This window comes from Thaumasiovibrio clandestinus, assembly GCF_047250365.1.
Lineage (GTDB): Bacteria > Pseudomonadota > Gammaproteobacteria > Enterobacterales > Vibrionaceae > Thaumasiovibrio.
This window is the reverse complement of record NZ_JBLBVL010000005.1, coordinates 1-57671: the sequence shown is the minus strand read 5'-3', so window position 1 is coordinate 57671 and position 57671 is coordinate 1. Positions and strand designations below refer to the sequence as shown.

General features: G+C 44.8%; 48 protein-coding genes, 15 tRNA genes and 1 pseudogene (1 of these 64 running past the window's edge). 29 read left to right on the top strand and 35 right to left on the bottom strand.

All coding sequences use genetic code 11. The features are described from left to right. From wecA to smrB, 17 genes and pseudogenes are all read right to left on the bottom strand, one after another. Positions 1-128, bottom strand: the 5' end (the start) of a protein-coding gene (gene wecA / locus ACKLNH_RS09140; protein WP_413111951.1) for a UDP-N-acetylglucosamine--undecaprenyl-phosphate N-acetylglucosaminephosphotransferase. It extends 964 nt beyond the left edge of the window; 128 of the gene's 1092 nt are visible here — the first part of the coding sequence; its start codon is at positions 126-128; the stop codon falls past the left edge of the window. A gap of 289 nt (positions 129-417) precedes the next feature. Then, positions 418-1338 (bottom strand): UTP--glucose-1-phosphate uridylyltransferase GalU, encoded by a 921-nt coding sequence (gene galU, locus ACKLNH_RS09135; RefSeq protein WP_413111950.1) that lies wholly within the window; start codon positions 1336-1338, stop codon positions 418-420. 121 nt (positions 1339-1459) lie between these two features. Next, on the bottom strand, positions 1460-2626 hold the full coding sequence (locus tag ACKLNH_RS09130; RefSeq protein ID WP_413111949.1) for a nucleotide sugar dehydrogenase: 1167 nt from the start codon (positions 2624-2626) through the stop codon (positions 1460-1462). 120 nt (positions 2627-2746) lie between these two features. Further along, positions 2747-3751 carry an NAD-dependent epimerase gene (locus tag ACKLNH_RS09125; protein WP_413111948.1) on the bottom strand — a complete coding sequence of 335 codons (1005 nt, stop codon included), beginning with the start codon at positions 3749-3751 and terminating at the stop codon, positions 2747-2749. Positions 3752-3769: 18 nt separating this feature from the next. Continuing rightward, a complete protein-coding gene (locus ACKLNH_RS09120) occupies positions 3770-4585 on the bottom strand; it encodes a glycosyltransferase (protein WP_413111947.1) in 816 nt (271 codons plus the stop codon). Positions 4586-4648: 63 nt separating this feature from the next. Continuing rightward, a complete protein-coding gene (locus ACKLNH_RS09115; protein WP_413111946.1) occupies positions 4649-5566 on the bottom strand; it encodes a glycosyltransferase family 2 protein in 918 nt (305 codons plus the stop codon). An 8-nt stretch (positions 5567-5574) separates the two neighbouring features. Continuing rightward, a complete protein-coding gene (locus ACKLNH_RS09110) occupies positions 5575-6006 on the bottom strand; it encodes an acyltransferase (RefSeq protein ID WP_413111945.1) in 432 nt (143 codons plus the stop codon). Positions 6007-6073: 67 nt separating this feature from the next. Then, entirely contained in the window at positions 6074-7048 is a 975-nt protein-coding gene (locus ACKLNH_RS09105) for an acyltransferase family protein (protein ID WP_413111944.1), read from the bottom strand. Beyond that, complete coding sequence (gene wzy / locus ACKLNH_RS09100) at positions 7045-8247, bottom strand: oligosaccharide repeat unit polymerase (protein ID WP_413111943.1); 1203 nt, start codon at positions 8245-8247, stop codon at positions 7045-7047. The genes ACKLNH_RS09105 and wzy overlap by 4 nt, the downstream gene beginning before the upstream one ends. Continuing rightward, complete coding sequence (locus tag ACKLNH_RS09095; RefSeq protein WP_413111942.1) at positions 8244-9134, bottom strand: glycosyltransferase family 2 protein; 891 nt, start codon at positions 9132-9134, stop codon at positions 8244-8246. The genes wzy and ACKLNH_RS09095 overlap by 4 nt, the downstream gene beginning before the upstream one ends. A gap of 2 nt (positions 9135-9136) precedes the next feature. Continuing rightward, positions 9137-10390 (bottom strand): oligosaccharide flippase family protein, encoded by a 1254-nt coding sequence (locus tag ACKLNH_RS09090; protein WP_413111941.1) that lies wholly within the window; start codon positions 10388-10390, stop codon positions 9137-9139. 77 nt (positions 10391-10467) lie between these two features. Further along, positions 10468-10575, bottom strand: a pseudogene (locus ACKLNH_RS20645) (IS30 family transposase); the annotation flags it as partial. A gap of 888 nt (positions 10576-11463) precedes the next feature. Further along, positions 11464-13620, bottom strand: a complete 2157-nt coding sequence (locus ACKLNH_RS09085) for a polysaccharide biosynthesis tyrosine autokinase (RefSeq protein ID WP_413111940.1) — start codon at positions 13618-13620, stop codon at positions 11464-11466. A gap of 154 nt (positions 13621-13774) precedes the next feature. Continuing rightward, positions 13775-14221: an arsenate reductase/protein-tyrosine-phosphatase family protein gene (locus ACKLNH_RS09080; protein ID WP_413111939.1), complete on the bottom strand. Its 447-nt coding sequence runs from the start codon at positions 14219-14221 to the stop codon at positions 13775-13777. Between the two features lie 125 nt (positions 14222-14346). Further along, positions 14347-15468 carry a polysaccharide export protein gene (locus ACKLNH_RS09075; protein ID WP_413111938.1) on the bottom strand — a complete coding sequence of 374 codons (1122 nt, stop codon included), beginning with the start codon at positions 15466-15468 and terminating at the stop codon, positions 14347-14349. An 820-nt stretch (positions 15469-16288) separates the two neighbouring features. Then, the gene (locus tag ACKLNH_RS09070; protein WP_413111937.1) at positions 16289-16657 is read right to left on the bottom strand and encodes a hypothetical protein; all 369 of its coding nucleotides are present in this window, start codon (positions 16655-16657) and stop codon (positions 16289-16291) included. Positions 16658-16703: 46 nt separating this feature from the next. Further along, complete coding sequence (gene smrB, locus ACKLNH_RS09065; RefSeq protein WP_413111936.1) at positions 16704-17255, bottom strand: endonuclease SmrB; 552 nt, start codon at positions 17253-17255, stop codon at positions 16704-16706. A gap of 52 nt (positions 17256-17307) precedes the next feature. Here smrB and prmB point away from each other — a divergent pair, with 52 nt between their 5' ends. Beyond that, positions 17308-18240 carry a 50S ribosomal protein L3 N(5)-glutamine methyltransferase gene (gene prmB / locus ACKLNH_RS09060; RefSeq protein WP_413111935.1) on the top strand — a complete coding sequence of 311 codons (933 nt, stop codon included), beginning with the start codon at positions 17308-17310 and terminating at the stop codon, positions 18238-18240. Positions 18241-18421: 181 nt separating this feature from the next. Here the strand turns inward: prmB and ACKLNH_RS09055 are convergent, their stop codons facing one another. The 5 genes from ACKLNH_RS09055 to sixA all read right to left on the bottom strand — a co-directional run bounded on the left by ACKLNH_RS09055 (position 18422) and on the right by sixA (position 23911). Then, positions 18422-18559, bottom strand: coding sequence for a PA3496 family putative envelope integrity protein (locus ACKLNH_RS09055; protein ID WP_413111934.1), 138 nt, complete (start codon positions 18557-18559; stop codon positions 18422-18424). An 86-nt stretch (positions 18560-18645) separates the two neighbouring features. Then, positions 18646-19731 carry a chorismate synthase gene (gene aroC, locus ACKLNH_RS09050; RefSeq protein WP_413111933.1) on the bottom strand — a complete coding sequence of 362 codons (1086 nt, stop codon included), beginning with the start codon at positions 19729-19731 and terminating at the stop codon, positions 18646-18648. A gap of 167 nt (positions 19732-19898) precedes the next feature. Beyond that, positions 19899-22025 carry a YjbH domain-containing protein gene (locus ACKLNH_RS09045; RefSeq protein ID WP_413111932.1) on the bottom strand — a complete coding sequence of 709 codons (2127 nt, stop codon included), beginning with the start codon at positions 22023-22025 and terminating at the stop codon, positions 19899-19901. Positions 22026-22162: 137 nt separating this feature from the next. Then, positions 22163-23065: a hypothetical protein gene (locus ACKLNH_RS09040; RefSeq protein WP_413111931.1), complete on the bottom strand. Its 903-nt coding sequence runs from the start codon at positions 23063-23065 to the stop codon at positions 22163-22165. Between the two features lie 381 nt (positions 23066-23446). Next, complete coding sequence (sixA, locus tag ACKLNH_RS09035) at positions 23447-23911, bottom strand: phosphohistidine phosphatase SixA (RefSeq protein ID WP_413111930.1); 465 nt, start codon at positions 23909-23911, stop codon at positions 23447-23449. Between the two features lie 141 nt (positions 23912-24052). Between sixA and ACKLNH_RS09030 the strand changes: the two genes are divergently transcribed. Then, entirely contained in the window at positions 24053-26782 is a 2730-nt protein-coding gene (locus ACKLNH_RS09030; RefSeq protein WP_413111929.1) for an insulinase family protein, read from the top strand. Positions 26783-27090: 308 nt separating this feature from the next. Here ACKLNH_RS09030 and ACKLNH_RS09025 read toward each other — a convergent pair. Both ACKLNH_RS09025 and ACKLNH_RS09020 read right to left on the bottom strand, forming a co-directional pair. Continuing rightward, positions 27091-27167 (bottom strand) — tRNA-Pro (locus ACKLNH_RS09025). Between the two features lie 139 nt (positions 27168-27306). Further along, positions 27307-27383 (bottom strand) — tRNA-Pro (locus tag ACKLNH_RS09020). A 244-nt stretch (positions 27384-27627) separates the two neighbouring features. On the opposite strand from ACKLNH_RS09020, the gene smrA reads away from it, so the two are divergent. Further along, positions 27628-28209 (top strand): DNA endonuclease SmrA, encoded by a 582-nt coding sequence (gene smrA, locus ACKLNH_RS09015; protein WP_413111928.1) that lies wholly within the window; start codon positions 27628-27630, stop codon positions 28207-28209. Positions 28210-28211: 2 nt separating this feature from the next. Here smrA and ybaK read toward each other — a convergent pair whose 3' ends face one another. The 3 genes from ybaK to ACKLNH_RS09000 form a co-directional block, all read right to left on the bottom strand. Further along, positions 28212-28685 (bottom strand): Cys-tRNA(Pro) deacylase, encoded by a 474-nt coding sequence (gene ybaK, locus ACKLNH_RS09010; protein WP_413111927.1) that lies wholly within the window; start codon positions 28683-28685, stop codon positions 28212-28214. Between the two features lie 251 nt (positions 28686-28936). Continuing rightward, the gene (gene ushA, locus ACKLNH_RS09005) at positions 28937-30604 is read right to left on the bottom strand and encodes a bifunctional UDP-sugar hydrolase/5'-nucleotidase UshA (protein ID WP_413111926.1); all 1668 of its coding nucleotides are present in this window, start codon (positions 30602-30604) and stop codon (positions 28937-28939) included. Positions 30605-30923: 319 nt separating this feature from the next. Beyond that, positions 30924-32240: a Na+/H+ antiporter NhaC family protein gene (locus ACKLNH_RS09000; RefSeq protein WP_413111925.1), complete on the bottom strand. Its 1317-nt coding sequence runs from the start codon at positions 32238-32240 to the stop codon at positions 30924-30926. Positions 32241-32699: 459 nt separating this feature from the next. Here ACKLNH_RS09000 and ACKLNH_RS08995 point away from each other — a divergent pair, with 459 nt between their 5' ends. After that, positions 32700-34571 (top strand): methyl-accepting chemotaxis protein, encoded by a 1872-nt coding sequence (locus ACKLNH_RS08995; protein ID WP_413111924.1) that lies wholly within the window; start codon positions 32700-32702, stop codon positions 34569-34571. Positions 34572-34688: 117 nt separating this feature from the next. On the opposite strand, the gene kdsA is transcribed toward ACKLNH_RS08995, so the two are convergent. Genes kdsA through hemA form a run of 6 tightly spaced genes read right to left on the bottom strand, consistent with a single transcriptional unit; the run spans position 34689 to position 39989 of the window. Continuing rightward, complete coding sequence (gene kdsA / locus ACKLNH_RS08990; RefSeq protein ID WP_413111923.1) at positions 34689-35543, bottom strand: 3-deoxy-8-phosphooctulonate synthase; 855 nt, start codon at positions 35541-35543, stop codon at positions 34689-34691. A gap of 20 nt (positions 35544-35563) precedes the next feature. After that, positions 35564-36376: a SirB1 family protein gene (locus ACKLNH_RS08985; protein WP_413111922.1), complete on the bottom strand. Its 813-nt coding sequence runs from the start codon at positions 36374-36376 to the stop codon at positions 35564-35566. 12 nt (positions 36377-36388) lie between these two features. Then, positions 36389-36769, bottom strand: a complete 381-nt coding sequence (locus ACKLNH_RS08980; RefSeq protein WP_413111921.1) for a SirB2 family protein — start codon at positions 36767-36769, stop codon at positions 36389-36391. 4 nt (positions 36770-36773) lie between these two features. Beyond that, positions 36774-37622 (bottom strand): peptide chain release factor N(5)-glutamine methyltransferase, encoded by an 849-nt coding sequence (gene prmC, locus ACKLNH_RS08975; protein WP_413111920.1) that lies wholly within the window; start codon positions 37620-37622, stop codon positions 36774-36776. Positions 37623-37631: 9 nt separating this feature from the next. Further along, complete coding sequence (gene prfA / locus ACKLNH_RS08970) at positions 37632-38720, bottom strand: peptide chain release factor 1 (protein ID WP_413111919.1); 1089 nt, start codon at positions 38718-38720, stop codon at positions 37632-37634. 15 nt (positions 38721-38735) lie between these two features. Beyond that, entirely contained in the window at positions 38736-39989 is a 1254-nt protein-coding gene (hemA, locus tag ACKLNH_RS08965; protein WP_413111918.1) for a glutamyl-tRNA reductase, read from the bottom strand. A gap of 116 nt (positions 39990-40105) precedes the next feature. On the opposite strand from hemA, the gene lolB reads away from it, so the two are divergent. From lolB to ACKLNH_RS08875, 18 genes are all read left to right on the top strand, one after another. Further along, a complete protein-coding gene (gene lolB, locus ACKLNH_RS08960; RefSeq protein ID WP_413111917.1) occupies positions 40106-40720 on the top strand; it encodes a lipoprotein insertase outer membrane protein LolB in 615 nt (204 codons plus the stop codon). Beyond that, complete coding sequence (gene ispE / locus ACKLNH_RS08955; RefSeq protein ID WP_413111916.1) at positions 40720-41565, top strand: 4-(cytidine 5'-diphospho)-2-C-methyl-D-erythritol kinase; 846 nt, start codon at positions 40720-40722, stop codon at positions 41563-41565. The genes lolB and ispE overlap by 1 nt, the downstream gene beginning before the upstream one ends. Before the next feature lie 41 nt (positions 41566-41606). Next, on the top strand, positions 41607-42554 hold the full coding sequence (locus ACKLNH_RS08950; RefSeq protein ID WP_413112137.1) for a ribose-phosphate pyrophosphokinase: 948 nt from the start codon (positions 41607-41609) through the stop codon (positions 42552-42554). 117 nt (positions 42555-42671) lie between these two features. Further along, positions 42672-43268 carry an aminoacyl-tRNA hydrolase gene (pth, locus tag ACKLNH_RS08945; RefSeq protein ID WP_413111915.1) on the top strand — a complete coding sequence of 199 codons (597 nt, stop codon included), beginning with the start codon at positions 42672-42674 and terminating at the stop codon, positions 43266-43268. Positions 43269-43295: 27 nt separating this feature from the next. Next, entirely contained in the window at positions 43296-44387 is a 1092-nt protein-coding gene (ychF, locus tag ACKLNH_RS08940; protein WP_413111914.1) for a redox-regulated ATPase YchF, read from the top strand. A gap of 357 nt (positions 44388-44744) precedes the next feature. After that, a tRNA-Met gene (locus tag ACKLNH_RS08935) sits at positions 44745-44821 on the top strand. A gap of 112 nt (positions 44822-44933) precedes the next feature. Continuing rightward, positions 44934-45008, top strand: a tRNA-Gln gene (locus ACKLNH_RS08930). A 55-nt stretch (positions 45009-45063) separates the two neighbouring features. Continuing rightward, a tRNA-Met gene (locus tag ACKLNH_RS08925) sits at positions 45064-45140 on the top strand. A 58-nt stretch (positions 45141-45198) separates the two neighbouring features. Then, positions 45199-45283 (top strand) — tRNA-Leu (locus ACKLNH_RS08920). 40 nt (positions 45284-45323) lie between these two features. After that, positions 45324-45398, top strand: a tRNA-Gln gene (locus ACKLNH_RS08915). A gap of 57 nt (positions 45399-45455) precedes the next feature. Continuing rightward, positions 45456-45532 (top strand) — tRNA-Met (locus ACKLNH_RS08910). Between the two features lie 43 nt (positions 45533-45575). Continuing rightward, positions 45576-45660, top strand: a tRNA-Leu gene (locus ACKLNH_RS08905). A 50-nt stretch (positions 45661-45710) separates the two neighbouring features. Then, positions 45711-45785, top strand: a tRNA-Gln gene (locus tag ACKLNH_RS08900). 53 nt (positions 45786-45838) lie between these two features. Next, a tRNA-Leu gene (locus tag ACKLNH_RS08895) sits at positions 45839-45923 on the top strand. 45 nt (positions 45924-45968) lie between these two features. After that, positions 45969-46053 (top strand) — tRNA-Leu (locus tag ACKLNH_RS08890). A 34-nt stretch (positions 46054-46087) separates the two neighbouring features. Continuing rightward, positions 46088-46162 (top strand) — tRNA-Gln (locus ACKLNH_RS08885). A 53-nt stretch (positions 46163-46215) separates the two neighbouring features. After that, positions 46216-46300 (top strand) — tRNA-Leu (locus ACKLNH_RS08880). Positions 46301-46346: 46 nt separating this feature from the next. Then, positions 46347-46431 (top strand) — tRNA-Leu (locus ACKLNH_RS08875). Between the two features lie 74 nt (positions 46432-46505). Here ACKLNH_RS08875 and ACKLNH_RS08870 read toward each other — a convergent pair. After that, positions 46506-47666 (bottom strand): 2-octaprenyl-3-methyl-6-methoxy-1,4-benzoquinol hydroxylase, encoded by a 1161-nt coding sequence (locus tag ACKLNH_RS08870; RefSeq protein WP_413111913.1) that lies wholly within the window; start codon positions 47664-47666, stop codon positions 46506-46508. Between the two features lie 281 nt (positions 47667-47947). On the opposite strand from ACKLNH_RS08870, the gene miaB reads away from it, so the two are divergent. The 6 genes from miaB (at position 47948) to ACKLNH_RS08840 (ending at position 54276) form a co-directional block, all read left to right on the top strand. After that, positions 47948-49372, top strand: a complete 1425-nt coding sequence (gene miaB / locus ACKLNH_RS08865) for a tRNA (N6-isopentenyl adenosine(37)-C2)-methylthiotransferase MiaB (protein WP_413111912.1) — start codon at positions 47948-47950, stop codon at positions 49370-49372. Positions 49373-49445: 73 nt separating this feature from the next. Continuing rightward, the gene (locus ACKLNH_RS08860) at positions 49446-50540 is read left to right on the top strand and encodes a PhoH family protein (protein ID WP_413111911.1); all 1095 of its coding nucleotides are present in this window, start codon (positions 49446-49448) and stop codon (positions 50538-50540) included. After that, entirely contained in the window at positions 50537-50998 is a 462-nt protein-coding gene (gene ybeY, locus ACKLNH_RS08855) for an rRNA maturation RNase YbeY (protein ID WP_413111910.1), read from the top strand. The genes ACKLNH_RS08860 and ybeY overlap by 4 nt, the downstream gene beginning before the upstream one ends. A gap of 130 nt (positions 50999-51128) precedes the next feature. After that, positions 51129-51998 carry a CNNM family magnesium/cobalt transport protein CorC gene (corC, locus tag ACKLNH_RS08850; protein ID WP_413111909.1) on the top strand — a complete coding sequence of 290 codons (870 nt, stop codon included), beginning with the start codon at positions 51129-51131 and terminating at the stop codon, positions 51996-51998. Between the two features lie 14 nt (positions 51999-52012). After that, on the top strand, positions 52013-53551 hold the full coding sequence (lnt, locus tag ACKLNH_RS08845; protein WP_413112136.1) for an apolipoprotein N-acyltransferase: 1539 nt from the start codon (positions 52013-52015) through the stop codon (positions 53549-53551). Positions 53552-53697: 146 nt separating this feature from the next. After that, a complete protein-coding gene (locus tag ACKLNH_RS08840) occupies positions 53698-54276 on the top strand; it encodes a lipid-binding SYLF domain-containing protein (protein ID WP_413111908.1) in 579 nt (192 codons plus the stop codon). A gap of 59 nt (positions 54277-54335) precedes the next feature. On the opposite strand, the gene ACKLNH_RS08835 is transcribed toward ACKLNH_RS08840, so the two are convergent. After that, complete coding sequence (locus ACKLNH_RS08835; protein WP_413111907.1) at positions 54336-54818, bottom strand: zinc ribbon-containing protein; 483 nt, start codon at positions 54816-54818, stop codon at positions 54336-54338. Positions 54819-55062: 244 nt separating this feature from the next. On the opposite strand from ACKLNH_RS08835, the gene leuS reads away from it, so the two are divergent. Then, positions 55063-57639 carry a leucine--tRNA ligase gene (leuS, locus tag ACKLNH_RS08830; protein WP_413111906.1) on the top strand — a complete coding sequence of 859 codons (2577 nt, stop codon included), beginning with the start codon at positions 55063-55065 and terminating at the stop codon, positions 57637-57639. The last annotated feature ends 32 nt before the right edge of the window (positions 57640-57671 follow it).

The following is a 57671-nucleotide window of genomic DNA, read 5'->3' as shown; positions in this document are numbered from 1 at the left end:
TCATGATGTTTTCGTTCATTGGGTTTATCCACTAAACCTACTAATCTGGCACCTTTACGACCCACATATAGCGTGACCCACGCTACAATGAACAGCATCGTAAATTCCAAGAAAAGTGTCTTATCCATAACTTTACCTAGCCCTATTTAGGAAATATTTTTATTATGTAATTCATCAGTTGCCAACCAATTATTATCAACAGCCAATATCGAATATAATCTGTGAACCTGATCACATGCCAACTGAAAACAATATCGCCTAGCGCCTATGTAATAATTAACCAATAACACAGTAGCTTGGGTAGCAACGATTATAACAGCTTTGTATTGAAAAAAAGGCAGTTTATTTATAACTACCTTATCTTTGTTACATTTTTATGTAAATAAGTAATACGAGCGCCTTATCCAATTAACGGTATTAGCCAACCAGTTTCAAGTTATTCTCCGCGCCCATCAAGCTATTTAAATAATCAGAAAAGTCACCACCCAATGCGTCGTGACGCAGACCATACTCAACAAAGGCTTTTAGGTAACCCAACTTGTCACCACAATCGTGCGACTTACCGGTCATATGAAAGGCTTCAACAGTTTCTTCTGCCATTAGCATGTCAATGGCATCAGTCAGCTGAATTTCATCACCCGCGCCTGGCGGTGTGATTGCGAGTTTGTCCCAAATATTCGATGACAATACATAACGGCCAACAACAGCGAGGTTAGATGGTGCCTCTTCAACAGCAGGCTTTTCAACCATTGCGGTCATAGCATGAGATTCGCCACCTGATAGTGCAGCGCCACCACAATCAACAACACCGTACTTCGACACATCGACCATTGGCACCGGCTCAACCATAATTTGACTAGCGTTAGTCTTATCAAAACGTTTCAACATCGCCGCTAAGTTTTCTTGCGCTTGATCCGCAGTGTACTCATCCAAAATGACATCTGGCAACACCACGGCAAATGGCGACTCGCCGACAAGAGGTTTGGCGCACAGTACAGCGTGACCCAAACCTTTCGCGTGACCTTGACGCACATGCATAATGGTGACGTCGCGTGGACAAATGGATTGCACTTCATCGAGCAACTGACGTTTAACACGCTTTTCAAGGGTCGCCTCTAGTTCGTAAGAGGTGTCAAAATGGTTTTCAATTGCATTTTTTGAAGAGTGCGTTACCAGCACAATCTCTTTAATGCCTGCAGCCACACATTCATTAACAATATATTGAATAAGCGGCTTATCAACAATCGGTAGCATTTCCTTGGGAATGGCTTTGGTTGCTGGAAGCATACGTGTGCCTAGCCCCGCCACTGGAATGACGGCTTTTGTTATTTTTTTCATTAGTTCAAAACCTGAGAGATGAATAACGGTGGCTAGCCTAATTTAGAAATAGCCAACCACAATTTCTATGTTCACTGACTAAAAGGAATACTTCTACAAACGTAATAAGTGAAACCGTTGATCAATCACTGCCAAAAAGATCGCGAGTGTAGACTTTATCTTCAACATCATTAAGTTCTTCAGCCATGCGGTTTGAGACAATCACATCACAACTTGATTTGAACTCGTTCAAATCGGTCATTACTTTAGAGTGGAAGAACTCTTCTTCTTCTAAGACTGGCTCGAAAATAACGACTTCAATACCTTTCGCTTTAAGGCGTTTCATAATACCTTGAATGCTTGAGGCGCGGAAATTATCCGACCCGGCCTTCATGATCAAGCGATAGATGCCCACGCGCTGAGGATTACGTTTCAAAATACTATCAGCGATAAAGTCTTTGCGCGTCGTATTAGCATCAACAATGGCACCAATAATACTGTTAGGTACATCAGCATAGTTCGCACGTAACTGCTTAGTATCTTTCGGCAAGCAATAACCGCCATACCCAAACGATGGGTTGTTGTAGTGACTGCCAATGCGTGGGTCTAACCCAACCCCTTCAATAACTTGTCGAGCATTCAGACCATGAGATTCGGCATACGAATCTAGCTCATTAAAGTAAGCAACACGCATAGCAAGGTAAGTGTTTGAGAACAGCTTAACCGCTTCTGCTTCTGTTGAATCAGTAAAAAGAACTTGAATGTGTTCTTTTATCGCGCCTTCTACAAGCAAGTTCGCGAAAACCTCTGCACGTTCACTACGTTCGCCAACAATAATACGTGACGGATGCAAGTTGTCGTACAATGCACGGCCTTCACGCAAGAATTCCGGTGAAAAGATCAAGTTATCGCAGCCCAACTCTTCTTTAATACGCGCGGTGTAACCAACTGGAACAGTCGATTTAATTACCATTACTGCATTAGGATTAATTGCCATAACGTCTTTAATGACAGCTTCAACAGAAGAAGTATTAAAGTAGTTGTTTTCAACATCATAATCAGTTGGAGTGGCAATGATGACAAACTCAGCATCTTGATAAGCCAGCTGCTTATCTAAAGTGGCTCGTAAGTTAAGGGGTTTATTCGCAAGAAAATCTTCTATTTCCGCATCGACAATCGGTGACATACGATCATTAAGCAAGTCAACTTTCTGTTGAATAATATCAACAGCAATAACTTCATGATGCTGCGATAAAAGTACCGCATTAGATAGGCCAACGTAGCCTGTACCTGCAATTGCAATTTTCATTTAACGTCCAACTGTTTAAATTATAATGACAGCAAATAGCTATATAACGAGATAATTATCTCGGCATTAAAATATGTTAATAATAGCCTGCTTTTGTTTCAATAAGATAAATGGAAAAGATTATTTATCGTAAAACTCTTTATACCAATCAACAAACTTCTTAACCCCTTCTTTAACGCCAACTTGTGGCTTATAGCCGGTTGCATCAAACAAGTCTTGGGTCTCAGCGTAAGTTTTGTAAACATCACCAGGCTGCATTTCACGAAAGTTCTTTTTAGCTTCAATACCTAAAGCTTTCTCAATTTCTGAGATAAACTCCATCAAGTTGATTGGACTACCGTGACCAATGTTATAAACCGCATAAGGAGCAGAGCTCGTTGCAGGAGTACCCGCTTCAACTGTCCAGTCATCATTACGCTTAGGGATAACATCGGCAATACGAACTACACCTTCAACAATATCATCGATATAGGTGAAATCTCGCCACATGTCACCGTTATTATTAATGTCAATAGTTTCGCCATCCAAAATCTTTTTAGTAAAGATAAACGGCGCCATGTCCGGTCGACCCCACGGACCATATACGGTAAAGAAACGAAGTCCAGTGGTTGGAATGTCATAAAGATGCGAGTAAGAGTGACTCATCAACTCATTAGATTTCTTCGTCGCGGCATAAAGAGAAACAGGGTGGTCAACTGAGTCTGAAGTTTCAAAGGGTGTTTTCTCGTTCAAACCATACACAGAGCTTGATGATGCATACACCAAATGCTCAATTTTATGGTGGCGACAAGCTTCGAGAATGTTTAAATGGCCAATAAGGTTGGAATCAGCATAAGCCATTGGATTTTCGATTGAATAACGAACACCAGCCTGAGCACCTAGATGAATAACACGATCAAACTTATATTCTTCAAATAACGACTGGACTGCGGATTTATCAGAGAAGTCCATATTAATAAAAGTAAATAATTTATTATTAATACGCTCTAATCGAGAAAACTTTAGATTAACATCATAGTAGTCATTATTATTATCAACACCAACTACTGTCTGACCAAGACTATTAAGCTTTTCTGAAACTCTACTACCTATAAATCCAGATGCCCCAGTAACTAAATACCTCATAAAACCTCCAAACAAAAATTAACGTAAAAACTTATAAGCCAATTTTTTTACAAATGGCGGTGATAACCTCAACATGAATAGTACTATAGTGTGTATTATATTTGCAATACTATAACAATTCAATTTATCAAATGCATAAAGCCTTGATTTTAAATCATTCAAAGCCTTATTTACACCCCGTCTAGAATGAAAACCGTTTGAAACTCGAAAATCCAACAATGGTTCATTAATATTCGCAAACTTCTTTTCATTGGCTAATAAGTCAACCCAAAGATAATAGTCTTGAGTATTCTTGAGGTTTGAATTATAGCGAAACCCTTCAGTAAACACATCTATTTTAAACATAACAGATGGATGATTGAATGGGCATTTTGTTATTATTCTTTTTTCGAGAGCCTCATGTTTAGCATCCATTTTCTTATAAAACAAAAATTCCCCATCATCTGAAATTTCATTAACATCAGAACCAACAACACTTATATCTTGATTACTCTCAAGAAATGAAACCTGCTTTTGTAGTCTACATTCACCTGAAATGTCATCAGCATCCATTCTAGCTAAATAGGTGTATTTACCACATAACAAAACTCGGTCAATAATTGAATTTAACCTATATGCTAAACCTTTATTGATTTCATTAAAGTTAATATAAACATTATCAAGTGTGTCATAGCCTTCTAAAGTTATCTTAATCTCATCTGAAACAGGGCCATCAACCTCAACAAACAAGTCAAAATTGGAACATGATTGATTAAGAATGCTATCAATAGCTTTCTTGACAAATAAAGCCTTGTCAGATTTATAAACCGACATAGCCACAGCTACTTTACACATAAAAACCACCATAAAAAGAAATAAATTTAAAACACATAATAATTCATACTATAAAAAACTTAGTTAAATATCTTTGGTTTTTATTTCCATATCGAGTTTAAAATCCAACTTATATCTAAGGGTATAGTCTAAAGCACCAACAGGTAAAAATATAAAAGTAAGAAGTTTAAAATCACACTCTTTGAATGGGTTTGTCTTCGATAGAAAACAGCCAGTAATATATGTACAGACAGCTTTGCACTTTTCTTTGAATGTTGGGGCAAGCTTAACTAGTTGTTTTTTATACTTTGTATAACCAAGGGGGTTTTTTGCTACTACTTTTCTTTTATTCTTAGTTAAACCATCATTTCGATACTCACAAATCATAAATGGTGAATGAATGACTTTATAGCAATAAGTAGTATCAATCTGATCATACACATAACTTAGAGGAAAATAATTTTCATTTGGGATACTAGGATACACGAAGCTTTTCGCAACTTCTGTTTTAAAAACATGAGCATATTCTGGTGAAATATTTAATTTATATCTTATATATCCCTGAGTACAAAATTTTATATTTTCCGGTATTCTTTTGCCTTGCATTGGTGTTTTATCATCTAGGCCTCTTAAAGAAAAAAGGCCGCAAATATCATCTGAGTTTCGGATATCATAGAATTCAGATTCAATAACATCAACAGCGTCAGGCACTAAATAATCATCAGAATCTAGGCAAAGCCATAATTCTGTATTAGTTAGCTCTAAACTTTTATTTATTGCCCTACACTTCCCACCATTTGTCACTTTAATATATTCTATGTTAAAGGGTGATGTGTTTATCCATTTGGAGACTAATTCCTCAGTTTCATCTGTAGAACCATCATCTATAATTTGCCAACAAAAATTATTGCTAGTCTGAGATAATAAACTATTGTGACAGTCTTGCAGCTTATCTACACGATTATACGTAGGTGTAAAAATTGTAATTAGCACATCATTCATATTGAGGCCTATAATTGTTTTATCATTCGAGCTGGCACTCCAGCGTAAAGTGCATTTGAACAAATCAAATCTTTAGTTACTATTGATCCAGCACCAACGACAACCCCTTTAGAGATATTTACCCCACTGACAATTGTTACATTGGCACCTATCCATACATTATCTGCTATCGTTACTTTGCCATGAACATGCATTTTATTCTTTTGATTATTAGCCCAATCATCCAAACAATAACCTGTCGATAAAATAGTTGCCCCATGGGATATAGTTACATTTCTTCCTATTTCGACATGTCCTTGTCCATGGATGAAAACATTCGAATTAATTCGACTACCCTCTCCTAACTGGACATTCTTACTATATATTACTTTAGGCACATCAAAAAGAATAACACCCTTAAATAAGTTATAATGAAAGAATTTATATACTATTACTTTCATCTTCAATAATATACGACAGATTAAATACAAATCATTATCCTAGTATTAAATAAAATCAAGATATTCCTTAGCCTCGCAGTGCTGATAGGAACCAGTTTTTAGTATTAGTTTTTTTCTCAACAATGGTCACTATGATATTTTTAAGGTAAACCATCACAACAGACAAAATACACACAATAATAAACCGCTCCATCCAACAGTCAAAAACAAATACAAAGTGGCGAATTAATGGAATGTGTAGCAGATAAATCCACATACTATTCTTTGAAACAAATGTAATTAATTTATTTTTACCATCATAAAAAAAAACAAATTGAGTCACAAGTAGGTACAATATAGCACTAACTAAAACTCCATAAATGATATATATACCTCTTGGCGGGTATTTAAAAAACTGGAAATTTAAGTCGCCATAAAACCAGTAGAAAGATACAATTACCATAAATAAAGTAGCAGTAATAAAAACTAGCATTTTAGATTTAATATTATTAATATATAAACCTAAGGCAAACAAAGGTATAAATCCTAGCCAATCAAACACAATCACATCTAAAAGACGATTGTAACCATAAATATTAAAAAATAATGTATTAAATAGCCAACCTAGCAAAGAAAGGATAAAAACTAGGAATAGCCCATGTTTTTTCTCAATGTAGATTATCATGGGAGAAATTATTGCAAAAGTAATAAGCACACGCATAAACCAAACATAGCCAATACCTGAAATCATTAAATATGATGTTACAACTTCTTGTATGATTAACTCATTAAAAAAACATCTGACAATGAAATAAAAGGTTAAAAATATCCACACAGGTAGTATCAACCTCTGTGCTCTATAATAGATATAATTAAAGCTTAAAGTAAAACCTTTATTCTTCTGCACGAGTGCACATGACAAACCAGAAACAAATACCATTAATGATACATCAAAGTTTCTAATCTCAAATATCAGGCTGGGAGGCTCAACATGAGCAAGAAAAATCAAAATCAAACCGACAAAACGTAGAAAATCAATATAAAAAACTCTACTTTTATTCATAGCATTCTAGCAACCCGTAAAATTACTAACATAATCGCAAAAACCATTAAAGCTTGAATATATAGAGAATAACTATAAAACCAGCCATGGTGGAGCATTACTAAAGTAGCTAACCAAGAAAGGTTTACTACTCTTGTAGAGATTAGTTTACTTAGTAAGATACAAATAAACATTAAAAACAAAACATACGATATTAATAATAATATGTTATTTGCATCCACATATAACCAAACAGGCAATGTTGTATTGACTCTCCACCTGACATATGGATAAATCATTTCAGCCAACAAAAACTGCATGTCCACATTATTCAAAGATGAAAAAGATGAATATAACCTATTCTGGATCCAACCTTCAGCGAAAAAGGGCGTAACATTATAGTCATTAAAAAGATACCTTACTTTATCATCCACCATAACGTAATATAATATGCCAACATGTTCGAAACGTTCGACGACAGAAAATAAGTAAGTGTTTAGAAAATCTGAAATTGAGTTTATTTCCCTATAATTGATGACCGCACCAACTGCTTCAATATATGAAATATTAGATTCACTACCATTAACTGCAGAAGAAACTGCTTTCATGAACCTAAAAAAAGGAGATAAGATCACACCTAAAGAGGCTATTATTAAAAACTTCACCTTTTCTCTAATAAAGAAATCTCTATATATCATGACGGCAATAAATGTTAAGTACATAACCGAGGATAGCCACCCTTTAAGAAGAGATACTAATAAAATGACTCCAGCATTAACAATCAGTAGTTTTCTTTTTTTATCTCCAGTAAATGCTAAATAAATATAAAGTAAGAATGTAGGTTGAATAACTATTGATAAATATAGGGGGATCTTAGGGACATCACTACTTATTGAAATACCAGCTAAACCTACATCATAGGCTATAGAGAATACGCCATGAGAAACGTTTACGATTAGAATTATTATATCAAGAACAAAATAACGATTGATATGTATTATTGGTTTAATATTTACCTTTGACATGATAGGATATAAAACAGCACATATAAAATACAACATGGTAACTGTAACTACCAGGCTTACTATAAGCAGCATTGGAGAAGTTATCACATAACCTCTCAAATCACCACCAATAGTGCCAAAGTATAAATACCCTAAAACAACGACTATATTACAATATAAATACAACTTATAAAATATTCGTCTTTCTAGATTCATCTTAACAAATCTCTAATTCTTTTAAATACATCACTAAGTGAGCTATACTCTCTAATCTTTTCTAAATTAACTAAACGGTTTGGTTTTCTTATTGATTTGTATAATGTTGTACATAGACACTTAAAACCAAATGATTTTGACCAAATAACATAATTTAAAAGTGGCATACGATATTTATGCTTGTTATTTATACATAAGAAATCATTAAATCTTTGTGCTGTTTCAAACCTAGCATCAAAGGCCTCTTTGGATCTGTTTTTAGTTAAAGAGTCACCACCTTGAGTCACAACATAAAGTGTTTTATCTATATTGTTTATTTTATTTGCTGCTATTCCAGATTTAACTGAAAACATTACATCATTCGAATACATGATATCGTCAAATTTTATTTGACTGTTTTTAATTAGATCTGTTCTAAACAATTTACTCCAAGGGACTAAGAAATGCAGCTTCAGTTTGTTAATAGATTCACTGCTTTTATCAAGCGAGTTATAAAATAGTGATTTATATTTCAAATGTCTAGTCCCTACTTGTCCAGTATCAGTATTAATACTAGTTGGTGGGAAGAAGATTATGTCACTTCCATCATCTTCTAAAGTGATTAACTCTTTAAAAGTTTCGGTGACAAAAAGATCATCAGCATCGGCAAACAAAAGCCATTTTCCCGTCGAATGCTTTATTCCAACATTTCTTGCAGATCCTGCTCCCTTTGAATTATTATTTAAGAACCTAACATTTCTATTTGTATGGTTTTCTTTATGTGGTTTATTCAAACTGGCATCATCAACGACAATAATTTCAATTAATTCATGTTCTGGAATAGAAGACAATAATGAATCTAAGCTATTTGGTGAGTTATAATGCGGTATTATTACTGATATTAACATAACTACCTATTTTTAATTTTATTAGTTGATACGATATGAAAGATGATACCAATAAGTAATATATAGATAAAAGATGATATAATTGAGAAAGTAGCAACTACTCCTAGATATGACTCAAAGATGGAATAAGCTATAAATATACTTGATACTCTAACTATGAAACTAAACAATTCATATTTTAAAAATTGTTTTTGAAAATTAATTACTGGTATTAAACTTATTGTTGGTCTAGCCAGTAATGAAAAATAACTCATTATAGATAACCATTCAGCTATAACCCCAGCCTCTTTCCAAGAGTCACCTAGAAGAATGCTAAATAACTCACCGCCCCAAAAAAAGACTATAGAAAAGGGAAGGAAAGAAAATACTGCTAACGCAACGGTCGAGCGAAGTAATAGTCTAAATAATTCAACAGAAGAATCTGCATTCTCCGCAAACTTTGGATACAAGAGGCTATTCAAAGAATTACCCAATAAGTTAATTGGTGCCGTCATAAATAATCTGGCCATCCCATAATATCCAACAACAGTAACATTGAACATACTTGCAAGTAAAATGACAGGCATATCTTGAGATAGTGCATTGATCAACATCTGAGGACATCTAAAAAGAGGAAAGTCATAAAACTCTTTCATAACATCACGAGTTTTTTTGATACCTATTTTTTTATATTTTACACCAGATAACTTTATTGAATAAATTGCACTAGATATAACCCCAATATGTACTGAAACAAATAATGAGAATGCTGTTGGTGATATAAAACCTGATATAACTTTAGAAGAATTAACTACGATAGCATTAATCAAATTCACTTTTGATAAAGTAACATATTTATTATTTTTTATAAGAACTTTTTTACTTATATCTATTAACGTTAAAAATAAGAGGTAAAATGGTAGTAAGTATAACCATGAACCTAGGTTTGTAATAAATGCAAAATCAAGATTCAGCATTTTTAGTAAAAAGATAAGGACCAATACAGCAGCAGATATAACTATAGATATATTAATACTTGCATTAGTCACTATAGAAACTCTATCTTTTCCTTTTACTAATACAATAGCTAAAGGTAGCGTTAGCGCACCAAGTGGAGTTAAGATTGCAGCTAACGATAGAAATAAATTCTGTACACCTATTGATTCTGGAGAAAACATCCGTGAGATCAAAGGAATAAACATAAAACCAAGAGCTTGTGCACTAGCTGCACTACTCATCACGAGAGTTAAATTTTTTAAAAATATATTTGATTTCATTATAAGTCTATTTAGTTTTTACCTAGTTATTATTACTTATACCCGAATTCAACTTCGAAGTGCGACACTCTCTAATATCAAGCAGCTATTGCCATTTTTTTGAAAATAATAGCGGGCTGCTTGAACCCTAAACACTTCCTTGGACGGTTGTTAATCCTTGACTGAGCAAACTGAATGTCACCATCCACGGCAATCGCATGAACTTCTGCGTTATGCAAGGGCTCTGAGTACCTTGCTCAAATAAATTTCACCCATCGCACACTTTATTATCTTGCGCTAAATGCCTCCTTTAAAGGTTGTTTCTTGCTTCAGCATATTTAAACAGACCTACCTGATCCTTGAAAAAGCCTCTGTACGATCGTCGCCCCTAATACGGCATGCATCTTCGCGAAACGCCACATAGAGCTGCCAATGCATCAGCTCTCCCCCTCAATGCACACGCGTTGCATCATAAAGCTCTTTGATTCTCAAACTCTTTAAGTTGATGTAAAACCTTTCGGTCTTATCTGACTCAGTGGCGTACTTATTTTCTTGACGCACATTGACGATAATTCCAACCGTTTTCATCCCCAGCTACTCAAACTCCAAGGCGCAGCAATTTTCTAAACGATCATGGCCTTTATCTTGACTTACAAAGATACCAATGTAATCGGTTTTTAGGCATGAATGGCTGAAAAATGCGTAAATGGCTTCGTAAGCTTTCTCATAATTAGCTGCCCTTAGGGAGGAAAACATTGAATATGATAAGCACGGTGATTCGTAACTTACGATAACTTCATTTGGATAACACCATGGAAAGCACATATAAATTGCGAAATAGACTAAACACTAAATCCTTGTATTGCTAAGATGTTCATGCTATTTCGCAGAGTACTATTCGGGTTGTCTGCAATTTTTGCGGCTCATCATCTCAGTTAAATTTGCGTTAGTGAGACAGATTTACGCTTTTTTGAGACAGGTAAGTTAAGCTAACTTCAAGTTTTTTATAGAGATTACTTAAAGTTAGAAGAGCGCCCCAATAGGTTCCGAAAAAGAACGTTTTGGAGCACTCTTTTATCTCTTATTTTGCCGCTTTATTTCGACTCATAGCTATAGTTGTAATAACCATAATCGCCACCGTAGTGGTTGCTCGCTTTGCGTACTACAGCATTTAAAATAAAGCCTTTCACTTCAATGCCATTTTGTTCAAAACGTTGTTTGGTTACCTCAACCTCTTTGACTGGGTTTTGACCAAAGCGTCCTACCAACAGTGTGGTACCAACATGTGCGCCGACAATAGCAGGGTCGGTAACGGCCAAAATTGGCGGCGTATCCACCAATACCATGTCGTAGTTTGCTGATGCCCACGCCATTAGCTCGGCAAAACGGGGGTGCATTAACAGTTCTGCCGGGTTGGGTGGCACATCACCACGGGCAATGTAATGTAGGTTATCGACACCAACATCTTTAACACAAGCGCTCGCCTCCACCTTGCCAACCAGAATGTCAGACAAGCCCGGGGTGCTGTTTACCGACATCTGTTTTTCCATCTGCCCTTTACGCATATCAGCATCTATCACCAGCACCTTCTGCCCACCGTTGGCGATAACCGCACCTAAATTGGCCGTGACAAAGGATTTACCCACGCTTGGGCTTGGGCCCGAGATCATAATGATGTTGTTTTTCGCTTCCATCATGGCAAAGTGCAAGCTTGTACGCAGGCTACGCAGCGCCTCAACAGAGAGATCGGCCGGGTTAGATACCGCCAACAAGGTTTCAGATATGTCTGTGTGCTTTTTGCGGCGGGTCTTTTTCTCCATCTCCACCTGCCAATCAGACATCGGCACACTGGCATACACTGGCAAGCCAATCGCCTCAACTTGATCCGGTGTTTCCACGCCTTTATGAAAGGCAGCTTTTAGCAGCGCCCACGCCACACCCAGCATGCCACCCAACATGGTCGCCAATACCACAATCAGTGGCTTTTTCGGTTTCACCGCGTGGGGGTACGCTTCTGCGGCATCCAAAATACGCACATTGCCTACCGTGCTGGCTTTAACTATGTTTAGCTCTTGCACTTTATTAAGCAGTTGCACATAAATTTGCTGGTTCACTTCCATGTCACGCGTTAAGCGCAGCACTTCACGTTGGGTTTGCGGTAAGTTTTGAATTTGTTTTTCAAAACGGCGTTTTTCTGAAAGAAGCGTACTACGTTTGTCGAGTAACGATTTATACGCTGGGTGTTCTTGAGTAAAGCGCTGTGAGATTTCGCTCTCTTTAAAGGTCAGCTCGTTTAGCTGCGCTTCCAGCTTCACCATAACATCCAGCACCGCTTTCGCTTCTAGGCCCAAATCGACCGATTCATTCTCAACCCGATAAACATTCAACGCTTCTTCCGAACCGTCGAGTTGAGTTTTAATCTCTGGCAGATGGTCACTAAGGAACACCAAACTCTTTTCTGCTTCTGCCGAACTACGCGCCACATTTTGTAAGAAGTAGTTGCGGCTAATGTCGTTCAAAATACGACTAATTTGTGCTCTGCTTTCGCCTTCCATGGTTAGCAATAGAATACCGGTCTGACGACCTCGCTCCGAAACTGACAGCGATTGTTGTAAGCCCGTCACTGCCTGAAAACGACTGCGACGTTGCAGACTAAACGTATTGGTGGCATCGCTATGCAAATCGGTCACTAATAAGGCAAATTCACCGTTAATGGCTAACTCACCCACCTTACCATTCAGCACGGTGCGTTTTTCGCCATCTTGTAAGGTAAATGCCTCACCGTCTGCGAGCAGGGTAAAGCCTTCGCCAATACGGTGCATGGGCACCTCGAAGCGGCCAACATTGATTTGGCTCTGATCCCCTTGCAAACGGGCTAACCCTTTGCCAACCACTGGCATATATTTTGGGGTTGCCGACACGGTCAGATTAAGGTTATCCACCGTCTCGCCCAATACCATGCGCGATTTTAAAATTTCAATTTCCGTGGTCGAAGAGGATTCCGCCGAGAAGATTTCGCCCATTTCGCCCAGCGCAGCTAACCCGCCTGAGCTTTTTTGCTCAACCTGAATAATCGCATCGGCTTTATAAATGGGCGTCGCCATCAATGCATAAGCAATACCGGCTACGGCAAATAAAAAGGTAGAGATAACAATGTGCCACTTGCTATCTAGCAAAAGGCCAAACAGCTTACCCAGATCGATCTCATCTGCGTCCACGGTATTGGATTGGGTGTGTTGGGATATGGTCATAAATCTACTAATAGGTTAAAAAGAGGGGTGAACCCGTCATCGCATATGTTTGCGAAGACGCGGTCTTATCTGTTGTAAATCACATTGTAGCGACAGTTACAGCAATGCATTTCCGCAATTCATCATCGCAATGCACCGCTATATTGGACAGCCTTTAACGGCCGAGCTTTTTGGCCCACTCAGCCGCGGCGTTGTCTATCAAACGCCATGCATGATCGAATGCCTCTCGGCTGCGGCGATAAGGGTCGGGAATGTCTACCTGACCAATCCACTGCCCAAATAGCATGGTTTTGCCGCGCACTTCGGGGGCAATTTGGCATACGGCCTCGATATGCCCCTTCTCCATCACCAGTATCAAATCATAGTGGCGTACCAGCTCTGCAGTAAGCTGCTGTGCGGCATGGCCCTCTAGGGTTACACCATGCGCCAAGGCGACCTCTGCCGCCGTGCTATCTGCCGCTTTGCCGGTTAAACGGCTTTTTTCTGTCGCAATGCCCGCAGAGGCAACAGTTTTGTTTGGTAAATGTGCCTGCAATAGGCGTTCGCCGGTAGGCGAACGGCAAATATTGCCAACACAAACAACAAGAATAGAGTTAAACATAATGCTCAGTGGAAGCGCGCGCTTCCACCTCCTGTTAACTAAACGAATTTTTAATACCAGCTTAAGCCAAGCTGCTTACCGCAGCGATTGGCTTAATCGAATACACGTAGCGGCTATAATCGCGATTACCAGTTTCTTACCCGCAACGCCCCTTCGGTCAGGTTATTAAAGCCGGAAATGGTCGGCAATAGCTGACGTACAACACGGTTCCAGCGCTCAATAGGCGCGGCGGTAACATAAACAATATCGTAGGGTTCAATCGAAAATTCTGTGCCTAACACCATGGCGGTCGGATCGGAAATATCAAGCTGATAGATATCCGCGATGCGATTGTCTTGATCAACATGGCTGCGAATCACAAACACGCCCGTGGCATCTGCGGCTAATTGGTTTAATCCGCCCACATTACTTAATGCTTCCGTTAAGTTCATGCCAGAACGGTCAATCTTTAATGTTTGCGGGTCTTTCACTTCGCCCATCACGAACACTTTTTGAGCATCGTTACGTGGAACGTGAATAATGTCGCCATTACGGAGCAAACGGTTTTGGGTGAGATCGCCGCGCTGCATTAAGGCATACAGCGACAGAGATTCTTCTACCCCATCTCGGGTTAAGCTGATATTGCGCCAATCGGCATCAGCATCGAGGCCGCCCGCTTGGTTTATGGCATCCAGTAGGGTAAGCGGAACATTGGTGATCGGCTGTTTACCTGGGTTATTCACTTCGCCGGTAATATAGGCTTTTTGTGAACGGAAAGAGGCAACATTAACATCGACCTGTGGGCTTTCGATAAACTCGGCTAAACGCCGAGCGACATCCGCGCGTATCTCACCCACGGTTTTGTCGGCTACGCGCACAAAACCAATATAAGGGTAGAAAATGGTGCCGTTTGCGTGCACCCAATTACCCGAGTCGCTGGCACTACGGTACGATCCCGCAGGAATGGTCAGCTCTGGATGATCCCAAACGGTAATATTTAGAATATCGGCAGGGCCCACGCGATATTCATACTGAGACACTTCCGCATCCAACGCAGGGTGAATTCGTGCGAAGGGTTCATGGCGACGAAGGGTCGATAGCAAATCTGGTGTTAACGGATATACCGCTACGTGTTGATTAAGGTCTATATCGTGGCGTTCACCAACTATTGGCTTGTCGTCCAAAGACAAGTGTTGCCCAGGCATAGTACAGCCTGCCAGCAACGCAGCCGACAAAGTAAGTGCAAGAAAAGGTTTTTGAAATGTCATTAGCTTCAACTAAGTTAATAAAGAGGCGAAAGAAATTAACTCAGCACAGACAGCTTTTTACATAAGGTAGATATGTATATGGGAAGGGAAATGATGCAGCTACCGCAAGTCTATTGTTCATGGCGCAAAAAACGCCACCACAACGATATGCACTTACGATAAGAAAAGCCTAACCTTCTAACGCCATTTAGGTACGCTACCGCCCTTAGGTTGCAGCTCCCAATTTGCTATCCGTGCTATGTTCAGTTGTATTCTACGAATGACTCTTTTTTATCTGTGGCATTTTGTCTATACGACTGAATGCCTTGTCATTTCGCAGAGTTATGGTGTCAAAATAACGGCACAATATTACAGCAATAAGATGCATACGCAACAATGTGCGTCTTATTTTGACACTATTTTTAGTCTCAGCTGCTCTATTTAATGTGCAATTGGTTACTAATAACCATTCACACTATCTATCTTTCTATCACGCGTAACGTTACAGCAAAGAAAAACAGGCAAAAGTCAATCGCGATCAGTTCTCGATCAACAGCTAAGAATTGCTATTATTGTACCGTCACATTACACAAAAGTGTGACACTCATTCAACTATCACTTGTGCAAAAGTGGGGTTATCGCACACTTTGCTGTGCCATTTGTTGAGTAAATCATCAATAGACAGATCGGGGCATACTGCCTAGTTATTAATGCAAGGTTATTTATTCTACTGAGCGATATAAGAATGGACTATATGAAGGGCGATAAAGACAAAATCACTGACATACAACGAAATCTGCCACTGTTTGGCAGATTCCTTTTTTTGCATATCGAGGTCATATTAATGGAGCCGTAAACGTCCGACGCGTTCAACCTTGCCTTCGTTCATCATTGTCACTTCGGTATTAGCACAAATGGTCAACCGACGGCGCAGCTCGCCTTCAGTATAGTAATGTTCGCACTCACCATTGCGCGCACTATCGATACGGGTATAGATGGTGACCCCACTTGGGGATAACACGCTGGCCCGTGCTGCCGGAAAGGTGAGTGTACTGCCAGACGGCGAGATGATCATTTCATCGCTGTTGCCGTCAGACCAATGAATCGCGCCGTTAGCATCTAAATGCGTGAAATGCTGGCTGCTTGGCTGACTCAGCTGAGTGCAACCAGCCACAAGGGTTAAGATGAATAGAGGAAACGTTTTTTTCATGGTCTCACTTAATCTTAAAATGCCTGACGTTAGGGCGTAAATATACCTATCTCTCTTGCACTTCCACCAGCACTAACAGCGCACCATCACCACCAAACTCAAGTGGCGCTTGGTGAAATGCCATTACATTAGGATGTTGAGCTAGCCACAACGGGGCTTTCTGTTTCAATATGTGCTTACCAATACCATGCATAACACAACAACAAGCAACGCCCTCTTTTACACACACCGCTAACATGGCGGCCAACTCGCGTTTGGCTTCTTGTTGTGTCATTCCATGCATATCAAGGAAGATATCTGGCACATAAATACCGCGTCGTAATTTTTTCACCTCATACTTAGAGACATCGTGCCTGGCATAATGCATTGGCCCATGCTCGTTCAGTAGCGGTTCAAACTCATCCGAGAAATAGAATTCATGATTCTCTCTTTCTCTTATCGACAGCTTACCCCGTTTACTTGAGGCGTTTTCTTTCTTTGAAGAAGCCGACTTTCGTGTATCGTGAGTTATGGTATCATGCGCTATCTTTTTAACGCCTTTAACTGCGTCGCGGAATAGCGCGAATTCGTCGTCCGCTTCTGGCTTATGTCGATTCATGTCTAATTTTCCTGTACACCTGGCGTTATTGTAACCCTTTTCGGAGGCTATTTTGGATAAGATTTTTGTTGATGAAGCTGTAAATGAGCTTCATACCCTGCAGGACGTACTGCGCTGGACAGTTAGCCGCTTTAATGCAGCAGGCCTATTTTACGGCCACGGCACCGATAACGCGTGGGATGAAGCCGTCGCGCTGGTGTTACCTAGCCTCTATCTACCCATCGATATTCCCGCCCATGTGCGCGAATCTCGCCTAACAAGCAGTGAAAAACTACGCATAGTAGAGCGTGTGGTGCGTCGCATTAATGAACGCGTGCCTACCGCTTATCTCACCAATAAAGCATGGTTCTGTGGCTTGGAGTTCTATGTTGATGAACGCGTGTTGGTGCCACGTTCACCAATTGCTGAATTAATCGAAGCGCAATTTCAACCATGGTTAACACCAGAGCCTAGCCGAATTTTAGATCTCTGCACGGGCAGTGGCTGCATCGGTATTGCTTGCGCTCACGCCTTTCCAAACGCTGAAGTGGATATTGTTGATATATCGACCGATGCGCTAGCGGTAGCCGAGCAAAACATTCAAGATCATGGCCTAGAGCAACAGGTGATTCCAATGCGCTCTGATCTGCTGCGGGATATTCCAAAAGACAAATATGATCTGATTGTTACCAATCCACCTTATGTTGATGAAGAAGACATGAACAGCCTGCCAGATGAGTTCGAACACGAACCTGAGCTGGGTCTTGCCGCTGGCACTGATGGCTTAAAACTGGTTCGTCGCATTTTGGCTAACGCACCAGACTACCTAAAAGAGACGGGCATTTTGATCTGTGAAGTGGGTAATTCGATGGTTCATATGATGGAGCAGTACCCTGAGATCCCATTCACGTGGATTGAGTTCGAACACGGCGGGCACGGTGTGTTTATGCTGACTCGTCAGCAGCTGCTAGATTGCGCTGACACGTTTAAGCTGTATCGTGACTAAGCTTTACCGAAACTAAGCTATACCGAGACTAAGCTTTATAATTAAGGCGATAGCATAATTAAGCCAGCCTAGTCTTAACGCGAACGACAAGGTCTTAAACGCGAAAAGCAAGAGAAGAGCGCTATCCCCTCTTCTCTTGCTTCTTTTTTCTTTTACCGTGCTGAATTAAAAACAGACCAGACTAAAAAGCCCCTAGCTCTTTCTCTAGCTCTTTCTGCTCAAAGTATTCTTCTATTTTCCGGCGCGCTTCAGCCTGACGCTGTTTGCTGGTTTTACTCTCTTTAACTTGCTCTGTTTCTGCGCTCACTTTTCGTTTCATTTACGATCCTTGTAATATCAATGCTGTGTATTAAACAACCACGGTGAGGTAACAGCGTGCCCCCACCGCGAATGCCTATTAAATTTTTATATTGTCGGTGTCTCTGTTACCACACCAGCATTCTGTGCGCGGTGGCGCAGTAAGTGATCCATTAAGGTGATTGCCATCATTGCTTCGGCAATGGGTACGGCGCGTATTCCAACACATGGGTCGTGGCGCCCTTTGGTGATCACCTCTGCCGACTCCCCGTTCGTCGTGATGGTTTTACCCGGTACCGTAATACTCGATGTCGGTTTTAACGCGATATGGGCGATAATATCTTGCCCTGATGAGATACCGCCTAAAATGCCACCAGCATGATTCGATAAAAAGCCGTCTGGGGTGAGTGCATCACGGTGTTCACTGCCTTTTTGCGCGATAACACCAAATCCGTCACCAATCTCCACCCCTTTCACCGCATTGATCGACATCAGGCTATGCGCCAAATCGGCATCTAAGCGATCAAATACCGGCTCGCCTAAACCAACCGGAACATGGGAAGCCAAAACAGACACCTTGGCACCAATAGAGTCACCCTCTTTTTTTAATGCACGGATCAGTTCATCAAAAGCTTCAAGCTTGGTGGGGTCGGGGCAGAAAAAAGGGTTTTGCTCAATCTGATCGAGCTCTACCTGATCAATGGCAATATCACCCATTTGTGACAAGTAACCGTGTATCTCGATACCGTGGGCCTGTTTAAGGTACTTTTTAGCAATGGCCCCAGCAGCAACGCGCATGGCGGTTTCGCGTGCCGATGAACGCCCACCCCCGCGGTAGTCACGCACACCATATTTTTGATGATAGGTGTAATCGGCATGCCCAGGCCTAAATAGCTGCGAGATCTCCGAGTAATCTTTTGAGCGTTGGTCAGTGTTTTCAATCAGTAATCCAATCGAGGTACCGGTGGTTACGCCATTAAACACCCCAGACAGTATTTTAACCTGATCCGGTTCACGACGTTGCGTGGTATATTTTGATGTGCCTGGACGACGACGATCTAAATCGCCTTGAAGATCGGATTCAGTCAGTGAAATCCCCGGAGGGCATCCATCAACAATACAGCCTAAAGCCACCCCGTGGCTCTCTCCGAAAGTAGTAACTCGGAATAAATCGCCGATAGAATTTCCCGCCATGACGTCCCCTGTTGCGTTGCAGTAATCTGATTGTGATCACATCGTGTGAATAATTATGAACATTTGATAATGCTGGAAAAACAGACGAATGGCAAGGAGAAATTAGCACATATACCCATAGGGCCTGTGTGGTCTTCACCACTCTGGCCCTATTTATCGGTGGTTATTTAGCCTCTTACATCTAAGTAACGTAAATAGGCATTACGCAAACGTTGCTCATTTTGCTCAAAATACGCTGGCGACATACGGTTACGGTTTAAGTAACGGCGCTCTATGCGGTTTTGCATCCGCACACGGTTGCCAAGCCCACTATTTAGGTTATTGTGTGTTTTCGCATTAATACGCGTTTGAATCGCATATTCAAATTCATCGCTACCGCGCACCTGTACATAGCCCGGCTTCATATCGCGGTTCAGTGTTAACGGAATGGTTACCCCGATACTAAGAAACTCTTCGGCTAGATCGCTGCCTTTGGCTTTGCTGTTTAGGTAGCGCGCGGTTATTTTGGTATCGCCCACCCAGTGGTGGCTATACAGGCTATAACCTTCATCCTGGCCAAAATACTTGCCCGCTTCAACCTGTCCTTGCCAATTAAACGCTGGCAAGTTTAGGGTATAGGTCGCAAGTTGAGTTTCGCGAACCGGCCGGAAGCGGCCATAATCATCGGTTCTATCTTCTGGTTTCCACTCCGAGTATTGCCAACCTAGCGTATGCATGCCTTGAGGTGAATTCCACACCGTTTCATTTAGCCAACCATTGTAGCTGCCAAAGGCATGACCCACGCTAAACTGGGTATAGATGTTATGCGGCAAACCAAAGGTTTGATTTAACAGTATACGATCTACTTGGCTTTCGTGTCGGTTCTTACCCCAAATACGCCCGTCATCATAATCGTCGCTGTTGGCCAATGGCAACAGGTGGCGCACATCCAACGAGGCGCCGCGCCATAACGGCACATACACATTGCTGGCTAGCGCCAGTGAGTAATCGAAAAAGCCATATTCTGTGGCTAGAGTATGGTACAACGAGGGGGCTAAAACGACTTGCACACGTCCAAAGCCCGAGGCTTGACGTGCCAACTCCCACTCGGTCTCGCCATTGGCATAACTGGCATTAACAAACTGAGTAACAGAACAAGGTACACCAGAAGACAAAAACTCACGGTAGCAGCTGGCGTTGGTTTCTGCCTCAATCATGGCAATGCCATTTTCCAATAACGACACGGCAATATCAGCTTGGCCATTGCCATTGCCTTCGAGGTGCGACGCGACAATGCCCAGCGCAACGCCTAATGCATCGGCTTTGTTGTGATTATAGCGGCGATCTTCTAGTTCGATCACTGTAACCGGATTATCGTTGTCGGCATCACGCTGCCCTAAACGAACATTTAAAAAACCTTCATCTAACAGGGCTTGTAGCATCGATTGGCGATTAGATACCGAGGCTTTATCTAGCTCAATCGCTAAGCGCTCTTCTTGGGTTAGCTCTAAACTGTTTTGTGCAATGCGCTTATTTTTGTCTCTTCCTATCAATGGAATCGAGGCATTAATGTTCCAGATGTCGAGATCTTTTTCGTGGCTGCTATACACTTGGTATTGCGCCCCTAACTGGGCATCAAACGGCAAGTAGCCTTGCGGCGTAAACAGACGCACAGCGGCGTTGGCTTCAACGGCATCGTATTCACCCACGAACTGGGCAAAGGGCAAAGGTTGCAGCTCAATGCCACCAAATGCGCCATGCATTACCCCTGAGCCAAAGTTTGACTGACCGTAGCCCGCTGAGACGCGCAGCGGTAAAAATTCAAAGGTTTTATCTGCGACAATGTACTTAACATCGAAATTATTCGCCGCACCACCAATGTCCTGCATCCCCGCAGCCACATGAATGCCGGTAAAATCATAAATAAACGGCAGTTGGACTTTCATTGAAGCAGAGAGGTCACGCCCTGGGCAGTTAGGTTCAACATACTGATTACAGGTATAGTTACCTTTTACTACAACGCGCCCGACTCCTTCTGCGCCCGGAAAAAAGCCTAACGCCCCCACCCAATTATCCCACTCCCTTATGCCTGAGCCATTTTGGCTGCGATAAAAAGGCACCCCTTGACCAAAGGAGTAGTTAAAATTGCCATACTCGGTCACTTGCGCATTGGGGGTAAAGACTAAGCCAGTAAAACTCTGATTACTGATAAACGTATCGATCTGTGCCCATGCACTGCTGGAGATAACACAGCCCGATGCGATAGCAACGCCGAAAGCCAAGCCGCGAGCAGAAAAAGAAGGGAGCCTTGCCACTGCTGATATCCTTATCACTTGTTCTTATAATAGAGAAAAAAGGCACCCGCAGGTGCCTTGAGCAAATTAATTGCGGTTGAATATAACCATGATTGTTAATGACGGCCGTTAGGTCATCACTACTGAATCATCGTTATTTAGCCATTGCCGTCACCAACACCACCGTCGCCACCCGTACCACCGGTGCCACCGGTTGGATCTTCTGGGTCTACAGGCTCACCAACAGTTGGCTTATCCGTTTTATCGGTAATGTCTGAAGGTAGGTCTTTTGGATCGTCTACTTTCACGACTTCTTCAAATATAGCGTCATCACCTAATACGTCACCAACATCGACATAAACAACGTCTTCGCCATTATTGCCTTTTGGATAATCTGGGTTTTTCGCTACCACATCTTCAGCGATCACTTTCGTTACTTTGGCAATATCAGCTACAGGCTTATTCGGCTGGGCAACCAACGCATCTGACAAAACGGTGTTAGTCGCTGAAACCACGGTTAGATCTTTCGCTGGTAACTTAGCAATGGTCGCTTCTGGCGCCGTTAATAGATCGGCTACTGAAATGTTGTTGTTATTAAAGATGGCATCTAAGCCTAGGTCTTTCATCACTTCTAGTGCGGTTGACTCGTCATATTCTTCCACACCCTGCGCTTCAAGCGTTTTCGCAATCAACGTAGAGAGTGGGGTTGCTGCGGCTGGAGCATCTGCGCTAAATAGGCCTTTTGGCGCTGAATAAACAGCTTTCGACAAATCTTTGCCATTCGACATATCTTTTGCACCAGCTGTTGGCCCAAACTCAATCGAACATGTTTCTGGTGCCGAGACAAACGTAGGCGCATCGATATAAACCAATCCTTTTACATCACTCTTCGCGGTTGTGCCTTTGCTGCCATCTTCACACTCAAATGTTGAAGTAATGCCGAAAATTGCCGGATCATAAGCTTGCACCTCTTTTGATACTGATGCTGGATCATCACTATCAAAAAAGCACCCTGATAAAATTACACTGCCCACCAACGTGGCCAAAATTGTCTTCTTCACTACCGTCTCCTTAGCTGTAAATCAAAACGCTGCGATTTGCTGGGTCACGTTTACGTGAGCGCTCCTGCCTAGCCAACAGTAAGAGTCATTCAAGGGGTTTAGTTATTGTTCAGTCGAGTTTCCGCTCGTCGCCAACCACTGAGCAGCCACCCCCCCTTTTATGTTGTTCCCTAGCTGTCCTTTATGCCAGAAATGCAAATCGTCAGAAATTGGACATGGATGTCTCTTTATTCATCCACTCAGGAGCTGATATTACCACCATATAAAATTAATCACACATGAATTTTATATTTTGCGAAACTGGTCGTTACGACCACTCACTCGCGTGACACAAATCACCGCTATCAATAACAATCAACACAAGGGAGCAAGGTCAAGGTATTAGCCGCGTTCCATCCACAATAGTTCAGACTGTTCTGTGTCAGGGTCGTATTCGATGCAGGCAACGGTTGAGGTGGGGAACATTGGCGCAGGCAAGTTGGGAACCAGCTCGGCAGTCAGGTAGCCAACTAGGGGTAAATGCGATACCAACATCAAACTATCTGGACGTTCAACACTAACAAAGGCTTTAATGTAGCTCGCCACTTGCTCAGGATCGCCATAGGGGGTAATCCCTTCTTCGGTCTGCACCTGTTTTGCCTCGATATGCGTTTGCACAGCACGCCATGTCTGCTCGGCGCGTAGGTATGGGCTCACCCAGACCACGTCAATATGGCCTAACCCTTTTTCGCTCAACATTGCCGCTATGTTTACCGAATCCTGCTCACCACGCGTTGTTAACGGGCGCAGCGGATCGGTGTGGGCAAAGGTTTGAGCTTCACCATGACGCATAATTAAAATACGCATAATAGAATCCATCACTCATGTCATTTTTTACTGTTACAGTCTATGCTATCAGTGCTTATTAACAAAGGTAAAGCATTGGTTTGCCAGCTTGCGTTATCATCGTCATAATAAATCTGTCAATACGAACTAAAAGGTTACCCAGTGCATATTAGTCCCAACGATCATAAACGCTATCACTCGCTGGTATTAAGTAATCAACTACGTGTTCTTCTGGTGCACGACTCGCAGGCAAGCCGCAGCGCTGCTGCATTGTCTGTTGAAGTTGGGCATTTTCATGACCCAGACGACCGTCAGGGGATGGCGCACTTTTTAGAGCATATGTTGTTTCTCGGCACAGAAAAGTACCCTAAGGTTGGCGACTTCCAATCCTTTATTAATCTGGCTGGCGGCCATAACAATGCTTGGACTGGCACTGAAAACACCACATTTTTCTTTGATGTTCGTCCCAATTCTTTTGCTGAGGGGTTAGATCGCTTTGGCCAATTCTTCACCGCCCCGCTGTTTAACGCTGAAGCGGTAGATAAAGAACGTAATGCCGTTGACTCCGAGTACAAGCTTAAAATTAACGATGATACTCGCCGTGTCTACCAAGTGCACAAAGAGACCATTAACCCCGCTCACCCATTTAGCAAATTTTCTGTGGGTAGCATCGATACGCTGGAAGATCGTGATGGCAAAAGCATTCGTGATGACTTGATCGATTTCTATCAAACGCACTACTCTGCGCACCGAATGGGACTGGTGCTATTAGGGCCACAATCCCTGCAGCAGTTAGAAACATTCGCTCGCACTTACTTTAATGATATTCCTCTGCACAACACGGTTGATCTCTCGGTTAATGTCCCCTTGGTCACCGAAAAAGAGCAAGCGCAGCTAATTCGTATTGAGCCAATTAAAGAGGTGCGCAAGTTAACCCTTTCCTTTACCTTGCCCAATATCGATCGCCATTATCGCATAAAGCCGCTCTCTTATATTGCCCATCTTATCGGCTACGAAGGGCCAGGAAGCCTAATGTCTAGCCTAAAAGCGCAAGAGTTAATTAATGCACTCGCGGCAGGTGGTGGGGTATCTGGTAGCAATTTCCGCGAGTTTACCATCAGCGTGAATTTAACGCCGAAAGGGTTGACCGCCATCGACACCATTGTTGAAGAAATTTTTGCCTATATTAAACAAATCAAGCAACATGGGCTGGCGGAGTGGCGCTATTTAGAAAAGAAAGCGGTATTAGAGTCTGCGTTTCGTTTTCAAGAGAAATCCCGTCCGCTCGATACCGTCAGTTATCTGGTATTAAATCTCCTGCATTACGCCAACGAAGACATCGCTTATGGCGACTATATTATGTCGGGCTATGACGAGCCGCTAATTTTGCAGCTATTGAACATGCTAACCCCCAATAATATGCGCTTGACCAAGGTGGCTAAAGGGGTGCATACCGACCAAAACGCAGATTGGTACAACACCCCTTACTCAGTGACACCGTTTAGCGCTGAACAACTGCAACGCTGGCAGAACGTAGCGCTTAACCCTGTTCATCAGCTACCAGAAAAGAACCCGTTTATCAGTTACAGTTTAGATCCTAAACCCCTGCAAAACCCTTCGCCCGTACCTGAGCTGATTCAAGATTTACCAGGGTTTCGCTTATGGTATAAACAGGAAGAGGAGTTTCATCTGCCTAAGGGGATGATTTATATTGCGATAGACAGCCCTGAAGCGGTAGCCAGTCCGCGCAATATTGTCATGACTCGGCTTTGTGTTGAAATGCTACTGGAAGCGTGCAACGAGGCGGCCTATCAAGCCGAGATTGCCGGCCTTGGCTACAACATCTATGCACATCAAGGTGGTGTTACCTTGCAGCTGTCTGGTTTTACCGAGAAACAGCCACTTCTGCTCGAACTCCTGCTCGACAAGTTTGTTCATCGTGACTTTAATCCAGAGCGTTTTCATTTCATCAAAGCTCAGCTAAAACGAAACTGGCAAAATACCACCAAAGAAAAACCGGTATCACAGCTGTTTAATATGCTGTCTGGGCTGCTTCAACCCAACAACCCGCCACATAAAGAGTTACTTAAAGCGCTGGAGACGATCTCGCTTGAAGAGCTACCGGATTTTGTTCACGCTATCTTTTCTACTGTGCATATTGATGCCTTTGTGTATGGCGACTGGCAAAAACAACACGTGCTGGAGATTGCTGAAGTAGTAAAAGATACCTTCCGTGTCGAAAACCAGCGTTATGGCGAGGTTGAGCGTCCACTAAATATGTTGTCTGGATTAGGTACTGGGTTGTTGGAGCTCGAAGTCGAACATGATGACTCCGCCATTTTGATCTATTACCAATCAGAAAGCACACACCCGGAATCGGTCGCGACCTACACGCTTGCCAACCATTTAATGTCGGCGACCTTTTTTCATGAGTTAAGAACCCGTCAACAACTGGGCTACATGGTCGGCACAGCCAATATGCCGATGAATCGACACCCAGGTTTGATTTTTTATATTCAAAGCCCACTAAAAGGCACGGAAGATCTCCATTACGCGATTGATGACTTTATTAATGCCTTTGCACTTGAACTAATTGAACTCAATGAAGATCAGTGGGAAAGCAGCAAAGCGGGCTTGATTGCTCAAATTTCTGAGCCTGACACCAATTTACGCGCCAGAGCACAACGCTACTGGAATGCGATTGGCAATAAAGATGATCATTTTGACTATCGCCAACGCGTCGCCAGCGCAATCAAACGCTTAGAGCGTGCTGATATGATCCGTTTTGTTGTCGAGGTGCTTAAGCCGCGCAAAGCTAATCGTATTATTGTTTTCTCGCAAGGCAATAAGCACCAAGATATGCCGTCGTTGAGTGAAAATTTGAGTGATTAGCGCTACCAAGCTGCGCTATTCACGACACCACACTTTGCACCGAGCGACCTTATCATTTTCATGATCGCCAGATACAAAAACGCCCCGTCGTAAGACGAGGCGTGCTAGTTATTAATGCAAACGTGTGGTCGGTGAAAAGCCTGTTTTCAAGGAGCTGGGAACCCCCGACCCTCTGGTCCTGCTACTCCTTAACCAGATGCGCTACCAAGCTGCGCTATTCACGACACAACACTTTACACCGAGCATCCTTATCATTTTCATGATCGCCAGATACAAAAACGCCCCGTCGTAAGACGAGGCGTTTAATGTGGTCGGTGAAGAGGGATTCGAACCCCCGACCCTCTGGTCCCAAACCAGATGCGCTACCAAGCTGCGCTATTCACCGAAACTCTTTTGCTTTATTTTTGCGTTGACTGAGGGTCGCCCTCTGGTCCCGCTATTCCTAAAGCCGGAGATGCGCTACCAAGCTGCGCTATTCACCGATATCCTGTTGTCGTACCGCGTAATGCCATACCACTAATAAGTGGTCGGTGAAGAGGGATTCGAACCCCCGACCCTCTGGTCCCAAACCAGATGCGCTACCAAGCTGCGCTATTCACCGACAATCATCAAAAGGCTTATCGCCTTAAGAGGTCGCCTATAATACCCAGCAAAAAAAAATTCACAAGAGGTACGCTTGTTTTTTTTCTTAAATCGCGAACAAATGGTTACTTTAAATACAAGCTGGCGAACTTTGATACCATTTGTGACGAATTTCAGCATCCTGCATTTCTCTGCTCTGGCTTTCTCGGGCAATTTTCCCTATTCTCACTACATGATTTATGTAGTTTAGTAGAAAACGAATCATGACAATAAACGACGAAATGGCGCTGTTTAAAGAGATGATGGCAGACGTCGCGCCAATCAGCCAAGACAAAGTACAACAAGAAAAGAAGCATCGCGTTACCGACGCTCAGCGTGCGCGACAAGCCGCCGCGCAAACCTTATCTGAAAGTACACCCGAATACCTTTCTATTAACTATGCCAATATGGTTAAGCCTGACGACCATCTGGCGTTTAAGCGTGATGGCGTGCAAGAGGGGGTATTCAAAAAGATGCGACTGGGCAAGTATGAAATACAAGGGCGTTTAGATCTGCATCGCCGCACCCTAAAACAAGCAAGAGATGAAGTACTTACATTTCTGCGCCAATGCCAACGTATGGATGTTCGCCAAGTAATTATTGTGCATGGCAAAGGTGAAAAGTCGAACCCTCCAGCAATGATGAAAAGTTACGTCGCTGCATGGTTACAACAAATCAGTGATGTGATGTGTTATCACTCCGCGATGCGTCAGCACGGTGGAACGGGCGCGGTGTACGTTCTGCTGAAAAAAAGTGCAGAGAAAAAGCTAGAGAATCGCGAACGTCACCAAAAGCGCATGAGTTAAGTTCACTTGCCGAGCGGTACGAACTGCCCACGGGTTAAAGTGGAGAGATCTTGCGGAGCAAGTTCGATCTCTAGTCCTCTACGCCCCGCACTCACACACACCGTATCAAATTGCTGCGCACTGTTATCGATAAAGGTGGGCAACGCTTTTTTTTGCCCCAGCGGGCTGATGCCACCGACGATGTAGCCAGTGATTTTTTCTGCCATTACCGGATCGGCCATTTCTGCTTTTTTATATCCTGCCGCTTTGGCTGCTGCTTTTAAATCGAGTTTGCCAGCCACTGGCACAACAGCAACACAAAGGGCTTTAGCATCATCGTGTTTACAAAATAGCAGTGTTTTGAATACTTGTGCAGGATCTTGACCTAGCGCCGTAACAGCCTCGTTACCAAAGTCTGTGTTGGCGGGATCGTGTTGATACTGGTGCACAGCATGAAAAATACGCTTCTTTTTGAGTAAATTGATCGCTGGGGTCATTGCTGTCCTTTTGCCTCTCGATTTATGCCGCTCGTTTATGCTGCTCACTTATGCTGCTCATTTATGCTGAACAGGGTTTTCGAATAAATAATGCACCGCTATCGCCGCCAACTCAACCCTTTGTTTTAACATTAAGATGATGCTGCAATACCTCATTGTCGTTGCTGTTACCGTTGTCGGTATTGGTTTGAAATAGGCAGGCATAAAAAAAGCGTACCCATTGGTACGCTTTTCACTCTTATTGGCTGAGTTTATTTATACACAATCTCACCGCGTGGATCATAATCGGCTGGATTAATAGGGCTGTTGGCCTGTAGGTAAGCCTTTAATACTTCGGCATCAACGAAGCCAGTATTAACGTGCCCTGGATGATCTTTGATAACAGGATAGCCATCTCCCCCTGCTGCATTAAATTCAGGTAGGGTGAAGCGATACACTTTTTCCAAATCGATAGGTTCACCACCGATACGGACATCCTGCACAGTTTGGCCGTCAGCTATCATTTCGATTCCATAAAATTGCGCGTAAGCACCAGAATCAACCGGCTTATTGGCCACCACGTTTAAGTAATCGAGCACTTCAGAACCCGTAAAATCGTTATAGGTCACCATATTACCAAACGGTTGAACAATCAGAACGTCACGGTAAGTAAACTCGCCTTCACCAATTGAGTCACGCACACCACCTGAGTTCATTATCCCGAAATCGGCATTAGCGCGTTCCATGTGCGCTTTTGCAATCAAACGGCCTAGGCTTGTCTGTTCGAAGCGCACCTTATTACGGTCACCTTCCAGTTTGCCTGTCGCTTCTGCGACGATTTCGCCGAGTAGGTCTTGTCCACGCTCTTGGTAAGGACGTAAGAACTCAAGCACCTTTTCGTTTTCTTCAATTTCATCTTGAATAAAGACGCGTTGTGATGAGCCGTCATCTAACTTGATTTTTTTCTTCAGGTTAACGGGAATCAAGTCATAGCTCACCATGTTGAGCTCACCATTAATAAATTCAAAATCCGCTTTACCGACGTACTTACCCCACTCATGCGCCTGAACAATCCACGTATCATTTTGATTGTCTGGCTTGCACTCGTCACCCGGTGCAAAACTGGTGTTGTACATGTTCGGGCCTTCCATACAGACAGGCTCTTGTGAGTGACCACCAACGACAATGTGCAGATCTTCGGCATTTACATAGCGTGCTAACGCAACATCACCCGGTGCATTAACACCGTGATTGCCGCCAGCATAATGCCCCATGTGCGTGGTCGCAATGATCACATCGGGATTTTCTGAGGCTTTTAATTCATCAATCAGGCGTTGAGCTTCAACCTTAGGATCACGGAACTCTAATGTTTTTACATTATCAGGGTTGACTACTTTTGCCGTATCTTCTGTGGTTAAACCGATAACAGCAACTTTTATACCTTGTAAGTCAAAAATTTCATACGCTTGAAATGCGCGCTCTCCGCTTTCTCGGTAAAAAATATTGGCTGACAGCATTGGGAAGTTAGCCCACTCTTGTTGTTGCATCAACACGTCAAGCGGGTTGTCGAACTCGTGATTACCTAATGCCATTGCGTCGTAACCCAACAAATTCATGCCTTTAAAGTCAGGCTCTGCATTTTGTAGATCAGATTCTGGTACACCCGTATTAATATCGCCACCAGACAACAGTAGTGATATTCCACCTTCCGCCGCAACGTCAGCGCGTAACTGATTGAGAAGCGTTTTGCGTGCTGCCATGCCATACTCGCCGTGACGGTTCTGCCAGAATCGTCCATGGTGATCATTGGTATGAAGTATGGTCAACTTATAAACGGTATCTTTTTCCCAACTCGATGGTTGGGATACCGCTGAACAGCCCATTAAGGTGGCCAGTAGCGCTGCACTTATCGCTGTACGCAAAAAACGAGAATTTGTCATTTGTTTCACCCATATTTATATCCATGCACGAATTAGCATAGACAATGTATGTTTCAATTTTAAAGGCGTGTCGTTTTTGATCTAAAAGACCATCAAAGTCTAATAAATAATTGACCACTTGCATGAGTACAACATTGTAAATGTTAGATTAATCACATTAATATATTCAATATGTTATGAGGGAATGATGCGCCATTCGCGAAAGGAATGTAAAACGATGAAGCGTGATGAGTGATGAGTGATGAGTGATGAGTGATCATTTACTCAATGCGGGCTTTGTCAACCATGTTGAACAAAGCCCGAACAGCACCATTTGTGACTATTTGTTGCGTAACACCATTGTCACTGCTGCTGCAATCGCGAGGAAGAAACAGTAATAAGAGTGTGCCACGACTGTCAGGGGTGATAAACCAAACACCGAACCTAACAGGAGTGCCTGTGCACCATAAGGCAACACACCCTGAATAACGCAAGAGTAGATATCCAATAAACTCGCGCTGCGACGCGGTGCGACGTTGTTTTCATCTGCTATTTCACGTGCTACACCACCCGCCACAATAATGGCAACTGTGTTGTTAGCCGTACACAAGTTAGTCAGGCTGACAACTGAAGCAATACCCATTTCGCTGCCACGGCGGCTATTCTTATGGCCTTTTATCAGCTTGCTCACTTGACGGGTAATAAAGGCTAACCCGCCTTGCTGGCGCATCAGCTCACCAATGCCACCAATCAGCATCGACAGCAAGAAAATTTCCTGCATTTTACCAAAGCCAGCATAAATATCGTTACCAAAAACGCCAAGGCTATATTCAGGCATGGTAATAAAACCAATGCTACCAGCCAGCACAATACCTAAGCTCAAGACAACGAACACATTTAAGCCTGCGACGGCAAGCACAAGAATGGTTAGGTACGGAACAACCTTTAGCCACTCAATCGTTTCAACTTGGGGCACCTGAGTCACTTTGCTGCTCAGCGCGAACAGAACCAATGCAACGATCGCTGCAGGTAAAGCGATGCGGATGTTTTCTTTAAATTTGTCTCGCATGTGACACCCTTGCGAGCGGGTGGCTGCAATCGTGGTGTCAGAAATGATGGATAAGTTATCACCAAACATGGCTCCACTTAATACCACGCCAGCGGTTAGCGCGACATCCATCTCTGCAGCTGTTGCGATGCCTAACGCAACAGGGGCAACGGCGGCAATGGTACCCATCGAGGTGCCCATCGAGGTCGCAATGAACGCCGATATCATAAAGATACCAGGTAGGATTAAGGCCGCTGGAATCATCGCCAGACCGAGATTTACGGTCGCTTGAACACCGCCCGTTGCACTCGCTACAGCTGCAAATGCGCCAGCAAGCAAATAGATCATACACATTGCGATGATATCAGTATGGCCAACACCACGAAGAAACTGTTCTATCGCTTTATTGAGCGTCTCTTTACTGAGCAAAATACCCAAAATGACGGCTGGCAATGCCGCTACCGGTGCAGGTAGCTGATAAAACGCCATTTCGACACCTTGTAGGGTCATATATAGTCCTGTTCCAATAAACAATAACAGGAATAGAAATAGCGGCGTTAATGCCTTAAAAGAGGGAGAAGGTGTTGTGGTTGCACTACTGTTTGACATGTCTACAGCTCATTATTTTATAAATTGGCGCTAGATTAATGGATACATCTATCCATGTCAACGTCTGGACGTCCAAACGCCCAAAGAGCCATAACTCAATACGTCAGACCAACATTGCCATCGCAATTTAACAACATCCGCCATATATACTCGAACTTTAAACGCTATATTTAACAACCTTTTTTAGTGATTTCTATTTATTGACTATATTCGATCTGGCTCATATTTTAATACGGTGACTAAATAAAGCTTAGACTATTGTGCACAATTAAACTTACAGTTCATTCCTTAGCGGAAATGAATAATCAAATTAAATACAACTGCAGTAACAGCGCCATACCTGCCAAGCATGAGTCAAATGAAATAAGTCTGTCATGTCACGTTTCTGTTTGACATTTCTATTAATGAGTAGAAAATAGGCAAACATCACGCATCAGCAACTTATTTTCGGATTACCACATGACACTAAAACAAAAACTAATAGGTGCCACGCTTTTGGCTGTAATAAGTATGGCCGTCGTCATGAGCGCCGTTATTGGGGTTAATTACTATGATTTTGGCAGAAGCAATATTTATTCTAAAACAGAATCATCAGCGTCACTAATTGGCGATAATATCACCACTTGGCTTAACGATAGACAGCGAATTCTCAGCGCATTAAAGGACAGCCACTCTGGTGTACCGTCACTCAACGCGTTGATTCAAGCCAGAGAATCTGGTGGATTTTATGATGTCTATTTCGGCACCGCACGCGGTGATATGTTTATTAGCCTCGATGATGAACTGCCTGAAGGTTACGACCCACGACAGCGCGATTGGTATATCGATGCGGTAAATAAAAGAGGGGAGATTATTAGTGAGTCGTACCAAGATGCGACGACTTTAGAAACTACAATTACCTTAGCTCAGCCAGTATATGAAAGTGGTCAATTATTGGGCGTATTAGCCGCTGACATTGTTATTGATAGCTTAATAAAAGATATCGCCAGCCATCAATTAGGCAATAACACCCACACGATTCTATTTGAAGATACACGCATCCTCGCTCACCGTAATTCACAACTATTACAGCAGCCGATGCAACGTATTCACCCTGATATGTCCCCTTCATTTATTAATAAGGCAATACAAGAAGATCGCATACAAGTTCTGGAATTGAACAATAATAAACCAATGTTCTCCTTTTATCGGGTTCCTGGTACTGATTGGACACTCGCCATCGAGATGGATTTCGATACGGAAATTTCGACAGGTTACAGCTCTTTTAAAAGCGTCGTATTCGCCGGTATCGTCGTTATTGTTTTAGTTGTTGGTTTGGTAAGCCTACTGATTAACTACCTGTTCCGTGACCTTAACAATGTATCCGCCGCATTGCAGACGATTGCATCGGGTGAGGGCGATCTGACTCAACGACTCGAACCAAGAAATGATGATGAGGTGGGTCAACTCGCCCATAACTTTAACCTTTTTGTCAGCCATATGCATGGCATGGTGCTGCGAATGCGAGAAATCGCCGAGCAACTCAGCGCACAATCTGATCAAACCGCAGCCCAAGCTCAGCAGCGCAGTGTTGGCATCTGCCAGCAGCAGCAAGAGATTGCCAGTGTAGCAACCGCGATTGACCAGATGGCAACAGCGACACATGAAGTGGCCAGCCATGCAGAAGAGACCGCGCGTACATCTCAGCACAGTGTGTCGCTCTCTTCAAATGGTGCCCAGCAAGTAAAACAGAGCCAAGCCTCAACGACAGAACTGGCCAGCGAAGTCGAGATGGCAACAGAGGTGATTAATGCACTGGACGAACATACCAAGAGTATTAATACCATTCTTGCGACGATTCAAGGTGTTGCCGAACAAACCAACCTACTCGCGTTAAATGCGGCGATTGAAGCGGCTCGCGCTGGTACACAGGGCCGAGGCTTCGCCGTGGTCGCCGATGAAGTGCGCGTACTGAGTCAACGTACCCATGACTCGACCGCTGAAATCCAAACCACCATAGAAACACTACAACGTGTGACACAAGAAGCAGTGGCACTGATGACCGACAGTCGCAAACTGGCGGATACCAGTGTTAGTGATGCCAACCAGGCTGCGGCTAGCCTTGGGAAAATTACGGATGCCATTAATGAGATCAGTGATATGGCGACGCAAATCGCCTCTGCGGCGGAAGAGCAATCACTGGTAACACGTGAGATCACCCGAAATACGCAGAGTATTCGTCAAGTCGCTGACGACATGGCTGACGAAGCGGGGGAAGCGGCAGCTCAAGCGAATTCATTGTCGTCGCTGGCTCATCAACTACAGGGTGAAGTAGAGAAGTTTAAAGTGTAAATTGCCAATTTTCGGATGAGTCAATGGACTAAAACTTATCTCGATACCGGACACTGAAAACAAAAAAACCTCACATTAACAATGTGAGGTTTTTTATATCAGCAAAAACAAGAGCGTTTAGGCTATGTCGATGTGCTCAAAACTCTTCACCAAATCATCAAGCTGTTTGGCTTGAGCAAGGAAGGGCTCTAACTTATCCAATGGGAACGCCGATGGGCCATCACAACGCGCATTGTCTGGGTCTGGGTGTGCTTCCATAAACAAACCAGCAATGCGGGTCGCCATACCAGACAAGGCCAGATCAACCGTCTGCTCTCGACGTCCACCCGATGCTGCGCCCTGCGGATCACGGCATTGTAGTGAATGGGTAACATCAAAGATGATTGGGCTACCGTTAGAGACCTTTTTCATCACATCAAAGCCTAACATGTCGACCACGAGGTTATCGTAACCATGCAATGCGCCACGTTCACATAAAATGATGTTCTCGTTATCGCATTCGGCAAACTTTTCAACAATATTACCCACCTGTCCCGGGCTCATGAACTGTGGTTTCTTCACATTGATCACTGCACCGGTTCTTGCCATCGCTTGCACTAAATCGGTCTGACGGGCTAGAAATGCCGGTAGTTGAATCACATCAACCACATCTGCCACTGGCTGACACTGTTCAATTTCATGCACATCGGTAATAATTTTCACGCCAAATTGTGCTTTTAACGCTTCAAAAATTTTCATCCCTTCGTCTAAACCAGGACCACGGTATGAGTGAACGGACGAGCGGTTAGCCTTATCAAAAGAGGCTTTAAATACGTAAGGGATACCTAATTTGTCGGTCACCTCAACGTATTTTTCACAGATACGCATCGCTAAATCATGCGACTCAAGGACATTCATGCCACCAAAAAGCACAAATGGCTTATCATTGCTGACGTCTATTTCACCAATACGAACCGTTTTCTGTTCCATCATTTTTCTCTTTACTTGATATTTTAGTGCAGTGTGGCTGGCGACTCGTTGAGTGCTACCACCTGAAGTTTTAATATGTGTGCGGCAGGGTCGTCGGGACATTGATCGATAAAGAACTGATAGTCCTGTGCTGCTAAATGGTCGACTTCCAACTGTTGATAAATATAGCCGCGATCTCGATGTTCATGCGGGTCTTCAGGACTAAAGTGCAAGGCCATGTCGCTACAACTCAATGCAAAGGCATAGTTTTCTTCTCGAATCATTGCCCCTTTTGTCACGCCAAGCCAGCGTCCAATCACTGTTGAGTGCTCAGCAGCCCTTAGGTGTTTATCTTCTAGCTCAGAGAAAGGGCCCTCTTGGCCAATTAACCAGGCTCGCAATAAATGCCTGGTGACAAACACACCGTTAAACGGGTCAAAATAGCTTGGCTCACGGTTGTCACACCAATCGATACGCAACAAAAATTGAGTAGGAAAGTTCACGGCTTTAACGGGCAGTTCCATATCCTCTGCCAAGTAGAGAAAAATCGCGCCTAATGTGACGGGCGAGCCGCTTCGCGCTTCTAGCACTTTTGCCAAAAACAGGTTGTCTGAGTGGTAGAAGCTTTCACTATCACCGTGAAAACCCCACTCGTTGTAAAACAAACGCACTAAACAGTCGAAGCGATCACGCTCATCGGGAACGATCATGCAATGCTGTTCCGCCTCTTCAGCCAGCTCGTCCAGTTGATTCATCACCCACTCAAAAGACTGTGATGAGTCAATTATCGCATTGAGACGCGCACCACCTTCGGCCAGTGGCATCGCATCCAGTTGTTCATCTGTAAATTGGTACATCGATTCCCCAAATCATCCAAACAGCGTCGTTGCTTTGGTGGTCGCTATATTGTAAGCCAGCACTAACCAACCCATTGCACCGAGGAAAGCAAAGGTTTGAAACAGGCGGCTATGACCTCGAAATGCAAACACGCCTAACGCAATATACGCTAAAACACAGGTAAATTTGTTAGTCAGCCATGCGCCTTCTGCCGTAAACGGCATATAACCCGTTGCAAAAATCAATGCAACCCCACTTAATAGTAAGCAGGTATCGATAGCGTGTGGCGCTATTTTAAACAGCTTGGTTTTTAGTAGATGTGAACCACCCATAAGCAAACCAAATCGGAAAATAAACAGTATGGCACTGACAAATATCAATCCCATATGTAAGTGTTTTAATGCTAAGTACATAGATTTATCCTTTCCAACGTCCCATTGTTACCCGATCTTGCCCCGCATAATCTTGCTCTGTCCGCACCTCAGCGTAGCCTAATTCTTGCAAACAGTGGCGCGATAATACGCCTTGGTCGTAACCATGTTCAAACATTAACCACCCTCCCGCGGTAAGATAATTGCGAGCTTGAGAGGCAATTAGGCGAATATCAGCCATGCCTTTCTCTTGCGCGATTAATGCAGACGCCGGTTCAAAACGCACGTCACCTTGAGTTAAATGCGGGTCGTGCGGATCGATGTATGGGGGATTACTAACAATAACGCCAAACTGCGGCTCCGCCTTTAACGATGAGAACCAACTGCCTTGCTGGAAGTGGCAGTTCGAGATCCCGAGTTGCTGACCATTCTCTGTCGCCAGTGCGACGGCTTCATGACGTAAATCAACCCCGATCACGCGGCAATCTGGCCGCTCAGAGGCGAGCGCCAGTGCAATAGCACCCGTCCCAGTGCCAAGATCCAACACGGCGACTGGCGATGACGATATTTTTGCCAACGCGAGTTCAACTAATCGCTCAGTATCTGGGCGAGGGATCAGTGTGGTCGGTGACACCTTGAGCGGCAGCGACCAAAACTCACGCACTCCCGTAATGTAGGCAACAGGCTCACCCGTTTCGCGACGGGCTAACATGTCGTTCAGCATATCAACTTGTGCACTATCGAGCTGATGCTCAGGCCAAGTAAATAAAAAGCTTCTTGGCTTGTCCAGGACGTGAAGCAACAACACTTCTGCATCGATCTGCGGACTCGATGAGCCCGCTTCTGTCAGCTGTGCCTTGGCTTGCTTTAGCCAGCTTTCAACTGTGATTGTCATGATGTCGACTTAGTTATTTTCAGCCAGTGCTGCAAGCTGATCGGCTTGGTGCTCTTGTAAAACAGGCTCAATCAAACTGTTTAGGTCCCCTTCCATCACTTCGTTCAAGCGATATAAGGTTAAGTTAATACGGTGGTCTGACACACGACTTTGCGGGTAATTGTAAGTACGAATTCGGTCACTACGGTCACCACTACCCAGCAGGTTACGACGCGTTGATGCTTCTTCAGCATTACGCTTCTCTTCTTCTGCTTTAATGATACGCGCTGCTAGCACTGACATCGCTTTTGCTTTGTTTTTGTGCTGTGAACGCTCGTCCTGACATTCAACCACAATACCGGTTGGTAAGTGAGTAATACGAATAGCAGAATCGGTGGTATTGACGTGCTGACCACCGGCACCAGAGGCGCGGAAGGTGTCAATTTTCAAATCACCGGCATTAATTTCCGGCACTTCAGCTTCTGGAATCTCAGGTAAAACCGCGACGGTGCAAGCCGAGGTATGGACACGCCCCTGTGATTCTGTCGCAGGAACACGCTGAACTCGGTGTCCACCTGACTCGAATTTCAGTATGCCGTATGCGCCTTCGCCATTCACTTTGGCGACCATCTCTTTATAACCGCCCTGCTCACTGCTATTGGCATTGATTACTTCAACACGCCAGCCTTGCGCTTCTGCATACTTACTGTACATGCGGAACAGATCGCCGGCGAAAATACCTGCTTCATCTCCCCCTGCACCAGCACGGATCTCAACAAAACAGTTTCTATCATCGTTAGGATCTTTAGGTAGCAACAACACTTGAAGATCATCGCTCAGCTGCTCTATTTGCGCTTTAGCGTCTTTGATCTCTTCTTGCGCCATTTCGCGCATTTCGGGATCGTCTTCATTGGCCATCTCTTCTGCCGCTAATAAATCTTCTTGTGCTTGCTGGAAGCGTTGGAAGCACTGAGTCACTTCCTCTAACTGTGAGTACTCGCGAGATAACGCACGAAAACGATTCTGATCGCCAATGATTTCGGGATCGCCAAGTAAATGTTGTACCTCTTCATAACGCTCTACTAGCGTTTGAAGCTTTTGCAGAATGGAAGGTTTCATAGGTGTTCGTTCTGGTTAATCATCCAAGCCAAGCGCTGTGCGAATTTGAGCAAGTGTTTCCTGCTCACCGTTATGAGCAGCTTGCTGTAACGCACGAGTCGGTGCATGAATGAGTTTATTAGTTAATTTGTTGCTTAGTTCTGCCAACAGTTTTTCCGGATCGCCACCCTTTTCTAGTGACTGAAGGGTTCGATGCAATACGTCTTGCCGTATCTTCTCTGACTGCTGTCGATACTGCTTAATACTGTCTACAGCTTCGAGTGAACGCAACCAGTGCATAAAATCTGCACTTTCTTGGTTAATAATAACGTCTGCATCTAGTGCTGCCGCTTTACGCTGTTCGATATTTTTATCAATAATCGACTGCAGATCGTCGACAGTATAAAGGTAGATGTCGCGTAAGTCGCCTACTTCTGACTCGATATCTCTTGGTACCGCAATATCTACCATTAACATGGGTTGGTATCGGCGCTTTTTCAAGGCATTTTCTACCATCCCTTTACCCAAGATCGGTAACGGGCTGGCAGTGGAACTAATTACGATATCAGCACGGTGCATATGCAATGGAATATCGGGTAGCCCAATCAGTTCAGCACCAAACTCACGCGAAAGATGTTGTGCATTGCTCGGGGTACGATTGGCGACAATTAACGTACGGCAACCATGTTCGTAGAGATGCCGGGCGACCAGTTCTATGGTTTCGCCCGCCCCCACCAATAATACGCTTGTTGCACTGAGTGATTCAAAAATTTGCTTTGCCAATGCACAAGCGGCAAAGGCAACCGATACGGCGTTACCACCAATATCTGTTTCGGTGCGCACCCGCTTCGCGACGGTGAAGGTTTTTTGCAATAGCTTTTCGAGTAATCCTTGCACTGCATGATGCTCACGCGCTGTGCTATAGGCATGCTTAATCTGACCAAGAATTTGTGGTTCACCAAGCACCAACGAGTCGAGCCCGCAGGCCACCCGCATAAGGTGCCCTACCGCAAATTCGTTCTCATGCAGATACAAACTTGGCATTAAGTCTTCTAAACTAATGCCATGAAATTGGCCAAGCCAGTCAATCAACCCATGATTTCCAGGCGTTTTTAACTGACAATAAATCTCAGTGCGATTGCATGTCGAGACGATCACGCTGGCGTCAACCTGCTTATTGGCGGCTAATTCCGTTAGCGCGTTTGACATTTTTTCCGGCGAAAAAGCGACTTTTTCTCGCAATTCGACCGGCGCTGTCTTGTGGTTAATTCCGATTACAAGCAGGGTCATGGGGTGTTGGTTAATACTCTCAACGATTATTCTGCAATGTTAACAGGGATTTTACTTGATGCACCCTACGAATAAAAGCAAACTATTTTTAACCTTGTAACCAATGGATGTAACTTGTGACCTCAATATCATCTAAAATCTCGTTTTTAAAACCGATATTTGTCGGGCTATGTGCGCTTTATCTTGCTGGCTGTAGCACGCTGCCTGAACCAAGTAACACCGTGTGGCAGGCCCATCAGGAGCAACTCAACGCCCTTTCTCACTATACTGCCAAAGGGCGCTTTGCTTATCGCGATCCTGAGCAACGCTTTAGTGCTAGCCTGTTTTGGGCGCAAGAAGCAACTGAGCGCCGTTTTCGCTTAACCAGTTTTGTTGGCAAAACCCTACTCGCGGCAGAGCAATCATCAACACAAGTGACGTTAACGGATGTCGATGGTGAGCAACACATTGGCGATGATATTAATACGATGACTCAACAGCTAACCGGTTTAATCATCCCTGTCAATGAACTATCCGACTGGCTTATCGGTTTGCCTACTGGGGCCGATCACTACTCGTTAAATGCGCAACAGCGCCTGGCTGAGCTCAGCATGACACGTCAAGGCCGTACTTGGCAATTGACCATTGAGCAGTATGACTACCGTCATACGCCAGCGCTACCATCAACGCTGACCTTGCACAGCGGCGATTTAAAAATGACTTTACAATTGAATCAATGGGAACTGAAATAATGCCACACCCCACCGTTTGGCCATCGCCAGCAAAACTTAATCTCTTTTTGTACATTAATGGACAACGTCCTGATGGCTATCACGAACTGCAAACGCTATTTCAATTCTTAGACCACGGTGATGAGCTCACCATTATCCCCAATGATACCGGGGCGATAACTATCACACCGGCACTGCAAGGTGTTCCTCTGGAAAGCAATCTGATCTACAAAGCAGCAATGGCGTTAAAAGCGGCAGCGCACTGCCCATTCGGGGCCGAGATTGCCATGGATAAGCGCCTGCCAATGGGAGGTGGCCTGGGTGGTGGTTCGTCAAATGCTGCCACCACATTGGTCGCGCTTAATCACCTCTGGAATACTCAACTCACCACCGATGAGTTGGCTGCTATTGGCGTTAAGTTAGGTGCCGATGTTCCGGTATTTGTTCGCGGTCACGCTGCGTTTGCTGAAGGGGTAGGCGAAATTTTACAACCCGCAGACCCACAAGAGCACTATTACTTGGTCGTCAAGCCCTCGGTAGATGTCTCAACCGCCGCAATATTTAACCATCCGGCGCTAACACGAAACACCCCAAAACGAGATTTAGCGACGCTATTGAGCTCAAAATACGGAAACGATTGCGAAAAGATCGTCACAGAACTGCATCCGGAGGTTGCTAAGGCGCTTTCGTGGCTGCTAGAATACGCGCCGTCAAGATTGACCGGTAGCGGCGCTTGTGTTTTCGCTGAGTTTGAGTCTCGCCAACACGCCGATGCTGTTTTTAACATTTTACCCGACTGGCTTGACGGCTTTGTTGCTAGGGGTGTTAACACCTCACCTTTGCTAACAAGGCTACTAAATTTATGAGCCAGCACCCATTTTTTGGACGCAACCCTGAGGTTTCCACCGTGCCTGATATGAAGCTGTTTGCTGGTAACGCGACACCAGAACTAGCCCAACGCATCGCTGATCGTCTATACATCTCTTTGGGAGATGCATCTGTAGGTCGTTTTTCTGATGGTGAGATTGCAGTACAAATTAATGAGAACGTTCGTGGTAGCGACGTTTTTGTTATCCAGTCTACCTGCGCACCAACTAACGACAACCTAATGGAACTGATCGTAATGATCGATGCCCTGCGCCGCGCTTCTGCAGGTCGTATTACCGCTGTTATTCCTTACTTCGGATATGCACGCCAAGACCGCCGTGTGCGCTCATCTCGTGTGCCAATTACTGCAAAAGTGATTGCTGATTTTCTGTCAAACGTTGGCGTTGACCGCGTTCTAACGATCGATCTTCACGCTGAGCAGATCCAAGGTTTCTTCGATGTTCCTGTCGACAATATCTTCGGTTCTCCTGTTTTGCTTGAAGACATGCAAGAGAAAAATCTAGAGAACCCAGTAGTGGTTTCTCCTGATATCGGTGGTGTTGTACGTGCACGTGCAACGGCGAAACTGCTTGATGATACCGACATCGCGATTATCGATAAGCGTCGTCCACGCGCTAACGTTTCTCAGGTAATGCACCTGATTGGTGACGTAGAAGGCCGTGATTGCATTATCGTTGATGACATGATCGATACTGGCGGCACATTATGTAAAGCGGCTGAAGCATTAAAAGAGCGTGGTGCGAAGCGCGTATTTGCTTATGCTACGCACGCGGTATTCTCTGGTAATGCCCCACAGAACATTAAAGACTCTGTGATTGATGAAGTGATTGTTACTGACTCAATTCCATTGAGCGAAGAGATGCTTGCCACGGGTAAAGTGAAGCAACTGACACTCTCTCGCATGCTGGCTGAGGCTATTCGCCGCATCAGCAACGAAGAGTCAATCTCTGCAATGTTCAATGCGTAAGTAACTTTCGCTTTGACCATGCCTCGCACCCCGCTTCGGCGGGGTGTTGTCGTTTAGGCCGAAGATTGTGTTACCATATGCCTCTTTTTTGAACCTATCACTGTTGAGATATCATTTGTGAGCAGCTCCATTCGCCTTCTGGTCGGGTTAGCGAACCCGGGTCGAGAATACGAACGTACTCGCCATAACGCGGGTGCTTGGGTCGTTGAAGAACTGGCCCGAATACACAATGTTACGCTAAAAGAAGACCCAAAGTTCTTTGGCTTAACTGGCAGAATCACCATGGGTGGCAGCGATCTTCGCCTGCTTATCCCGACAACGTTTATGAACTTGTCTGGAAAGTCTGTTTCCGCCCTAGCGAAGTTTTACCAGATCCCCGTTGAAGAGATCATGGTCGCGCATGATGAGCTAGACTTGCCTCCAGGTGTGGCTAAGTTTAAGAAAGGCGGTGGACACGGTGGCCACAACGGGCTGCGTGATATCATCAGCAAAATGGGTAACAATAAAGATTTTTACCGTCTTCGCCTTGGCATTGGCCATCCCGGAGACAAAAACCGAGTCGCTGGTTTTGTACTAGGAAAAGCACCCGCCAAAGAGCAGGAGTGCATAGATGCCGCCGTTGATGAAGCAACGCGCTGCATGGATATCTTATTAAAAGATGGCCTCACCAAAGCACAAAATCGTTTACACACGTTTAAAGCTGAACAGCTTTAACTGAATCATTACCAAAGGGTTCCATCAATGGGTTTTAAATGCGGTATCGTCGGTCTACCAAACGTAGGTAAATCAACACTGTTCAATGCGTTAACAAAAGCAGGAATTGAAGCGGCTAACTTCCCTTTCTGTACTATTGAACCAAATACAGGCGTTGTTCCTGTTCCAGATCTTCGTCTAGATGCGCTTGCAGAGATTGTTAACCCTGAGCGTATTTTGCCAACAACCATGGAGTTTGTTGACATCGCGGGTCTGGTGGCTGGCGCATCAAAAGGTGAAGGACTTGGTAACAAATTCTTGGCCAATATTCGCGAAACCGATGCTATCGGTCATGTTGTGCGCTGTTTCGAAAACGAAAACATTGTTCACGTTGCGGGTAAGATTAACCCATTAGAAGATATTGAAGTGATCAACCTTGAGTTGGCACTGTCTGATCTTGATACATGTGAGCGTGCGATTTTCCGCCAAGCTAAGCGCGCGAAAGGTGGTGATCAAGAAGCGAAATTTGAGACCGCAGTTCTACAAAAGATGCTACCAACGTTAACAGAAGGTGGTATGGCTCGTTCAATCGAACTGAGCAAAGAAGAGTTGGCAGCGATTGAGTACCTAAACTTCCTAACGCTAAAACCAACCATGTATATCGCGAACGTAAGCGAAGATGGCTTTGAAAATAATCCATATTTAGAGCAAGTTCGTGAGCATGCAGCAAAAGAGAACGCCGTTGTTGTTCCTGTTTGTGCCGCTATCGAGTCAGAAATTGCTGAACTTGATGACGCAGATCGGGAAGAGTTCTTAGCCGACATGGGAATTGAAGAGCCGGGACTTAACCGTGTTATTCGCTCTGGCTACGAGCTATTAGACCTGCAAACGTATTTCACTGCTGGTGTAAAAGAAGTGCGCGCATGGACAATTCCTGTCGGTGCAACTGCTCCTCAAGCTGCAGGTAAGATCCATACCGACTTCGAGAAAGGCTTTATCCGCGCAGAAGTGGTTGGTTACGATGCCTTTATCGAATTCCGTGGTGAAAACGGTGCAAAAGATGCCGGTAAATGGCGTCTAGAAGGCAAAGACTATATCGTTAAAGATGGTGACGTGGTTCATTTCCGCTTCAACGTTTAAAATTTAGCCACGAAATTGCGTATCAGAAGCCATCTCTTTTTGAGGTGGCTTTTTTATTTTATCGAAAAACGATTAGCGGTTGGCTGCCATTTAATCATTCCAACACTTGAGTTTATCGCTCCAATAAATTGAAAGTGATGACATGGCCAGTAGCACGTAAAAACAGGGCTTTTATTTTAACCATTTATTGCTGATAGATACGACGTTTTGTCGAAATAAACAGCGAACAGATTAGAATTGCCGTTTTCTGCAAAAAAACAGTTGACGGTTTTTTCTGAGATGAGCATAATGCGCCCCGTTCCCGACACGACGGCATCGAAAGAAAACATCGGTCTGGAACAATGAAATTTGAGAAATGGCTACGTAGCTCAGTTGGTTAGAGCACATCACTCATAATGATGGGGTCACAGGTTCGAATCCCGTCGTAGCCACCATTCTCCTTCTCTTAAAGTATTTAGAGAAGTCACAATTTAAATGTTGCACTAAACTCTCACCCTCATTGAGTGGTAAGTTTATTAATGTAGCACACTCTTTTATAGAGTCAGTAGGGCTATCGCCAAGCGGTAAGGCAGCGGCTTTTGATGCCGCCATTCCCTGGTTCGAATCCAGGTAGCCCTGCCATATATTTTAAGGTATACTGCAACGCTCTTTGTAAGAGTGACGCGTTATACAGGATGGCTACGTAGCTCAGTTGGTTAGAGCACATCACTCATAATGATGGGGTCACAGGTTCGAATCCCGTCGTAGCCACCATTCTTTTATTGCACTTGATGCAATAAGCTTAATGATGATTCATTAAGTGACAATTTGTGCGCGGGTGGCGGAATTGGTAGACGCACCAGATTTAGGTTCTGGCGCCGTAAGGTGTGAGAGTTCAAGTCTCTCCCCGCGCACCATTACTTCCTTAGGAAGTTTGTCTTAATAAGACAACCCTGCAGGGCTATCGCCAAGCGGTAAGGCAGCGGCTTTTGATGCCGCCATTCCCTGGTTCGAATCCAGGTAGCCCTGCCACTATTTAACATAGTGGCTTTAAAATGTGAAAACAGATAGAAGCAATTATGTTCGAGTGGCTACGTAGCTCAGTTGGTTAGAGCACATCACTCATAATGATGGGGTCACAGGTTCGAATCCCGTCGTAGCCACCATTTACATCATGGGTTTGAGAAATCAAACCATGCAAATAGATATGCGGAAGTGGCGGAATTGGTAGACGCACCAGATTTAGGTTCTGGCGCCGCAAGGTGTGAGAGTTCAAGTCTCTCCTTCCGCACCATATCTAGTAATAACATAGCTAGTTACCCATTAGTTATCGTTGATTACGCTAGGGCTATCGCCAAGCGGTAAGGCAGCGGCTTTTGATGCCGCCATTCCCTGGTTCGAATCCAGGTAGCCCTGCCATTTTGCTTTAAGTTGTTCCCTAACGGCTTAAATAGAAAGGCAATACAATTTGTGCGCGGGTGGCGGAATTGGTAGACGCACCAGATTTAGGTTCTGGCGCCGTAAGGTGTGAGAGTTCAAGTCTCTCCCCGCGCACCATCTCTTCTTTTCTTTACCAGTTAAGAGTGATGTAAAACAAAATTTGCGGAAGTGGCGGAATTGGTAGACGCACCAGATTTAGGTTCTGGCGCCGCAAGGTGTGAGAGTTCAAGTCTCTCCTTCCGCACCATATTTAGTAGTAACGTTGCTAACGATATTACGCTAGGGCTATCGCCAAGCGGTAAGGCAGCGGCTTTTGATGCCGCCATTCCCTGGTTCGAATCCAGGTAGCCCTGCCATTTTGCTTTAAGTTGTTCCCTAACGGCTTAAATAGAAAGGCAATACAATTTGTGCGCGGGTGGCGGAATTGGTAGACGCACCAGATTTAGGTTCTGGCGCCGTAAGGTGTGAGAGTTCAAGTCTCTCCCCGCGCACCATCTCTTCTTTTCTTTACCAGTTAAGAGCGGATGTAAAACAAAATTTGCGGAAGTGGCGGAATTGGTAGACGCACCAGATTTAGGTTCTGGCGCCGCAAGGTGTGAGAGTTCAAGTCTCTCCTTCCGCACCATTTAAAAAAACCAGCTTCGGCTGGTTTTTTGCTATCTGCTTTTTCTATTTGTACTCAGTCACGCTTACCTTCATTTATAACCCCATCGCATAACGCAGAGCCTGTCGTTTTAGTGGACCCGCATGGTTCGCGATCAATAGTCCAGTATTGCGCAAAAGCTTAGCTGGCAGCAGATCATTACTAAATGCCTTGTAAAACAGATCCATGGCAGATTGCATCATCAGGTTATCTGGTCGACGCTGTTGTGCATATTGTTGGAGTAGCGAGCCTGGTGAGGAGAAATCGTCCACCTTGGCACTCAAGGTTAATAACGCTTCAACATCTTTAAAGCCGAGGTTGACCCCCTGCCCCGCTAATGGGTTTATCGTGTGTGCGGCATCGCCAATCAAGACAACGCGGTGATGATGGTATTGCTGGGCATGGCGTCGTGTTAATGGGAAGTGACCATGCTTCTCAATGCTGAACTCCCCTAGCTCTGCTGGAAAGGTGGTTTGAATTGCGCGGGTTAATTGCTCGTCTGACAGACGGCTTAGTTGGGCAATCCGTGATGGGCTGTCATACCAGACTAGTGAGCCGTGTTGCTCTGCTAACGGCAGAAAGGCACGCGGCCCTTGCGGGGTAAACTGTTGCCATGTGATATCTTGCTGCGGCAACGCTGACTTAATGTTGATCAGCATGCAATGGTGACGATAATCCCAACTGGTCACGCCAATTCCCACCGACTGACGAACACGCGATAATGCCCCATCTGCGGCTATGACCATTTTTGCTTGATAACACTGCCCATTATCAAGCGTGACTTCTGCATAGTCGGGCTGACTATTTATGCTGCGCATGCGCTGCGGCACTTCCAATGCAAGATTGTCATAGTGATGAAACTGTTGCCATAACGCCAATTGCAATAATCGATTCTCGACAATATAGCCTAACCAGTCTCGATTTAGCTCTTTTGCCTCAAAACGGGTACGACACGCTGGATTGTCCCATGCCTCTAAACGCTGATAAGGGCAAAGGCGCATTTCCTGCAGTGCGTCCCATGCGCCGAGCTGTTGCAGCAGCGCAACACTCTTGGCTGAAATAGCCGAAACCCGCAGGTCCATTGGCTGAGAAGAAGCATATTCGGTGGGCGGCTGCCCTTCGATTAAAACCACGTCCTTTCCTTGCTGCGCCAACCCCAGCGCTACTGCAGCCCCTACCATGCCGCCCCCAACGACAATGCACTCGATTTTCTTCATGTTACATCCTTGTTTCAATTCCCTTCGTGAGTGTAACAGAAACGCCTTTTTACGTATTGTCTTTATGAAGATGCCTCGCTCCTTAACATTTATCTTTCATTGGCAATGAATATCCTGATGGCGATGATCTAGTCAGCGGGGCTTTAAAGCAGTACAATACGCGGCTTGCTATCGATGAAGCCACGGTATAACTGGCTGGCACATCGGCACAAATGCATATTTTGAGGTGCTTTTGAGCACCATAAAAGCAATCATTTTTAAGTAAAAACGAAGAGTTAGACATGGCGAAAAAACTGCTGATTAGAACTTGGGGCTGCCAGATGAACGAATACGATTCATCAAAAATGGCCGATTTGCTAAATGCCGCTAACGGCTATGAGCTTACCGAGGATCCGGAAGAAGCAGATGTGTTGCTCCTAAATACTTGCTCAATCCGCGAAAAGGCACAGGAAAAGGTCTTCCATCAATTGGGACGCTGGAAAAATCTGAAAGATAAAAAACCTGATCTTGTGATTGGTGTAGGTGGCTGTGTAGCGACGCAGGAAGGCGATCATATCCGTCAGCGTGCGCCTTATGTCGATGTCATCTTCGGCCCACAAACGTTGCACCGTCTGCCAGAGATGATCAAACAATCATCTAGCGATCACGCGCCAGTAATGGACATCTCGTTCCCAGAAATTGAGAAGTTTGATAACTTGCCTGAGCCTCGTGCTGAAGGGCCAACTGCCTTTGTTTCCATCATGGAGGGGTGCTCTAAGTACTGTACGTACTGTGTGGTGCCTTATACGCGTGGCGAAGAAGTTAGTCGACCTATGGACGACGTCCTGTTCGAAATCGCACAGCTGGCAGAGCAAGGCGTACGTGAAGTTAACCTTCTGGGTCAAAACGTTAACGCTTACCGTGGCGCAACACACGATGATGAGATCTGTAGCTTCGCGGAGTTACTGCGCTATGTCGCGGCTATCGACGGTATTGATCGTATTCGCTTCACCACCAGCCACCCGATTGAATTTACCGATGACATCATCGCGGTTTATGAAGATACGCCAGAGTTGGTTAGTTTCCTGCACTTACCAGTACAGAGCGGTTCTGATCGTATTCTCACCATGATGAAGCGCCCACACACCGCGATTGAATATAAATCTATCATTCGTAAGCTACGTAAAGCACGTCCTGATATTACTATCAGCTCTGACTTTATCGTTGCCTTCCCTGGTGAAACGGATAGCGACTTCCAAGCAACAATGAAGCTGATCAAAGACGTCGATTTCGACATGAGCTTTAGCTTTATTTTCTCGGCACGCCCTGGTACTCCAGCGGCAGACTATCCGTGCGATCTAGCCGAAGAGACGAAAAAACAACGTCTGTACGAACTTCAACAGCAAGTGAACAGTCAGGCTATGCGTTATTCACGCCAAATGCTTGGCACAGAACAGCGTATTTTGGTGGAAGGACCATCGAAAAAAGACCTGATGGAACTACGTGGCCGTACAGAAAACAGCCGTGTGGTTAACTTTGCTGGCTCTGCTGACTTGATTGGTCAGTTTGTTGATGTGAAGATTACTGATGTGTTTAGTAACTCGCTACGCGGAGAGCTGATCCGCACTGAAGCTGAAATGGACTTACGTGTCGCTGTATCACCCTCTGAAGTGATCGAAAAGACACGTAAAGAAGATGATTTGGGTGTAGGGGTATATACTCCTTAATAGACCCGTTAAACACTGCCAGTCTGCGATAACAACATTGTCGATTAGGCTGGCAGTCTAATGTGAGGCAACATTGAGCAAAATTATTACCCTCGAGCTAGCACTCGAACCTGCGGATAACCAACGCTTATCCAGTCTTTGCGGTCCCTTTGACGACAACATCAAGCACCTTGAGCGTCGTTTAGGTGTAGAAATCAACTACCGTAGTAACCAATTCTCGATTGTCGGTAAGCCCCATTCTGCCGAAGCTGCTGTTACCATTCTGAAAGATCTCTACGTCGAAACAGCCCCCGTTCGTAATACCTTTCCTGATATTGAACCTGATATGATTCATTTAATGATCAAAGAGTCGGGCATACTCGAGCAATCTGAAGAGTCGAGCATACCTTACGGCAAAGAGATCAATATCAAGACCAAAAAGGGTATTATCAAACCACGTACCCCAAATCAAGCGCAGTACGTCGCGAATATGGTAACGCACGACATTACTTTCGGTGTCGGTCCAGCGGGTACAGGTAAAACCTACCTCGCTGTTGCGGCAGCGGTTGATGCACTTGAGCGCCAAGAAGTCCGTCGTATTCTCCTTACTCGCCCAGCGGTTGAGGCGGGTGAAAAACTCGGTTTCCTACCTGGCGATCTTTCTCAAAAGGTCGACCCTTACCTGCGCCCTCTCTACGATGCGCTATTTGAAATGATGGGCTTCGAGCGTGTGGAAAAGCTCATTGAGCGCAATGTGATTGAAGTCGCACCACTGGCTTATATGCGTGGTCGTACTCTGAATGATGCTTTCATTATTCTTGATGAGAGCCAGAACACCACAGTGGAGCAGATGAAAATGTTCCTCACCCGTATCGGCTTTAACTCTCGCGCTGTCATTACTGGTGATGTCACACAAATTGACTTACCACGCCACGCCAAGTCGGGCTTACGCCATGCTATCGAGGTGTTGTCTGACGTCGATGAGATCAGCTTTAACTTTTTCTTGTCGGATGATGTCGTTCGCCACCCCGTGGTTGCTCGTATCGTCCAAGCCTATGATGTGTGGGAGGCCGACGAGTTGAAAAACAAGAAAGAGGCCGAAAAGCGCCGTGCTGAACAGCAAGAAAAGCTGCAACAAGCCGCAATTGAAGCCGTGGTGTCTAAAGTAACAGAGAGCAACCCATCATGAGTTACTATCTCGATCTGCAAATCGCAACTGAAGAGACCAACAATCTGCCATCAGAGGCCGATTTGCACCGCTGGTTTAGTGCCGCAATTGGTGAGCAGCGTGAAGAAGCCGAGGCAACGATCCGTATCGTTGATGAAGCAGAGAGCCATACGCTTAATCACACCTACCGTGGCAAAGACAAATCCACCAATGTCCTCTCATTTCCGTTCGAATCCCCACCCGGCATTGAGCTTCCTTTGCTTGGCGATATGATTATTTGTCGCCAAGTGGTTGAGCATGAAGCAACGGCACAACAAAAGCCGCTTATGTCACATTGGGCACACATGGTTGTACACGGCACCTTGCATTTGTTAGGTTATGACCATATAGATGATAATGAAGCAGAGGAAATGGAAGCCTTAGAAACTGAAATCATGCAATCGCTTGGGTTTGAAGACCCTTATGCAGCAGAAAAGTAGCACTGCCCTTTTTTGCTTAATTGCATGATGCAGCTAAATAAATCCTATTACTTCCACTGTATCTGAAGGCGCGATGCGCCTTCCCATGTGTGCTACCACACGTCTGGTAGCGTTTTTTACTGTAGAAGAAATGAACGACGACAACTCTCAAAATTCGGACGGTCCGAGTAGAAAGACCTTCTTTGAACGCCTAGGACAACTATTTCAGGGAGAGCCTCAAAACCGCGAAGAGCTGGTCGAGGTATTCCGTGATAGTGAAGAGAATGACCTGATTGATCACGATACGCGCGATATGCTCGAAGGTGTGATGCAAATCTCTGAAATGCGGGTTCGTGATATCATGATCCCACGCTCTCAAATGGTCACTATAGAACGCTCAGAGAAGGTTGAAGACCTCATTGATCTTATCATTGACTCAGCGCACTCTCGCTATCCGGTGATCAGCGAGGATAAAGATCATGTCGAAGGGATCCTGCTGGCTAAAGACTTATTACGTTATTTACGCCATGACAGTGACCCGCTTAATATCGATACGATCTTACGCCCTGCGGTGGTTGTTCCTGAAAGCAAACGGGTTGATCGCCTGCTTAAAGAGTTTCGCGAAGAGCGCTACCACATGGCCATTGTGGTCGATGAATTTGGTGGTGTCTCGGGTGTCATTACGATTGAAGATATTTTGGAAGAGATCGTCGGCGAAATCGAAGATGAATTTGACGATGAAGAAGAACAAGATATTCGCAAACTCAGTAAGCACACCTTTGCGGTAAAAGCACTCACCACTATCGATGATTTTAACGAAATTTTTCACACTTCGTTTAGTGATGAAGAAGTCGATACCGTCGGCGGCTTGGTAATGACCAGTTTTGGTCACTTGCCCGATAAAGGCGAGGTGGTCGATATTGCTGGGTATACCTTCAAAGTGAGTGCGGCTGACAGTCGTCGTATTGTCCAACTTCAGGTCACCGTGCCTGAAGGGGGAAAAAAACCTAATATTAGTTAACGGAGCATGACTGCCTGATGCAATCTGCCTATGTTTCTCTCTTACGGCCCGTTGGGGCCGTTTTTGCTGGCGCTCTCGCCACCCTCGCTTTCGCCCCTTATGGTTATTGGCCTCTCACCACGCTATCTGTGGCATTACTGTTATGGCTACTCATGGAACAATCGCCCAAACACGCGGCGATAGTGGGTTTTTCATGGGGAATGGGTCTGTTTGTCACTGGTATCAGCTGGGTACATGTCAGTATTGCTGACTTCGGTGGATTACCCGTCATACTGGGCTGGCTCATGATGGCTGTTCTCATTGCCTACCTTGCACTCTTTCCCGCACTATTTGGCTACCTTTTTCGACGTCTGTTTTCCACGTTACCCCCTGCCTACCAGTTACTGCTGTGGGCACCAATACTGTGGTTACTGCTGGATTGGTTGCGTGGCTGGTTATTCACTGGTTTCCCTTGGCTGTGGCTTGGCTATTCACACATTAATGGCCCCTTAGCCCCCCTTGCCCCCCTTGCTGGCGTAGAGGCAATTACCTTAGCAATTGTGTTCTTTTCTGCCTGTCTCGTACTGCTGTTAAAATATCGCCAGAAAACGGCGTTGTTGGTGGCGGGATTACTTAGCCTTTGTGTTGCGCTCAGTTCACTGCCAACTTGGGTCAGCCCAAACAGTGATAACCCCATTGATGTCGCCCTTATCCAAGGCAACATCGCACAAGAGTTAAAATGGGTACCCAGTCAGCGCTGGCCAACCTTGATGCGCTATGCAGATCTCAGCCGCGAAAACTGGGATGCGGATATTATTGTCTGGCCAGAAGCAGCGATTCCAGCATTAGAAGAGGAAGTGGGGATGTTCCTTTCCCGCATGGACGATGCCGCTCGGCTCAACAATACGACCTTAATTACAGGGGTGTTGGATCATGTTGGCAACAATGTGTTTTATAACAACATCCTCACGCTCGGTAATAACGGGCTACGCGCATACGACTACGAGACGGCACAACGCTACAGTAAGCACCACTTACTGCCTTTTGGTGAGTTTGTACCGTTTGAGTCCTTCTTACGCCCATTAGCACCAATATTTAATTTGCCCATGTCATCCTTTAGTCGCGGTGACTATATTCAACCCAACCTCGTCGCAGGTGATACGCATATTGCGCCTGCACTTTGTTACGAAGTGGCGTTTAATGAGCAAGTGCGCCGCAATGTCACGGATGAAACTGACATCCTGCTTACGTTATCTAATGATGCGTGGTTTGGCACTTCAATTGGCCCGTATCAGCATCTCGAAATTGCTCAGATGCGTGCGCTTGAGCTAGGAAAACCGATGATACGTGCCACCAATACGGGGATTACCGTACTTATCGATCACGATGGCAAAATCAGCGCTTCCGCACCACAGTTCCAGCAAACGGTACTGCGCGATACGCTGATCACAACGACAGGGCAAACGCCCTATCATCGTTACGGCTCAAGACCCATCCAGATCTATTTGCTGATCATGCTCGGCATACTGTTATTTAAACAACGCCAGCAGCACCTTGCTGCCTGTTGCCAGTGACCACTCAGGCCACAACGTCTTGTGGCCTGATTTCATCATTTTTTATAACAGCGTCGAAAACAGGGAGAAAAAACGGTTTTTTTCTGGTCATATCAAGCAGAATGTTTAGCTATCTCATTTACGCTCATCTAAAAAGGAATCGATCGATGAAACGCGTCTCTTGGCTTTTTGTTGCACTGTTTAGCTTCTTTTGTCTCTCACCCCTACATGCCGCATCCAGTAACCCAGAGGTGAATATTGCAGTTCAGCGTTTCGCTCAAGCACCGGAATCCGCGCATTTCTTTAACGCCAGTTACGGCTATGCCGTTTTCCCTTCCATCGGTAAAGGGGGCTTTTGGGTTGGCGGTGCTTACGGCAGTGGCGAGGTTTACCGAGATAATCAGCTCCAAGGCAACAGCAAGCTAATGCAGCTGTCTATTGGCTTTCAATTTGGTGGGCAGGCCTATAGCCAAATCGTCTTTTTCCAAGACAAGCGCGCCTATGATCGCTTTACCAGCGGCAGCTTCGAGTTCGATGCTTTAGCGTCTGGCACTGCAATTACTGAGAGCGCCTCTGCGCGAGCAGGAACACAAGGCGTTGCTGCGCAAGCTGGCGAGCACAGCAAGCATGCTGGATTTGCCAATGGAATGGCCGTATTTACCTATACCAAAGGCGGGCTCATGATCGAAGCCTCTCTCGCAGGGCAAACGTACTCGTTTACCCCGCTACGTGCGAATGCGATTTAACACGCTATTGCTTTGGGCCCAGCCTTGTGCTTTGAGGGCCTTGCCGACATCGCGGGTTATTAAGGCTCAAACGCTTTACGGGTGAACTGGTTATGCCCGCACTTTGAACAAGGTGCCACGTACTGGGGATGATGATATATCTCTTGGTGCTGGCACTTCTCACACACCAATACCCCTAATCCTACCATCTCTCCGACGTTGTATACGCCTTGATGCTCAAGATCGGTAAACACTTCGCGCCATTCCAACTGGGTCTTGTCAGTAATATCTGCCAAGCTTTGCCAAATGGTATTGACGATGGTTTGATAAAATGGACTGGAGCTTAATGGGTAGTCTTGCTTATCTGCTTCACGACCAAACTCCTTCATGTCGCGCTTTAGGTACTGATTGATAAGCTCCAATTCATCCTTGGTCATGTCTGAAGCCGCTTTAATGACCTCTTCGCTGGTTTCAACCCACTCCTTAAATGCTTCGGGGCTCTGCTTTAACGCCTGCTTGGCTTCTTCCAGCATGGCTTCATAACGCTCTTTTTGCTTAGGCATAACATCCCTCCCTTATGTGCTCTTTGTACTGCCCGAGTAGACTCGACCCAGCAAGAAGAACATCAACACAACTTCGTACGTCTATAGCTTAATTATTACGTACAACACTGCGTTTCACCGACATTAAACTGAAATTGACATCGCAACTCACATTGTGTACTTGTTGACATGCTCTGCTTTAGTTATTCTATGCCGATTAATTAAAATGTGTTTATAACAAACTCACACTTCCTGGATGCCATCGATGCAAGAACAATATCGCCCACAGGACATTGAACAAAAAGTTCAAGAACACTGGGACAACAACAAAACGTTTGTCGTTACTGAAGACGCCAATAAAGAAAAATTCTACTGTCTATCTATGTTCCCGTACCCAAGTGGTCGACTACACATGGGCCATGTACGTAACTACACCATCGGTGATGTGATTTCTCGTTACCAGCGTCTACAAGGCAAAAACGTGATGCAACCTATCGGTTGGGATGCGTTTGGTCTTCCAGCTGAAAATGCGGCAGTAAAAAACAATACTGCACCAGCACCGTGGACATACGAAAACATCGACTACATGAAAAACCAGCTGAAACTGCTGGGCTTTGGGTACGATTGGAACCGTGAGTTTGCTACTTGTACGCCTGAGTACTACCGTTGGGAACAAGAGTTCTTCACTAAGCTTTACAACAAAGGGCTCGTTTATAAGAAGACCTCTTCGGTTAACTGGTGTCCAAACGACCAAACCGTACTGGCTAACGAGCAAGTAGAAGATGGTTGCTGCTGGCGTTGTGATACCCCAGTAGAGCAAAAAGAGATCCCACAGTGGTTTATTAAAATCACCGAGTACGCACAAGAGCTTCTTGACGATCTAGACAACCTTGACGGTTGGCCTGAAATGGTAAAAACCATGCAGCGCAACTGGATTGGCCGCTCTGAAGGTGTAGAGCTGTCTTTCGCTGTTAACGGTGAAGACGCGCCTCTAGAGGTTTACACCACACGTCCTGACACGCTAATGGGTGTTTCTTACGTTGGTATCGCAGCAGGTCACCCCCTGGCTGAGAAAGCGGCTAAGAACAACCCTGAGCTTGCTGCATTCGTTGACGAATGTCGTAACACCAAGGTTGCTGAAGCAGAGCTTGCGACAATGGAAAAGAAAGGGATGGATACTGGCCTAACGGCAATTCACCCTCTTAATGGCCGTGTTGTGCCTATCTACGTCGCTAACTTCGTACTGATGGATTACGGTACTGGCGCGGTAATGGCTGTTCCTGCCCACGATCAGCGTGACTTTGAGTTTGCAACTAAGTACGGTATCGACATCATCCCGGTTATCAAGCCTGAAGATGGTAGCGAACTAGACGTGTCTGAAGCGGCTTACACAGAGAAAGGCGTGCTTTTCGATTCTGGTGAATTCGATGGTCTTGCATTCCAAGAGGCATTTGATGCCATAGCTGCCAAGCTTGAAGCGGAAGGCAAAGGCAAGAAAACCGTAAACTTCCGTCTACGTGACTGGGGCGTATCACGTCAACGTTACTGGGGCGCACCAATCCCTATGGTCACCACCGCTGACGGTGAAGTTCACCCTGTACCGGCTGACCAACTGCCTGTCATCTTGCCTGAAGATGTGGTGATGGATGGTGTAACCAGCCCAATTAAAGCCGATAAAGCCTGGGCCGAGACCACCTTTAACGGCGAACCCGCTCTACGTGAGACCGACACCTTCGATACGTTCATGGAGTCATCTTGGTACTACGCACGTTACTGTTCTCCACAAGCAGATGACATTCTAGACCCAGAAAAAGCAAACTACTGGCTACCAGTGGACCAATATGTTGGTGGTATCGAGCACGCGTGTATGCACTTACTGTACTCACGCTTCTTCCATAAGCTTCTTCGTGATGCGGGTTATGTTACCTCTGATGAACCCTTCAAGCAGCTACTTTGCCAAGGCATGGTACTGGCTGATGCATTCAGCTTTACCACCGAAAAAGGCGGCAAAGAGTGGGTGGCACCAAATGAAGTGACTATCGAGCGTGATGCAAAAGGCCGTATCGAAAAAGCCGTAGACAAAGACGGTCGCAATGTTGAGCACTCAGGCATGATTAAGATGTCTAAGTCGAAAAATAACGGTATCGACCCACAAGAGATGGTGGATAAGTTTGGTGCCGATACTGTGCGCCTGTTCATGATGTTTGCCTCACCTGCGGACATGACCCTTGAGTGGCAAGAGTCTGGCGTTGAAGGAGCAAACCGCTTCTTGAAGCGTGTTTGGAAACTGGTTCGTGAGCACACTGCAAAAGGCGAAACAGAAGCACTGGATATCGCTAGCCTAAACGCAGATCAAAAAGCACTACGTCGTGATATTCATAAGACTATCGCGAAAGTCAGTGATGATATCGGTCGTCGTCAAACGTTTAACACTGCTATCGCAGCCATCATGGAACTAATGAACAAGCTGACGAAAGCAAGCCAAGAGAGCGCACAAGATCGCGCCCTATTGGACGAAGCATTAAAAGCTATCGTGCCGATGCTTTACCCTATCACTCCACACATCTGTTTTGAGATGTGGGAAGCGCTAGGTGAATCGAATGTAGACCATGCTGAGTGGCCACAAGCTGATGCTGCTGCATTGGTTGAAGATGAAAAGCTTATCGTCGTGCAAGTAAATGGTAAACTGCGTGCGAAGATCACCGTTGCTGCTGATGCTTCAAAAGAGGCCGTCGAAGCGATGGGTCTTGCTGATGAGCACGTGGTTAAATTCACGGAAGGCAAAACCATCCGCAAAGTGATCTATGTACCGGGTAAACTATTGAATATCGTTGCCAATTAATCTGACATCGATATAACAATTTATAACCAACC

Bases quoted from the DNA above. Each gene is read 5' to 3' on its own strand.
- galU (WP_413111950.1), bottom strand. From the start codon at position 1,338: ATGAAAAAAATAACAAAAGCCGTCATTCCAGTGGCGGGGCTAGGCACA.
- ACKLNH_RS09130 (WP_413111949.1), bottom strand. From the start codon at position 2,626: ATGAAAATTGCAATTGCAGGTACAGGCTACGTTGGCCTATCTAATGCG.
- ACKLNH_RS09125 (WP_413111948.1), bottom strand. From the start codon at position 3,751: ATGAGGTATTTAGTTACTGGGGCATCTGGATTTATAGGTAGTAGAGTT.
- ACKLNH_RS09120 (WP_413111947.1), bottom strand. From the start codon at position 4,585: ATGTGTAAAGTAGCTGTGGCTATGTCGGTTTATAAATCTGACAAGGCT.
- ACKLNH_RS09115 (WP_413111946.1), bottom strand. From the start codon at position 5,566: ATGAATGATGTGCTAATTACAATTTTTACACCTACGTATAATCGTGTA.
- ACKLNH_RS09110 (WP_413111945.1), bottom strand. From the start codon at position 6,006: ATGAAAGTAATAGTATATAAATTCTTTCATTATAACTTATTTAAGGGT.
- ACKLNH_RS09105 (WP_413111944.1), bottom strand. From the start codon at position 7,048: ATGAATAAAAGTAGAGTTTTTTATATTGATTTTCTACGTTTTGTCGGT.
- wzy (WP_413111943.1), bottom strand. From the start codon at position 8,247: ATGAATCTAGAAAGACGAATATTTTATAAGTTGTATTTATATTGTAAT.
- ACKLNH_RS09095 (WP_413111942.1), bottom strand. From the start codon at position 9,134: ATGTTAATATCAGTAATAATACCGCATTATAACTCACCAAATAGCTTA.
- ACKLNH_RS09090 (WP_413111941.1), bottom strand. From the start codon at position 10,390: ATGAAATCAAATATATTTTTAAAAAATTTAACTCTCGTGATGAGTAGT.
- ACKLNH_RS09085 (WP_413111940.1), bottom strand. From the start codon at position 13,620: ATGACCATATCCCAACACACCCAATCCAATACCGTGGACGCAGATGAG.
- ACKLNH_RS09080 (WP_413111939.1), bottom strand. From the start codon at position 14,221: ATGTTTAACTCTATTCTTGTTGTTTGTGTTGGCAATATTTGCCGTTCG.
- ACKLNH_RS09075 (WP_413111938.1), bottom strand. From the start codon at position 15,468: ATGACATTTCAAAAACCTTTTCTTGCACTTACTTTGTCGGCTGCGTTG.
- ACKLNH_RS09070 (WP_413111937.1), bottom strand. From the start codon at position 16,657: ATGAAAAAAACGTTTCCTCTATTCATCTTAACCCTTGTGGCTGGTTGC.
- smrB (WP_413111936.1), bottom strand. From the start codon at position 17,255: ATGAATCGACATAAGCCAGAAGCGGACGACGAATTCGCGCTATTCCGC.
- ACKLNH_RS09055 (WP_413111934.1), bottom strand. From the start codon at position 18,559: ATGAAACGAAAAGTGAGCGCAGAAACAGAGCAAGTTAAAGAGAGTAAA.
- aroC (WP_413111933.1), bottom strand. From the start codon at position 19,731: ATGGCGGGAAATTCTATCGGCGATTTATTCCGAGTTACTACTTTCGGA.
- sixA (WP_413111930.1), bottom strand. From the start codon at position 23,911: ATGCGTATTTTAATTATGCGTCATGGTGAAGCTCAAACCTTTGCCCAC.
- smrA (WP_413111928.1), top strand. From the start codon at position 27,628: ATGACAATAAACGACGAAATGGCGCTGTTTAAAGAGATGATGGCAGAC.
- ybaK (WP_413111927.1), bottom strand. From the start codon at position 28,685: ATGACCCCAGCGATCAATTTACTCAAAAAGAAGCGTATTTTTCATGCT.
- ushA (WP_413111926.1), bottom strand. From the start codon at position 30,604: ATGACAAATTCTCGTTTTTTGCGTACAGCGATAAGTGCAGCGCTACTG.
- ACKLNH_RS09000 (WP_413111925.1), bottom strand. From the start codon at position 32,240: ATGTCAAACAGTAGTGCAACCACAACACCTTCTCCCTCTTTTAAGGCA.
- ACKLNH_RS08995 (WP_413111924.1), top strand. From the start codon at position 32,700: ATGACACTAAAACAAAAACTAATAGGTGCCACGCTTTTGGCTGTAATA.
- kdsA (WP_413111923.1), bottom strand. From the start codon at position 35,543: ATGATGGAACAGAAAACGGTTCGTATTGGTGAAATAGACGTCAGCAAT.
- ACKLNH_RS08985 (WP_413111922.1), bottom strand. From the start codon at position 36,376: ATGTACCAATTTACAGATGAACAACTGGATGCGATGCCACTGGCCGAA.
- ACKLNH_RS08980 (WP_413111921.1), bottom strand. From the start codon at position 36,769: ATGTACTTAGCATTAAAACACTTACATATGGGATTGATATTTGTCAGT.
- prmC (WP_413111920.1), bottom strand. From the start codon at position 37,622: ATGACAATCACAGTTGAAAGCTGGCTAAAGCAAGCCAAGGCACAGCTG.
- prfA (WP_413111919.1), bottom strand. From the start codon at position 38,720: ATGAAACCTTCCATTCTGCAAAAGCTTCAAACGCTAGTAGAGCGTTAT.
- hemA (WP_413111918.1), bottom strand. From the start codon at position 39,989: ATGACCCTGCTTGTAATCGGAATTAACCACAAGACAGCGCCGGTCGAA.
- ispE (WP_413111916.1), top strand. From the start codon at position 40,720: ATGCCACACCCCACCGTTTGGCCATCGCCAGCAAAACTTAATCTCTTT.
- ychF (WP_413111914.1), top strand. From the start codon at position 43,296: ATGGGTTTTAAATGCGGTATCGTCGGTCTACCAAACGTAGGTAAATCA.
- ACKLNH_RS08870 (WP_413111913.1), bottom strand. From the start codon at position 47,666: ATGAAGAAAATCGAGTGCATTGTCGTTGGGGGCGGCATGGTAGGGGCT.
- miaB (WP_413111912.1), top strand. From the start codon at position 47,948: ATGGCGAAAAAACTGCTGATTAGAACTTGGGGCTGCCAGATGAACGAA.
- ybeY (WP_413111910.1), top strand. From the start codon at position 50,537: ATGAGTTACTATCTCGATCTGCAAATCGCAACTGAAGAGACCAACAAT.
- corC (WP_413111909.1), top strand. From the start codon at position 51,129: ATGAACGACGACAACTCTCAAAATTCGGACGGTCCGAGTAGAAAGACC.
- ACKLNH_RS08840 (WP_413111908.1), top strand. From the start codon at position 53,698: ATGAAACGCGTCTCTTGGCTTTTTGTTGCACTGTTTAGCTTCTTTTGT.
- ACKLNH_RS08835 (WP_413111907.1), bottom strand. From the start codon at position 54,818: ATGCCTAAGCAAAAAGAGCGTTATGAAGCCATGCTGGAAGAAGCCAAG.
- leuS (WP_413111906.1), top strand. From the start codon at position 55,063: ATGCAAGAACAATATCGCCCACAGGACATTGAACAAAAAGTTCAAGAA.